24 protein-coding genes are annotated in these 50,966 nt (G+C 45.3%); 12 read left to right on the forward strand and 12 right to left on the reverse strand.

Going from position 1 to position 50,966, the window contains the following annotated elements; genetic code table 11:
• The 4 genes from J4227_07335 to J4227_07350 all read left to right on the forward strand — a co-directional run.
• On the forward strand, positions 1-2,909 hold a 2,909-nt coding region (locus tag J4227_07335), incomplete at its 5' end, for a hypothetical protein (GenBank protein MBS3110314.1).
• Positions 2,878-9,690, forward strand: a complete 6,813-nt coding sequence (locus J4227_07340) for a hypothetical protein (protein MBS3110315.1) — start codon at positions 2,878-2,880, stop codon at positions 9,688-9,690. The genes J4227_07335 and J4227_07340, both read left to right, overlap by 32 nt.
• A 37-nt stretch (positions 9,691-9,727) precedes the next feature.
• The gene (locus tag J4227_07345; protein MBS3110316.1) at positions 9,728-12,079 is read left to right on the forward strand and encodes a putative Ig domain-containing protein; all 2,352 of its coding nucleotides are present in this window, start codon (positions 9,728-9,730) and stop codon (positions 12,077-12,079) included.
• A 48-nt stretch (positions 12,080-12,127) separates the two neighbouring features.
• On the forward strand, positions 12,128-13,606 hold the full coding sequence (locus J4227_07350; GenBank protein ID MBS3110317.1) for a hypothetical protein: 1,479 nt from the start codon (positions 12,128-12,130) through the stop codon (positions 13,604-13,606).
• Positions 13,607-13,671: 65 nt separating this feature from the next.
• Here the strand turns inward: J4227_07350 and J4227_07355 are convergent, their stop codons facing one another.
• The 4 genes from J4227_07355 to J4227_07370 form a co-directional block, all read right to left on the reverse strand.
• Positions 13,672-14,847, reverse strand: coding sequence for a hypothetical protein (locus J4227_07355; GenBank protein MBS3110318.1), 1,176 nt, complete (start codon positions 14,845-14,847; stop codon positions 13,672-13,674).
• 82 nt (positions 14,848-14,929) lie between these two features.
• Complete coding sequence (locus J4227_07360; protein MBS3110319.1) at positions 14,930-17,524, reverse strand: hypothetical protein; 2,595 nt, start codon at positions 17,522-17,524, stop codon at positions 14,930-14,932.
• 27 nt (positions 17,525-17,551) lie between these two features.
• Complete coding sequence (locus tag J4227_07365; GenBank protein ID MBS3110320.1) at positions 17,552-17,701, reverse strand: toxin-antitoxin system HicB family antitoxin; 150 nt, start codon at positions 17,699-17,701, stop codon at positions 17,552-17,554.
• A complete protein-coding gene (locus tag J4227_07370; GenBank protein ID MBS3110321.1) occupies positions 17,698-17,907 on the reverse strand; it encodes a hypothetical protein in 210 nt (69 codons plus the stop codon). Before J4227_07370 ends, J4227_07365 begins: the two co-directional genes overlap by 4 nt.
• Positions 17,908-18,220: 313 nt before the next feature.
• Here J4227_07370 and J4227_07375 point away from each other — a divergent pair, with 313 nt between their 5' ends.
• Positions 18,221-18,793, forward strand: coding sequence for a tetratricopeptide repeat protein (locus J4227_07375; GenBank protein ID MBS3110322.1), 573 nt, complete (start codon positions 18,221-18,223; stop codon positions 18,791-18,793).
• A 40-nt stretch (positions 18,794-18,833) separates the two neighbouring features.
• On the opposite strand, the gene J4227_07380 is transcribed toward J4227_07375, so the two are convergent.
• From J4227_07380 to J4227_07415, 8 genes are all read right to left on the reverse strand, one after another.
• Positions 18,834-21,737, reverse strand: coding sequence for a hypothetical protein (locus tag J4227_07380; protein ID MBS3110323.1), 2,904 nt, complete (start codon positions 21,735-21,737; stop codon positions 18,834-18,836).
• Between the two features lies 1 nt (position 21,738).
• Positions 21,739-22,482 (reverse strand): hypothetical protein, encoded by a 744-nt coding sequence (locus J4227_07385; protein ID MBS3110324.1) that lies wholly within the window; start codon positions 22,480-22,482, stop codon positions 21,739-21,741.
• Positions 22,482-23,255, reverse strand: a complete 774-nt coding sequence (locus J4227_07390) for a hypothetical protein (GenBank protein ID MBS3110325.1) — start codon at positions 23,253-23,255, stop codon at positions 22,482-22,484. Before J4227_07390 ends, J4227_07385 begins: the two co-directional genes overlap by 1 nt.
• On the reverse strand, positions 23,252-23,887 hold the full coding sequence (locus J4227_07395; protein MBS3110326.1) for a hypothetical protein: 636 nt from the start codon (positions 23,885-23,887) through the stop codon (positions 23,252-23,254). The genes J4227_07390 and J4227_07395 overlap by 4 nt, the downstream gene beginning before the upstream one ends.
• 237 nt (positions 23,888-24,124) lie before the next feature.
• Positions 24,125-24,865 carry a hypothetical protein gene (locus J4227_07400; protein MBS3110327.1) on the reverse strand — a complete coding sequence of 247 codons (741 nt, stop codon included), beginning with the start codon at positions 24,863-24,865 and terminating at the stop codon, positions 24,125-24,127.
• Positions 24,862-25,533, reverse strand: a complete 672-nt coding sequence (locus tag J4227_07405; GenBank protein ID MBS3110328.1) for a winged helix-turn-helix transcriptional regulator — start codon at positions 25,531-25,533, stop codon at positions 24,862-24,864. The genes J4227_07400 and J4227_07405 overlap by 4 nt, the downstream gene beginning before the upstream one ends.
• Positions 25,534-25,871: 338 nt before the next feature.
• Positions 25,872-27,575 (reverse strand): hypothetical protein, encoded by a 1,704-nt coding sequence (locus J4227_07410; protein MBS3110329.1) that lies wholly within the window; start codon positions 27,573-27,575, stop codon positions 25,872-25,874.
• A 238-nt stretch (positions 27,576-27,813) separates the two neighbouring features.
• Positions 27,814-30,132, reverse strand: a complete 2,319-nt coding sequence (locus J4227_07415; protein ID MBS3110330.1) for a hypothetical protein — start codon at positions 30,130-30,132, stop codon at positions 27,814-27,816.
• Between the two features lie 407 nt (positions 30,133-30,539).
• Between J4227_07415 and J4227_07420 the strand changes: the two genes are divergently transcribed.
• The 7 genes from J4227_07420 to J4227_07450 form a co-directional block, all read left to right on the forward strand.
• Positions 30,540-30,686 carry a hypothetical protein gene (locus tag J4227_07420; protein ID MBS3110331.1) on the forward strand — a complete coding sequence of 49 codons (147 nt, stop codon included), beginning with the start codon at positions 30,540-30,542 and terminating at the stop codon, positions 30,684-30,686.
• A 151-nt stretch (positions 30,687-30,837) separates the two neighbouring features.
• Complete coding sequence (locus J4227_07425) at positions 30,838-44,457, forward strand: hypothetical protein (protein ID MBS3110332.1); 13,620 nt, start codon at positions 30,838-30,840, stop codon at positions 44,455-44,457.
• A gap of 17 nt (positions 44,458-44,474) precedes the next feature.
• The gene (locus J4227_07430; GenBank protein ID MBS3110333.1) at positions 44,475-46,694 is read left to right on the forward strand and encodes a hypothetical protein; all 2,220 of its coding nucleotides are present in this window, start codon (positions 44,475-44,477) and stop codon (positions 46,692-46,694) included.
• Positions 46,695-47,037: 343 nt separating this feature from the next.
• Complete coding sequence (locus J4227_07435; protein ID MBS3110334.1) at positions 47,038-48,438, forward strand: hypothetical protein; 1,401 nt, start codon at positions 47,038-47,040, stop codon at positions 48,436-48,438.
• Positions 48,439-48,837: 399 nt separating this feature from the next.
• Entirely contained in the window at positions 48,838-49,641 is an 804-nt protein-coding gene (locus tag J4227_07440; protein ID MBS3110335.1) for a hypothetical protein, read from the forward strand.
• 97 nt (positions 49,642-49,738) lie between these two features.
• Positions 49,739-50,512 carry a hypothetical protein gene (locus J4227_07445; GenBank protein MBS3110336.1) on the forward strand — a complete coding sequence of 258 codons (774 nt, stop codon included), beginning with the start codon at positions 49,739-49,741 and terminating at the stop codon, positions 50,510-50,512.
• A 58-nt stretch (positions 50,513-50,570) separates the two neighbouring features.
• A partial coding sequence (locus J4227_07450; GenBank protein ID MBS3110337.1) for a hypothetical protein occupies positions 50,571-50,966 on the forward strand: 396 nt, incomplete at its 3' end.

The following is a 50,966-nucleotide window of genomic DNA, read 5'->3' on the forward strand; positions in this document are numbered from 1 at the left end:
CAGTCTGGGACAGGGTAAGCTTTGAGGCTTCGACTGTGGCTTACAGGATAACATTGGACAATATTGCTCCCGGAGTGAGGCTGGATGGGCCTGGGAACAGGACTCTTACAAGCGCCAGTATAGTCTTGTTCAATTTCACTCCATCTGACAGCTATCTGAAAAATTGCAGTTTTTATGCAAATTTCAGCGGCGCATTTTCACAGAACTTGAGCAACACCACGCCTACAGCCGATGTGGAAAACACATTTGTCCCGACTTCCATTAATGATGGGTACTATATATGGAACGTGCAATGCTATGACCAGGCAGGCAATTATGCTTTCAATGATTCAAATTATTCTATAGAGATAGATACAACCTACCCAAGCGTATTCAATCTTTTTGCTCCATCCAACAATTCATATTCAATCAACCGGACTCCTTATGTAAATTGGTCTGAAACAGCAGAGGCCCATTTCAAGAATTACACAATAATCTTCTCAGTGCACACTGATTTCAGCATATACGACTTCGTTTATTCAGCAATTGGCAACATTTCCAACCATTCCTTTGTCATCCCGCTCTCGAATCAGCTCAACGACAACAGCAGGTATTACTGGAAAGTCATTGCCTATGACAATGTGAGCCAAAGCAGGGAATCAAACACTACATTCACGTATACAGTAGACAGCTGGTATCCCCAAATTAGGTTGATATCGCCAAACAACAACACATTGCAGACCACCAGCAATTCGTTTACAGCCTACTATAATGTCTCTGATAATTTTGGGGTAAGCAGCTGCTATATGGTAATTGATGGCGTTGCGGACGCGAGCTCAAGCTCCATTGAGGTGAATACCACCTTGACACTTTCAACAGTCCTGACAAACGGTCAGCATAACTGGAGCGTCAACTGCACAGACTATGCCGGCCACACTAACTCATCATCCTTCAGGAATATAACAATAAATGTAGCGACGCCAAAATTGAGGTTTTATGAAACATTGCCTGGCACAGACACTGGCATAACAGGGGACAAGAACACAGCCTACCCGATAAACCTTTCAGACCATATGGATGGGGGCGCAAACACTATCTCCGTGGCAATGTCAAATGGCAATTCCGGGACTTTCTGGCTGGTTGAAGCTGTCCTTTCAAACAATAGTGTCTATGGGCCGCAGGGATTGTACATCCCAGCAAGCAGCACAATTGAATTCGACGGTTATTTTAGCTCCAATAGGGTTGAGAATGCAAGCTGGAGATTGATCAAGAGAAACTCAACTGGTGACACAACAATTTGCCAAGTAGTGGATGATCAAGCTTTTTCATCTTCCTCATCGCAGAGATCTGCAAGATGCACTACTGGGTCGTCATACATAGACATTCTGCCAAGCAACGAGATGGTATTTGATGTCAGATTTTACAGGGACCCGACAAATGGGGCAACTGTAACGCACAGCTGGGACCCGACTACAAACAGCGGTTTCAACATATCTGCATATAAATTGGGAAATCTTGCTGCGAACCTTTCAGGCCCCCTGGCAATGCTCAGCATTAACCAGTCATTGACATTTAATGCCACATGCAATGTCAGCTGCACAGGCGGATACTGCCTGGGAACAGTGGTCACAGTCCAGCGAAACACATCAACGTCTGCGTGGGAAGCAATTGATATTGACAGTGGCGACCCATTGATACTTTCCGGGTCCACAAATCCAATAGGCATAGGAGTGGTTAATGTCTCACAATATGTCAATTTCACCCTAAAGGCAAATCAGTATTCGACCGACAACAATATCCGGTGCATTGCCACGAGTGATTATTCCAGCTCAACTGGCCTTTATAGCACAAGAATCATTGTGCGCGATCCAGACAATCCTGCAATATACCTATACAGTCCGGAAAACAACAGCTTTGACAGCAGCCAGGCCGTGAGATTCCACTACACGCCAAGTGACAATTACAACCTCTCGAATTGCACCCTTGTTGTCAACGGCATTGCCAATGTCACCAATTTCACCATAACAAATAACATAGTCAATAATTTCTCAGTCTCAACTCTCGGTGACCTCAACTATACATGGAGTGTCAATTGCACAGACAGCTTTGGGAATTCAAATGAGTCAGCGTTCAGGATTTTGGTAGTTGACAGGACTCTGCCCAATCTGACTTATTCCGGCGGGACTGCCACCAACAATTCCTTCCTTGCGCAGGACAATGTGCTCATCAATTTGTCCGCATACGACCTGAACCAGGCAAACCTCACTTTCTATCTTTACAACAGCACTTTTGAGATGGTAAACACAACAGTGCTTTATGCATTTGGCCAAGGCAACGCCACGCTAAACTTTAGCCGTCTGGCAATAATAAACCAGGCGTATTACTACAATGTCACTCTTGTGGACAGGGCCAACAACAAGAACACAACAGAAACCAGGAAAATAACTCTCGACAATACTGCACCCCAGATTGCATTTGACACAGGCACGGCAGCAAACAACTCATATTACAGCAGGGACTGGATTTATGCCAATGTGAGCATAACTGAATCGAATTTTGCCAACCTCACTTTTTATTTATACAATAGCAGCCTTGATCTGGTAAATAGCACAAATTACACAAGCCCTGCCTTTTTTGTAAATTTCACAAGCCTGGCTGATGCCAATGAGGATTATTACTATAATGTCACAGTTTTTGACAGGGTAGGATTTGAAAATTCCACAGAAACAAGGGTAATAACGCTTGACAACACCGCACCCCAGATTGCATTTGACACAGGCACGGCAGCAAACAACTCATATTACAGCAGGGACTGGATTTATGTCAATGTGAGCGTGAATGAGAGCAATTTTGCCAACATAACATTCTACCTGTACAATTCAGCGTTCTCTTTGGTGAATGCGACAAACTACACATCGGGCATGCTTTGAGGCTTCGACTGTGGCTTACAGGATAACATTGGACAATATTGCTCCCGGAGTGAGGCTGGATGGGCCTGGGAACAACAGCTGGAGCCCAGCTTCCCAGGTAGATTTCTATTACACTCCAAGCGACACCAACATTGCATCATGCACTTTGTACCATAATGCATCAGGCAGCTTTGCTGCCAATGAGACAAATTCCACTGTTGCAAATGGCATACAGGACACAATAAGCATAAGCCTGCCTGACGGCAGCTGGCAGTGGAATGTATTCTGCAATGACTCTGCGGGGAACGGCGCATTCAACTCGAGCAACAGGACCGTAAATGTGGACACACAGAATCCGAACATAGACTTTGACTCAGGCACTGCAGCCAACAATTCCTATTTCAACAGGAATTGGATATTTGTCAATGTGAGTGTCACGGAAATAAATTATGCGAACATCACATTTTATTTGTATGACTCCAATTTTGCCCTGGTTAATGCTACAAATTACACAACAGGGACGTTTTATGTTAATTTCACAAGCCTCAGTGATGTAAATGAAGCTTATCATTATAATGTCACTGTCTGGGACAAGGCATCAAAATACAATAGCACTGTGGCAAGGGTTATAACTCTTGATAGCCTCAATCCAAATGTGAATTATGCTTCCCCTACACCACCTGACAATACCAACCAGACTCAAACATCGCTTGTTGTCAATGTGACATTAAGCGATGCCAACAGCAACTCCGTCACCCTGAATTTCAATGGGTCCCTTACAACTGAAGCTATTTCAGTGAGCTATGCGAATTTCACAATACAGGGGTTGGGTGATGGTGTCTATGCCTATAATGTAACAGCAAATGATAGTGCTGGCAACAGCAACACAACACTTGCAAGGACTGTCAGGATTGACAACACCCCGCCGTGGCTTTACCCCGAATCTCCATTGAACAATTCATGGATTGGCAACCATTCCCATCCTGTAGTATACAAATACAATGTCACCGATGCTATTTTGTCTGTATCCAACTGCAGCCTCTATGTGAATGGCCTTCTGAATCAGACCAATTACTCATTGGCCCAGGCCACCTCCCTTAATTTCACCCAGGCAATGCCATCAGGCTATTTCAATTGGAGCGTCTCATGCAGCGACGCGCTGAAAAATGAGAATTATACAGGAAACCGCAGCCTCAGGGTGGATTTGACATATCCTGTGATTTCAGATGCATCAATCAATATGACTTCACTTAACATAACAACATATCTTTGCCTCAATGTCACTGTGACAGACACTTTTTCAGGGGTCAACGCCACTTATGCGAAAATCCTGGACCCGGATGGCATATATGAGAATGTATTTATGAATGAAACAGGGACAGGCTCATGCGGTGATGCTGATGGCAACAATGTTTATTGGGTGGCCTACAAGGCCAACAAGGTTGGCATTTTCAATTGGACTGCGACTTATGCCAATGACACTGCAGGCAACATCAATTCATCCATTGCAGGATTGCTCTTCAATTCCTCAAGCATAGCGACTTTGACTGCAAATATGACATTTCCTTTATCCAATTTCCAGATTAATGAGTCTGAAGACTACCAGAATTACACCTACAGGCAGGAATGCCGCGCCTATTGCAACGGGAATGACGGAGTCCAGAATTGCACTGAAGTGTATCTCTATGCCCAGTATAACCTGAGCGGGGCTGCTGCAGATATAACTACAGCTTCCTCGTTCCTGGTCAATTATAATAACAGTTATTATTGCGGGAACCTCACCGAAGGCGACCAGGGAGATTATTGCGCATATAATTTCACAATAAGGACATCTGCAACAGCAGGCATGACTGCATGGAAAATAAACTGCCGTGCCGGGTCAGCGACAATCGGGACATATACTTCCTTTGAGAGCATTAACCTGACTGTCAATGACCATCCAAATGCGAGCTTTGCCTATCCGAAAAACAGCACCTGGCTGCATGGCGTTGAAATACTGAACGGCTCGGACACAACAGATGACAAGCCAATAATCAGGTATGCGTTCGAGATTGATGATAATGCGGGCTTCTCGTCGCCAGGCCTTGTCTGCGACACCGCTGACCAGAACTGCACATTGAACACGCTCTCCCAGACCCAGTGCGAGAATGAGTCCTATGCCTGCTACCTCAGGTTAAATGTGACTGACTCGGACTGGCTGGAGAACAGCACAACAACAAACATAGGCATTGACAATCTTCCGCCGAGGATTGTCCTTGGGGCACCTTCAAATAACACATGGAGCAATGAGTCTGCCGTGAAGATTAATTACACTGCAACAGACATCAACTTGGATACATGCACAGTTTACCACAATGCGTCAGGGCCCTTTGCTGCCAATGTTTCTAACGGGACTGTTGATTCAGGTGTCCGTGATTCAATATCCATACCGTTCCCTGACGGCAATTTTGTGTGGAATGTTTATTGCAATGACACTGAAACAAATGCAGCATTCAATGCCACAAACAGGACCTTGAATGTTGATACAGTGTATCCAAGCATCAGCTTTGCGGGCGGCACTGAAGCCAACAACACCTACTTCCCAAGGGACTACATATTTGTCAATTTGAGCATCACAGAAAGCCATTTTGCAAACCTGACATTCTATTTATACAACTCAACCTTTGAATTGATAAATCTGACAGTGTACAGAGCAGTGCAGCTTACGGGCCCAACAAATGCCAGCATAAATTTCTCATACCTTGAAATTACAAATGGAGTGTATTACTATAATGCCACCATGGTTGATCTGGCAAATAACATTAACAGTACAGAGACGAGGAAAATCACCCTGGACAACACCAATCCCACAGTGGATTATGCAGGCCCGACGCCCATTGACAATTACAACCAAAGCTCAACAAGCTTCATCGTCAATGTGACGCATTCGGAAACCAATCCCGACAAGGCCCTGCTCAATTTCAATGGGACACAGTATCTGCTGTCCTATGCAGGGGCATCCACTAATTTTACCTTGGCCGGGATAACCCACGGCTATTATGTGTACAATGTGACGGTCAATGATTCAGCAGGCAATTCAGCGCAGACTGCCGGCAGGGTTATTAGAATTGACAGAATCCCGCCCTTCATCAGCCTTGAAGCCCCGGGCAATAATACCTGGAAGCCGGCGAATACGACATTTTACTACAATGTGACAGACGACTTGCTTTTCCCCGGCAATTGCTCCTTGGTTGTCAATGGCACAATAAATGAAACTGACTACACAATTTCCGAGCAGGCTTCGCAGAATTTCACAATGTATAATTTTGCAGAGGGATATTACAGCTGGGCAATAAATTGCACAGACACCGTGGATAACCAGAACAACAGCATCGCCTATATTTTCAAAATTGACAGGACAGGGCCTGTCTCAATTCTTGACAGGCCGTCTAATTTCACCAACATATCTGCCAATGTATATATGTTAAACGCTACAGTAACAGATGGAGAGGTAGGGGTTAACACCACAATTTTTGAATACAGCCAGAACCTTGGCCAGAGCTTCCAGGCTGCCTGCATTGACCAGGATGGCTCTGACAGCTATAACTGCTCATGGGACATATCATCCCTGCCAGACAGCAGGCTTTACCAGGTCAGGGTCAGGGCAAATGATAGTTTCGGCACCTATGGCGAATATTTCACAAAATATAACATAACATTGGATAGGGCAGCGCCGGTTATTACATTGCTGAATCCGGGGAATAATTCGCGCGACCTGGATGGCACAGTCCTGTTCCGGTACAATGTTACTGATGTGACATCAGGCATTGGAAATTGCAGCCTGATTATTAATAACGAAGTCAATGCCACCAACTATACAGTTTTGGGCAATAATACAAACAATTTCACGATTTATCTTGCTGAGGATGTGTACAACTGGTCAGTTAATTGCACTGACACTGCAGGCAATGTGAATAGTTCAGTGAGCTATAACCTGTCTGTTGAGCCTGACAGGGCATCGCCCCGGGTAAATTTGAACTTGCCCCTGAATAACACAATTTCAACAATAACCACAATAAATTTCTATTTCAATGTGACAGACGCGCTGTCTGAAATAGCAAATTGCAGCATTTTCATAAACCATACCCTGAACCAGACCGACAGCACAATCGCCAAGAATGCAACACAAAGCTTCGAAGTCTCCGGATTCAATGACAACAGCTATTCCTGGCAGATAAATTGCACAGACAACAGCTCTGGTTATTATAATGTTGGCACAAGCGATTTATACAATCTCACTGTTAGCAGGGCAACCAACCTGTATGTTTCGGTATTGAGCAATAAGCTGTTATATGAAGTGGACAAGTCAACAGGGCTGGGCGAAAATGCAACAATAACCGTAAATGTGTCAGACAAATTTGGCAATAAGCTTCGGGCAAACATAACTGCTGATGTGATATACCTAAATACATCAAATGTGCCTGTGATATGGTGGAATGTCAGCTACAAATACAGGACCAGGGTGAATATCACAAATAGTGAGAACCTGGCCCAAAATTGGTCAAGGGTGCTCCTGGCAAATTACACAGTCAATTTCACAATGGACACTGCAACATTGATCGCTGCTGGCAAAATGCAGGCCGACGGGGACGACCTGAGGGTTGCTTATTGGAACAATGATACGGGCAACTGGACACAGCTTGACAGGCTTGTCTTTGGCATAAACTCGCTTTACACTAGCGTATGGTTCAAGACAATTGCAGACATCCCGATAAACACGAGCGAGATTAGATATTATATTTATTATGGGAACAACAGCGCCGGCAATCCGCCAGCCAATAGATCAAATGTCTATTTTTATTATGAGGGTTTTGACGCCAACACCACAAGCTTGTATAACCTGAGCAAGGACTTTGAAGACCTGAGTGAGGATGTGGCCGGGACAATACAGTACGATGCAACAAATAAATGGCTGAATCACAGCGCATCGGGTGCATTTGGTAAATCAATCAGGAAAAATATCCCCTTAGCCGATTCTATCATCGAAGTTTCGCATTATTATAATGACAGGAATGGATTGCTGAATAGGATGGAAGTGGCAAGCATGATTGACGGCGACACTTACTATTACTTCTACACAACAAGCAATATTGAAGGGACTGTGCTCAACAGGTATAATGGCGGGGCAAAGGAAGACCCTGTGCTTGCAAGCTCTGCCACAACCTATTCCACCAAAAACCAGTGGTACAGGCTGACCCTTGAGACCTATAGCAATGATTCAACAACCTTCCTAAAAGGTTATGTGGATGATACGCTGTTGCTAAGCTACAATGATTCCAGCCCTGAGAGGATAGTGGCAGCAGGCGGCTTCGGTGCCGGCGAATTCAGGACAATTGGGTATTGGGACAACCTTTCAGTGAGAAGGAAAACGCTTGTTGGGCCGAATTTGAGCAGCTCTGATGAAGAAGCCTGGATTTACCGCAAATACAATGAGTCAGGAGGGGATGGCTCCTATAAATTCAACTTTACAACAACAGGAAGCCAGTTTGGCAATTACTCTGTTGTTGCCCTGGCGCACAATGATAATTACCTGAATGGGCTTGGCTTTGTGACATTCGAGCTGACTCCGGATGTCACTTCACCTGCAATTACACTGAGGCTGCCAGTCAATGATGATAACATTACTGTAAGCACGGCTGTTTTCAATTGGACAGCAAGCGACAGCGTAGATACAAATGCCTCATGCAATGTCACAGTCAATGGCAATGTTGAGGCCCAAAATGTCAATAGCCCGCGGGACCAGACCATGAATATTTCTGTGCCTGGCCTGCCTGAAGGCGCCAATTTCTGGAACGTGACTTGCTGGGACGACTCAAATAATACGAACACCTCGGTGACATGGAATTTCACAGTTATTGCCGGACCATCGGCGCTTAATGCGTCATTGGATGATGATAATGCCAGTGTAATCCTTGACTGGAACAACATATTATATGCAGACTCGTTTAACATTTACATCATAGATGACTTCAACGATGAGTTCGGCGAAACACCGAACATTACGGGGATTACAGACAGCAACTATACAGACAGCGGCGCTGATGGAAAGCCGCAAAGATACTACAAAGTATCAACAGTCAGGGGGAATGCCAACAAGACATCTTCCATTATTGTCGGGAAATATGACATTGAGCTGGTGAACAATACCAATGCTGTTTCAGACTGGAACTTAATCAGCCTGCCGTTTAACATATCAAATTTCGAGCTGAACAATGGGACAAACAATGGCTATAATTTTGCCGTGAGGCCTGCAAGCTGCCTCTGGCACCTCTATGCCTACAATTCAACCACTGATTCATTCGATAAGACTGATTTCAATGGCACAGCCTGGAGGCCGGCAGCAGGAAGCGATAATTTCACGCATCTGGAGATTGGAAGGGGATATTGGGCCGAGGTCAACAAAACATGCAATATCACCTTTGTCGGGCAGGTGCCCACAATAAACGTGTCAGTCAACCTTACCCAGGGGTGGAATGTTGTTGGATGGTATTCGCCAAATGAATCCGCCCTGCCGCAGGATTACAATCCACCTTATCCTGTTGTTGTCAATCCTGCGAATTCCGTTGTGGCTATTGACAGGTATAACCCTTATACAGACCTTTTCGAAGTTACAATCCATTACGTAATTGCTGGCACGCCATGGGGCTGGTTCCCATCATTCAATAACCTGGATTTCCTTACCATGGAACCGGGCAAGGGGTATTATTTCGATGTGACGCCGCCAGCCTATTGGCAGCACGAGCCAAATACAAACAAGGGATAATGATTTAATGATAAAGCATGAAGATGTGACTTAAAGAATGAAACGGAAAAAACCAAAAATGGGCATTGGAACAGGTATATCAAATCCTGCTGGGCTAAAAATATTTACATGGCTGATTCTGGGCCTGATATTGGTATCAGTTGGCCTTGCCCTGCCAGTCCCGCACGGCATAGACGGCAAGATCTATGAGCTTGATGGCATAACAGAGGTTCCCGCTGGAACGCAATTTTCAGTTCTCAACATGAATAATGGGTTGGCTGTCTTCGGGACTACGGGCCATGTTGGGACAGGTGGATTTTCAGCATCACTTAAGGGAGAAGACGGGGACACAATTGTGGTTAAGGCATGGAATCTTTATAATGAAGTTGAATTAACATTGGCCCTGGCAGGCGTACTGCACAATGTAAATCTTTATCTTAACATGACCTACCCGGCAATGCCGCCAAACATAACATCTGCTCCTGGGACAGAGGCAACCCAGGGTGTGCCATACTCATATCAAGTTACAGCTGTCGACGGCAATAATGACAATCTTGACTATGGCCTTGCAATCTGGCCAGAGGGCATGTCAATCAATTCTGGCACAGGGCTTATAACGTGGACGCCGCAAAACGAGGATGTCGGAGTGAATTTTGTGTCAGTTTATGTTAATGATGGAACATACACCGTTTATCAGAATTTCAGCATAACTGTCGCAAATGTGAATGATGTCCCTGTCATAACTTCCTTGCCTGTTTTAACTGCGACTGAGAAAGCTTCCTATCTTTACGATGCTAATGCTGCTGACCCTGACAATGACACGCTGTTTTACGCATTAATGCAGAATCCGCCAGGCATGTCAATTAATCAGCAAACCGGCTTGATAAACTGGACACCTAACCAAAGCCATATTGGCCAACAAGGCATTTCGATAAGGGTTTCAGACGGCTTGGTCGGTGCAGACCAAAATTTCACAATTGATGTCTCAAATGTCAATGACTTGCCGGTTATTACCAGCCTGCCGGTCACAGAAGGCACGCAGGATATGGCTTATGCATATGATGTTGAAGCGAGTGATATTGACAATGATGCCTTGGCTTACAGTCTATTGGAGAGCCCGCCTGGAATGGCTATCAACGGCACAAATGGCATCATCAGCTGGCTGCCTGATAATGGCCAGGTTGGCACACATAATATTACTGTAAGTGTCATGGATGATAATGGCAGTACCTCTCAGGAGTTTGCCCTGATAATCGCAAATGTGAATGATGCCCCTGCAATAATTTCTTCACCCATAACCATAATTAAGTCGGGCCAGACATATCTGTATGATGTGGACGCCGTGGATATTGACGGCGATGCAATCCTATACTCAATTGTGCAGGGCCCGGCGGGTATGTCAATAGATTCAGCAAATGGCCTGATAACATGGAAAACAAAAAGGTCAGTGGAAGGGGTGTATTTGATCATTGTGCGGGCAAGTGATGGAAGCTTAATTGATTTGCAAGAGTACAACCTAACAGTCTCCAAGAAACCAGACCAAACTGCAGGAAGCAGCTCCACCCTACCAAGAAGAATTCTTTTCCAGTCATCGAGTTTGTCTGACACAGTCATACTTGTGCAGGCTGCTGAGGCTATGGGCACTGTTGAAATTCAGCCTATTGAGATGTCAACGAGAACGGCTGGGACAGAGCCGTTGCAGTTGAGGGCGTACAAGTACTTTGTCCTGGAACATGCAGAGCCTGCTGAAGATGGATTTGTCCAGATAAGGTTTAAGATTGAAAGGCAATGGATGGACAGCAGGGAAATAAAATATTCAGACATGGTGCTGTATGTGTTTGAGGATGGCAAATGGCTTGAGCTGCCAACCCAGTTTGCGGAAACTGATGGCACATTTGCCTATTATGATGCAACTTCATCAGGATTTGGCAATTTTGCGATTGCTTTGCGGGAAGGGGTGCCTGTAAAGGATATTGACGCTGCCCAGAGCTCAGGATTAAAAACACCATTCAGGATTTCTGGAATTATTTATTATAATGACAAAACACAGGTTCCGCCGGGAACTGAGTTTGAAATCCGGAATATTGACACCGGCGAGACTGTAAAAGGACACACAGGTGTCGGCCCATACAGCGGGCTTTATGCAGTCAACATGCACGGCAAATTCGGGGACAGGCTGCTTGTCAGGATACAGGGGTCCGCGCAGGTGTTTGAGGCAACCATGCAGGATTTGGACAGCTTTGACTTTGTAATTGACAAGAGGACAGGCGGGCTTTCGCAAATAACAGGCTATGCAGCCAGGGGAAAAGGGCTGCAAAGCCAGGCTTTGACAGTATTGTGGATGCTGATTGTAGGATTCATTGTTGTATACATTGGCTTAATGGCCTACAATAAGCTGAAGAAATTATGAAATGTTCCACAGGGCCGTGCCCTGCAGCAAAATATGGAGAATGCGAGCTTGAAAAAAGGGATAGTGCTTACAATTTGGCTAATTGCGCTTTTATGGCTGGTGGATATTGCGATTTCGCCGCCCGGCCCGCACAACGTAGTTGGAAGGGTTACAACTCTTTCTGGAAATGGGGTGCAGAACGGCATTCCGGTCTTCATCAATGACACCACTTTTGGCTCTTTTGTTCAGACTTACACAAATGCGCCTCCCATACCGCAGCTATTGGGCAGTTATTCAGCGACTATAACTGGAGAGGATAATGATGCAATAATTGTAATCGCCTGGAATGCAACCCATTACGGGCAGAATGCCTCGGTTTTGGCTCCTACAACCACAAGCGTCAATGTTGTCATAAACACAAGCAGGCCGAGCGAGCCCAATGTGACCATCTTGTTTCCGGCCAACAATTCAGTGGTCAATAAGACTGTTCACTTTAACCTGACTGCCAACATCTCCATGTTTGGCAATGACGGGATAAACTGCAATGCAACAATCTCTTTCAGCAACCTTCTTGTGATTAATGTGACAGTAGGAGAGAATCTCACCCATTTTCTGGGAAATATCACATTATCAAACCACAGCACCACAACCTGGACAGTTGCAGGGAAAGCCAATGCCACAGCAAATATCACAGTTGCGGCAAATTGTGAAAGTGATGGCAGGAAGTTTGAGAATACAAGCAACCGCTACATGCTCCACAATGTCACAATTCAAAATTTAAGGCCAATTGTCAATAACGTTGGCTCCATCCCGCTGATTGAGCTTGTCCCGGGCAACAATCTTTCAATAACCTGCAATGCCACAATTACGGATTATAACACCGAGCATGACATTCGCATCGTGAATGCCTCCCTTTACCAGGAGATTATTGGATCGACATCTGCTGATGATTTTAATTACCACTACAGCAACTCAAGCTGTGTGAACCTAAGCAGCAATGTTTTTGAGCGCAATTACACCTGCAGCTTTGATGTCGCATATTTTGCCAATAATGGCTCATGGGTATGCAATATAAGCGCGTTTGACTACAGCAATTCTACGCTCTCAAACTATACCCCGACATTTGTGAATGACCTTCTTGCGCTTGATGTGAGCCCAAGTGCCATTGATTTTGGGATAATGTCGCCTTCCCAGACGTCAAGCGAGGATGTCAATGTCACGATCACGAATTTTGGCAATCTTCCGCTTAATTTGACCATTGATGTGTATGGCAGTGCGGATGGTGATAATGTTTCCATGTCCTGTGCGGGCGGCGGGAACATATCCATCAAGAATGAAAGGTATTCAGTTTTTTATGGCCTGCCTTTTTCTGAAATGCAAAACACATCTGATGACCCGGCCCTTGTAACTAATTTCACACTGTTCCAGCGGACCAATGATATGTCCTATGGCAATGACCGGAATTTGACATTTTGGAAAGTCTCAGTGCCTGCAGGGATTAGAGGCATATGCAATGGCACAGTTGTGTTTGGCGCCAGGGCTGCGTGATTGTAGCCACTCCCCCTGCCCCCGTCCATGCTGCTTGCTGCTGCATTCCAGAAGTCTTGTGCATATTACCTGTAATGGAGTTTTTTTTCTATCTTGAATGCATCGACCACCAAGAAAAGTATTATTAGGATTATGACTACGGCCTCTGCAACTGCTTTCATAATGCTGGAGTTGTTATTCACGCACTGGTGGCTTATTTCATCCTGGAAAAAATAACAGTTGAGCTTTTGGCAGGTGTGATTGAGGAATTCCTCATCTTCTTTGCAATTAAGCTCATAACAAGTATGGTTCCTGTATCCCTGGTAGATTGTGCAGTCGAGCTTTAGGCACCTGTGGTCACGCAAATATTCATTTTCAGCGCACGTTATTTGGGCGCACCTGTGGTCAACATACCCTTCGTCTTCTTCGCACTTCAAATCCAGGCATGTATGGTTGTATAAATATTGGCTGTCAAGGCATCTTAGCGGCATGCAGGAATGGTTGGAATATGCCTCATCCTCCTGGCATTTCAAAGCCAGGCAATTGTTGTCATGGCAGTATTCGCCGTCATTGCATTGATTGGATGAGCAGCATTCATAGGCACGGCAGGTGTGGTTGGCAAGGTATTCGCAGTCAGCGCACCCGAATTCCTCGCAAAGGTTGGCATTGCAAACCTGGTCTTCGCTGCAGTGGTTGTCGTTGACACAAGGCACGACAAACATGCTGTAATTTACCTTGGAGCAATACCTGACCTCATGGATATCCCGGGGCTGGTAGTAAAGGTCGCCCTGCTTTGTCGCAAGCCCGAAGCAGGGGAAAACAATGACTTTCCTGTATTCTATTGGCAACGGCATAATGCCTGAAAGGTTGAAGGTTGAGTTCTTGCCAGGATTTATTTTGATCCCGCCAGGCGCCTCGCTGTAAATCGAGGTTGGCTGCCCGTGATAGACATATTGCGCAACAGAGTATGTTGTGTGGAAATCAATTAATTCAAAGCTTGTCAGCTCCAAGGATGAAACGCCCTCATTTGTCACTGTGACAATCCAGGTGGTATTCTGCCCGGCCGCGCACGGCTCAGAATTGCAGAATGTGTCAATTGTGTATAGCAGGCCAGAAGATGCTCCGGCATTCAAAACGAATAGGATGCTAAATGCCAGCATTATAGATATTATAGTCGATATTATAGGTGCAGTATTGATTTCCTGCCGGGTTTGGGGAGCAATGGCCCTCCCGGCATAGCCCTGTGCAATTTTATTCTTCACAAACTCACCGCTTTTTTTATTTTTATGTTGCCACCACGCTATAATTTGGATATGTCAATTGGCACGGCATCATATATCTATTTTATGTTTTTTTCTGGCTATCCAAATGCTTTTGTATTTTAGCATGAAGCTCTACGCATTTTGGAAGGAGCAGGGATTTTGATGACTCGGGAAGATATTTGTAAATTCCAGATATCTCGTCATAGATAAGCCTTGCCCTGACTGCCTTGCCGCGCTTGAGTTCCTTTCCAGCTTCGCCTATCAGCTGTTTTGCATATTTGTAATGCTGCTTGGATTTTTCAGACTCCTCGCTTTCAAAGAATCTCTTTTCCTCAACCTGCTGGCTCCTGATGAAGTATACATAATACATTGACAGGAGTATGATGGTGGCGAAGCCTATCCAAAGCATGATCTTGACCATGGAGCCAAAGCCGGCAAAGCTGACATTCTGGATTGCATTGCCAACTATTGATGAGCTGGAATCATCATATGTCCCTGCACGGTCAGGCAGCACAATTGTCTTGATGGTTTCTGCATCAAGCCTTCCAACATTCTTTTCAACAGCATAGGTTATCACGTTTTTCTGGTAATTGAATTGAGCAACATCCCATAATAGTATTGGGTCCTCTTTCAGTATCTGGTATCCCAATGTCTTGATGCTCAGGTCGCCGGCAACCTGCGCAATATCCTTTGGGATTATTTCCGCTATTGCCACATTATTCGCAGTGTCAGCGCTTTTGTATGACACAGACTTGGAAATGAGGCTCATGTTTGAGTAGCTTTTGTCTATATTCTCAATCATGACCTGTGTGAGCGATACTGCAACTTCCACCTTATCCTGGAAATTTGCAGTAAATTTCTTATATTTTTCAGCATCAGGGCCCGGATTGTAAAGGCCTGCAACTTCATTTGAGTCTTCTGGCACTGTTATCTGTACAAATTCACTTCGGGACATGATACGGGCATTCTTTGGTGTCTTATGCTTAATCCTGGCTATGCCGAGGCTGTATGTTTCCAGCTCAGAGAGTTTTTCCTGCTCTGTCAACCTTGAGCTGGACATTGTGTTAAGCTGGTTCTCTATGCTGGACAGCTCCTTCCTTGCATCATTAGTCTTCAGGGTAAGGCCGAGTGAGTCGATTGCCTTGGCTACGTCAGGGTCTGCATTGTCAGCAAGGTTGTTCAGGGCCCAGTCAATTTCAACTGACAGGGTCTTGATTTGCCTGTAAAGCTCTGTTATTTTTTTCTCGCTTTCAAGCTCAGGCTGCGGCTGTTCCTGTTGCGGAGGCTCTTTTTCCTCTTCCTCAGCTTGTTGCTGCTCCTGTTTTTTGATAATGTCTTCCACCTGCTTTGCGATATCTGCAGGTGCCAGCGCATCCACAGCAAGTTCAGCTGACAAGGCGCCGTGGTTGCCTGCTTTGTCAATTGCTGCGACACGATAGTTGTAGGAAGTGTTATCCAGGACAGAGGTGTCCGTGTACTCGCTGCCTGATGTTGTTGCCAGTGCATCAATGTACGAGACGCCGGAGCCTTCCTTGCGATAGATTTCAAATCGGTCGGGTGTCTCGCCTTCATAATACCAATCCAGCTTTACATCCCCGTTGGGCAGCCTTGTGGCGCCAAAGCTCAAAGGCGACGGTGGCTTTTCTGTGTCAACAACAAAAAGTTTCCCTTCTGTGATTATGCTTGCGGTTCCCCCATAAACAGTTGTTCCCTGGAAACTGAAGGAGCCAACTCTCACATTCTGGTCATCATCTATATTGATGTACCCCTGCCAGGCTGACCCCGATCCCTGAAGGGGGACATCCCTGGAATTTCCAGGGGAATCGCTGAAAATGAAGCTTAGCGCAGGGGTCTGGATCAGGCTTTCAGTCGAATAAACGCTGACTTCGAGGATGCCTGCCTTTACAGGGCTCGGGTCGCTTAATGAAATCCTGACAGTTGCCTCGCTAATCTTGCCTTGGTATGAAAGCATTTGGGAGCTTTGCATCTTATTCCCGGCCAAATCTGCGCATCTTACATAAAAAGAATAATTCCCGACCAGGCCGGTCAGTATCTTTGAATGCTCAGCGCTGCCAGTGACACTGAAAATGCCCGGCATGGAATCATAGGCAGTGTCTGAGGCATGGTATTTGCAGATTGAATTCTCATTCGTCGTGACAGACAATGTGGCAGTTGATTCATCAGGGGGTGCCGCTGTTAGCGATGCTGTTGTTATGGAAGGCGCAATGGTGTCAGCCACCTGGCCGGTTTTTGTGGCTGTGACCACCTGGCTTGAAAATTCATCCAGTGCTACTGATGTCACAACATACGGGCCAGTATTGGTTGGCGCCAGGGCCAGTATCTTCGAGACTGTGAAGTAATTTCCCTGGCTGGCGAAATCCCCTGTTCCAAAGCTGACAGTTGAGCTGGAAAACTGGATATTGGCAGAGCTTGACAATTGCAGCTGCCCTGCAAATGCTTCAGATGATGCCAAAAGCAGGCTTAATTGCGCATTTTGCCCCAATTCCAGGTTTGGCTGAAGCGTAAGGTTGAGGCTGACATTCCCCGGCGAGGCCAGGGAGATTTGCATGCCTGCCATGAAGAGCAGCATGAGAACTGCAAGTCCAAGTGCCCCGGAGGATAGCCTATGCCGGGCCTTTCCTTTCATGCTCGCTTCTTCTGCATCTGTTCCTTTCATTTTAACTCGCGTTCAAATTTTCAGCTTTTACCTTAGCTTCTCCAAAAGCTTCCTCTCCTTTGCTGCTGCCTTTTCTATTGCTTTCTCAAAGTACTCATTGAGGCTTATGCCTTTGAGAACCGCCAATACCTTGGCTTTTGTGTGCACTTCATTATCGAGAGCAATGTTGATTTTCATTTTCTGGCCTCCTTTGACGTGCTGCTGTTGTCCTTTTTCCGCAGCGGCCTGGCAATGTCGGCTAATAGGCCCGAGTCAGATGTGATAGAATCAGCAATGGCGTCCTGCACGAATTTCGCCAGGGAAACGCCTTTTAGAACTGCAATGGCCTTGGCCTGCCTGTGCAGGTCATCCTTAAGCTCAATATTGACTCTTTTTTCGCTCATTTTACCTTGTCGTTGCCATTAGTATACTAATTTCTATAGTTGTAGATGATTATAACAATTATTATATAAATACTTTTCGTTTTATATATGAGTTTTATTATAAAACTAATGATTATTAGTTCATATCCTGCCATGCCTGGCACGGAAGGAGGAGGCGAAATGCCATGATGAAAATCAGGACAAAGCATGCACCATCTGCTTTGCCCGAAAACCCGCCTTCCGGCCCGGTTTGGGCAAATCCATTCGACCTCCGACCGCAAAATATTTATAGAGCCCTGACATCAGAAATTGGGGAAATTAGGGGTGATTTGTCATGAAAAAAAGCAATATTTTGGGTTTTGCATTGATTCTGGCAGGCATTCTTGCAATGGCTTCGTTTGCTGGCCTTGCCCTGGAAAATTCAGGCAAAGTCATAATCTTGCTGAAAGCAGGAGATGGGCAGTCAATTTCACCAGACAGCAGCCTTGCACCGCTTTACCATAATATAGGGGTCCTGCAGTTTTATTCTGGCAATGAAGAAAATGCAATCGACCTGTTTAAAGCCGCAATTGCCTTGGACCCTGGCTATGAAAAGGCCTACAAAAGCCTGGCCTTGGCTGAATACCATAGTGGAAACCTCATCAATGCCATAGCCTACCAGGAAAGGCTCATTGAGCTTTCTCCAACAAGCTCAGAGGCGCAGTGGGACTTGGCAGTTATGCTCGTGGAAAATTTCAGGAATGCAGAAAATAATGGCATGCTGACCCCTGAACATATTGGCTTGCTGAGCCAGGCCCGTCAGTTGTATCTGGCAGTCTATGCTGCAGACAGTAGGAATAGCCAAGCCATGCTAAACGCCGAGGTCATCAGTGGCGTATTGCATGATTACGGCCAGGATTCATACTGATAAGCTGATCAATTTTGACAAAGAATTTATTTTTGAGAGTTTATTTTAGCCCTTTGCCCAGGGCTTGCCTTTTCTTGATGCTGTTGTAAATCAGTATCAGGTCATTGTACAGCAATGCCGTTTTCTTGTTTTTTGATATCTGCTCAATTGCAGTTCTATCCTTGGAAATGCTGTCAAGCAAGGCAAGGTACTCTTTTTCTTCCTCTGCCATGCTTTTTTGCAGCTCATTTTGCGCAAGATGGCTTTTTTTCAGCAGGTGATATGAGTCAGAGAGGTTGTTGTAGGGCTTCACCAATTCTTCGCGCGCCATTATAACGCTTAGTAGGTGTCGATCCCTCGCAATATCCCGGCAAATTGCCATGAACTCCTTCTCATCCTCAATGTCCGCCTTGCGATTGTTCATATTTTTGAGTATTTTCATGGCAGAAAGCACTGCAAAGTGTGGCTCAGGGTATTCTTTGGCAAATTTACTGAAATAGGGGTCAAATACAAATTGTTTTGCGTTGCTTTCAAATTTTGCATCGGGATAATATCCTGCTATGCGAGCGGATAGTGCATTCAAAGCATTGAGCTTTTCCATGAGAGGCATGATGCTCTTGACTTGTGCTTCTGAATCAGGTTCCATGCTGCCTTTCTTGGCCTGCAGCTGCTCGACAATTTTCATTGCCTTGCCATAAAGCTCGCTGATAATTTCCTGCTCCTGCCTCATGAAATATTCAAGTTCATGGTTGTGCATCTCATTGAGCCTTCTTTCTTTGGTCAGCTTTCTGTATTCATTGTATTCGAGCTGCTTGAAGGCCAGTCCAACGAGGAAAGGGGTGGCAAGGATAGCCGCGCCAAGGACCCAGACATTTACCGTATACAATGACCCGACAAAGTAGAGATAAGTGATTGTCAGCGCGCCAAGCGAATCAAAATTTGTCAGGAATTTGTAAAGTTTTCTGCGGAATGGAGCGTATTCCCTCATCATCTCCAGGAAAATCTCAAACGGCTGTTTGCGGATTTTGTGGATGCGGCCCCAGTCATAAGATGTGGTGAAAAAATTCACAACCAGGATAAGGATAAGTAATGCCCACGGAAACTCCCTGAGATAAGAAGGCAAAAATATGGGCGATGGCCGTTCAAATACAAGGCCTGCATATTTCACAAGGGTGCAAGGCTCGCACGGCCCGCCGCAGTCTATTCCGGTTTCCCCCTGGTTCTGGATTCCATCCAGACATGTCGGGCAGGGAGGGCACGGCCCGCCGCAGTCTATTCCGGTTTCCCCCTGGTCTCTTTTTTTGTCAGTGCAGGATGATGGAGGCTCATAAGCGCAATCCCTAAGGGCAAAAGGCTGGTTGTTCATGGAACCGCAATTGTTCAAGTCGCGGCACACCCTTTCCTGCACGCCTCGTGCTGTTGCTCCAGTCCATTGCAGCGGCCTGCAGGACAGCCAAGGTGAACAAAGCCAGTCTTCCACACAATAGTATTGTGCCTGTGCCTGGCTGCTGATTAGGTCCTGAATGCTTGGAATTGACACTGCTGCGTCGCTTTCACTTGTGCCAATGCCGCTGGTGGCCCCGGATCCGCCTCCGGCGCTTCCGCTTCCTTCACCTTCCCCTCCTCCAGAAGGGCATTCCCCACAATCAACAGCGCACGACGAGCATGTTTCACCAGCAGCGCAGAGGTTGTCTCCGCAATACGGTGCCCTAATCACTCGCAGCAAAATTACTTCTGAGTCATTAATCGTGCCATCACTCACAAATATTTCTGCTGTATAATTGCCAATCCCGTATGCAATTCCGGAGAATGTTGCGGTGGCTTGTGTATTCGATATTTTTGAGATGCTCAGGCCGGTATGGTTTGAGGAATATGTCAATGTGTCATAGTCTGCGTCTTCTGCATAGATGCTAAAAGTCAAAATTGCATCTGAGTAAACACTTTGGTCCCCGATGCCAGTGAGAACCGGGGCATTGTTTATATCAACAACTTCAATGTTGAATGTTTGGCTTGATGTGCTTTCACCATCTGAGCATGTTGCATTTATTGTGTAAAGCCCGGTGTCATTATGCAAGGGAGTCCATGTGATTAATCCGGAGCTGCTGCTTATGGTTATCTTGGATACGTTGAGCGAGTATGAAATGCTGTCGCCGTAATCAATGTCATCATCAGAGCAATTTATGTCATAATTGGTTGCATTGCCTTCATAGACAGTCTGGTTTGTCAGGTTCTGCAGGAAATATGGCGCATCATTTGTATTCAGGACGCGTAGCTGGATGTCCTCATAATCGGATAAAGATCCATCGCTAACAATGATCCTGACATAATAGACACCAACATCATCATTGTCAGGAGTGGTGTTGATAACGCCCGTGGATGAATTGAGGGTCAGGCTGGCAAAAGCCGGGCTGACAATCAAGGAGTATTGCAGAGTATCATTGTCAGGGTCAGATGCATTTATATCCAGATAAAAGACAGCATCTTCAGTTGCATTGTGGTTGCCTATGCTGTCGAGCACTGGCGGCCTGTTGATGAACAAATCAACCCGCTTGAATGTCCCGGAGGACCAGACAGAATCATTAAGTGTTCCTGCTGTCTCATTGTTTATGAGAAAAGACAGGGCGTCTCCTTCATCTGCCCCCTCATCCACAGCAGTATCCGGGTCATCGCCATTGCATGACAGGAAACCATAATAGCCTGTTGAGGTTACATTGTATTGTCCGCATAGCACACCATCAGCGTCGTAGAAGCTGACATTCGTGCCAGCGGGGAAAGAGGCTCCAAGTTTATTGACAACAGTGCCGTAATATTCCGCAGCAGGAGGGGGGAAAGCCAAACCCTTATCAGTCAATAACACTATAAAAAATAAGCATGATATTGCCAGTAATGGAAGCAGGGTAAAAAAATTGCCTCGCGGCGTTTTTTCCCTGTTTCGCTTGATTGATTTTTGTGAGTTTGTATTCATTTTATGCATAATCTCCATGTTTTTGGGATAATAGCCAGCTGAGCCCAAGCAATAGCACAAATGCAAAGAGTATTTCATTGATGCTGGCTGGTTTTTGAGGGAGTGTTTTGTCAGGACTGTCTGATAAATGGGATTGGGCCTGATTTGGCTCCGGATTGTCAGTTTCAGAAATTTCAGGTGATGCTCTTTCAATTCCGGATACAGCTGAATCTTCTGCGAAACCAGGGAGTGCCCGGGAAGTCGAGCCCTGTGAAACATCGAGAATGACTTCGATGAAGGCGCCCTGCGCCCAGCCTGTGCTCGAAAGGGTTTTATCTGGATAAATGGCAGTTGCAATCCTGCCATTGACATAAAAGACAATATTTTCATTTTTTGTTGCGCCCTCATCATTTTGTGTTGACAAGTCATCGCCGTTGCATGAAAGGAATCCAAATTTTCCAGGGGTATGGACATCAAATGCTCCGCATCTTGTACCTGACAGATCATAGGCCAATACCCTTGCTCCTGCAGGCGCTGGCTGGCCGTCCAGGATTACATTGCCATAGTACTCTGCAGCAATGGGCGGAAATGCCTTGGACTCTGGCAACATTGACAGGGCTAATAAGAGAAATATGAAAGGGACCAATGCATTGCGGCCCAATGCATTGCTAAAATTGGCCCGAAGTTTCATTTTTGAATTTTGCCTTATGACATTTAGATTAATGCGGTTGAGTGTATAACTGTTTAGACTTTTGTCTTTTAACATCAAATCACCTTGAGAGTTGCATCAATTGTCATGTTGATCCAGTATCCTTTGAAGGGAATCATGTAAAGCAGGTCGCTCAGGCCTGGCGCAAGATTCGGGTTATACACTTTCCATGGGTCAACGCTGTCATTGGAAAAATAGGCATGCACCGAGGTAAAGGTTCCTTGTATAGAAACCAATGCGACAGAGATGTTTTTGGTCTCATTGCTTGTCCAGCCAATCAGGTTCCAGCCAGTGTGCAATGAAATGAAATTTGGCACAGTCACATTGCCGTGCATTGTCAGGTTGGAGGTGGCATTGACATTTACCCAGTAGCCATCCTGGATTGCAAAATAGGCAAGGTCCTGCACGGCAAAGCTGTCCGCGTGCGGGCTGTAGGCTTTCCAGGTGTCATCAATCCCGGACCCGTTGAAGCTATGTATAGATATGAAATTTGGCGGAAGTGTCCGTACAGCATATGTCACGGAAGCGTTGTCTTCCAGGCACGGGGATGATATGAGGTTCCAGGAATAGTTCAAGTCAATATTGCAGGTGATGTTGTAGAATATTTCCTGGGCATAAGTTTGAGAAACTGATTTTCCGGTAATGCCTGAAATTGTGGTGATATTCTTGGAAACCGGGGAGTTTAAAACCAGAAGCAGATACCCTGCCAATAACAACGTCACGAGCAGGGAAATTAAGGCTTTGCGCTCAATTCCCTGCTTTTTGTGCTCAGGGTTTTCCGCCTGCGCAGGATTATTCCCCTTTACCGTTGTTCCCAAGCCTATTGTCATTTTGCAAATACCTCTTGAGTTCGGTAGCTGACCTTGAAATTGCTGAAAAAAATCTCAACATTCGAGTGATACACCGCAGGGTAAAGAATGCTTGACTTACCTATTTTTTCCCCCTGGACTTTTTCCAGGAGACCCGGATAGGCGTAATCTCGTGCACCTGCATTTTGTGATTTTCCATTTGTTGATACCGCTTCAGAATTGGCAGGGCTTCCTGATTTGCCTTTGTGGCTGGATTTTTTAATGTAGCCGTAGAGACGCTGATAGAATCGGATTTTATCCTTGGTGACAAGGGAGGAGGTGTCAAAGGTCAAGAGAATTTTCAAGGCCGTGCCTTCCCGGATTTTGGAAGCTGACTGCATGGCATAAATGACAGTGAGGTCATGGGCGTTGGATATTCTGCCTGACATTTCAGTGCTGTCTGGAATGAGCACTCTGAGAAATCCCTGTGACAGATTTTTTTCAGCCATGTAATCCTGGCAAAATGACAGGATTTCATTTTTCTCTTGGCCAGCTCCAATAAGTAAATGCCGTGCCTTACTGTCAAGATATATGGAAGATATATAGAAGCGCTGGACCAGCTCTGCAGCTAATTTCAATGAAATGCCAGCTAGCCTGCTTTCATCTGGAGTCATTTTTACTATAAATATAAGAAATATCGATTATATAAATGTTTTTATTATAATTATAAGAAAAATAAGGCTGGCCCGATCTTCCTTGTGATATCTTTTTGTATCCCTTAGAAGGGGAATATGCCTCAAAGCCAAGCATGCCAACAACTCATGAAGATTAAGCTGGAAAGAAGCAAGAGAAGAATTCAAGGATGTGAAGGAAAAAAGAAAAAACAAAAAAGAAAAAAATAAATTTTCCGCCTACGTCAGCTCTGCAAAGAAATAATAGTTGGTAACGGCTGAATCATCGCCATTTTCTCCCACTATCATTTCAAAGTCAAAGGAGTCGCCAGTGAAGCCTGTTGCGTCCTGCTCAAGCAATGCTGTATACACAACATTTTCTGTTGAGTTGTCAGTCAGCAATACTTCAACATAGTCAACATATTGTTCACCATTGCTGGTAAACATGTAAGCTGCTGAACAGCCGCTTGCAGTGTTGATTGTAGTGTCGCCTACGCTAAAGCTTCCGCCAAATGAGTTGTTGAATGTCTCATTTACGCCATCCTGGTCATTGGTGGCCATCCCGAGGCTGCCTTCCAGCATGCTTAATGTAACCCTTTGCGAAGCTGCTACCTTGGTAAAGTTAAAGCAGGTTATGTTGGTCCATGTGACTGTTGATGTGTTGGACGCATAAATTTCTCCGCGTGGAGATGCGATTTTCCAGTCATACAGGATGTTATTTGACGAATCTGACAAGGAGATTGCCCCTGTGACGTTTCCGAAATAACCCTGCCACCTTTCCGTGGTCCTGTTGTTGTTAATCACAAGCAATGATACATTGCCTGCCAATGCCTGCACTGTTGTCCCCGAGGTTCCCTCGGTTCGGCCGCTGGAATTCACCAGTGTAACTGAATCCGCGACATCTGGTGCTGCAAACACAAACCAGGCACCCACTAGAAGCAGGGCGCCTATTATGAATGCAGTTGTTGTTGCCCGTTTCATTTCGATTCCACCTCTCCATTCATTTCATTTCGGACATTCTTGAATGCCCTGTTTCCTGTTTGGATCATTCCCTCAGGATCATGAAGAACAAGATATTCGCTGGCGTCTTTCCTTTTCAGTTCAGAAAAAGACTGCCTGTCAATGGCCTCAAACAGCAGGCCGTTTTCGGTGAAGAGTTTCTCCTTTTGCAAATCCTTCAGAAGCTGGGGTGCAGCCTTGCTGCCATTGAAAACCAGCTTCATTTCCAGGCCTTTGGAATTCTCAGCAATGTAGATGCAGTCAAATTCTGCCAGGCTCGGCAGCAACGTGGCATATGCCTGTGCCACTACGGGATGCTTTTTGGCATCTGCCAGCGACCAAATCTTCAGGATGGCTTTGTGGTAATCAGTCAAAGCCAACAGCCTCTTCGATGCAAAATTTTTTGTAATAGATATCAAGTATGCATAATCATCTGTAAGTGTGAAAAGGGCTCTCGGCTTGCCCTTGTCCCTGTTAGATATTTTCTTTTTTTTGACAAGGCCCGCTGCTTCAAGGAGCCTGAGCTGCTGGCTGATATTGGAGATTGTAGTGTTTGTCTTATGTGCGAGCTGAAGAGGGGAGAATTCGCCTGTAGAGAGATGAAAAAGGATATTCCATTTTTGGTCTGTGAATAGCTGCTCCAGTTCCATTAACCCACCTTTGTGACCCGTCTAACCCATTTATCGTCTTGGAGGATTTTTGTATACTAATCTAAAATAGCATACAAAAGCCATTTTAACATACTGATAGTGCAACTAATATATAAATATTTCGATTAGTGATTAAGTAGTGTAGTTTTGTAACACTTTTAGTATATTAATATAATAATTAATTGACTATTAAATTAGTGGCAAAAAAGAGTATCCTCCTATTGGGAATTAGCCTAATCGTGAATCAGGGGATGAAAAATGCCAAAAAGAGATTAAGAAAGGATAAAAAGATAATAGACACAAAATTATAGATGTAGAATTTCATAGAATCTTAGTGGCTACTTGTTCTGGCCAGGCCCGTCATTCTTCTTTTTCCTCCGTTTCCAGAGGATAAGGAGGATGAGCAGGATTATTATTACTATTAATGTGTAGAATAGATAATCGGCTTTGGAAAGTATGAGGTCAAATGTTCCTTCAATTGTATTGACGAGGCTGTTCTCGCGCTCGCCATAGTATACCCTTATCCTTACCTCGCTGTTTTCCTCGACATCTTCACCAATAAGAGGTGGGTCTGCCTTGATTTTCAATTGCTTTTTATCGCCCGGCTCAATGGATTCAATGCTGTCAAATCCGAAAATGTAGAAGTCTCCGGCCACGTCCACATCCAGCAGTTCTGCGTCAATGTAGCATGTGACATCCCCCGCATTCTCAACATCAACATAGAAAGTGTTTCGGCGCAGGTTGAAACTTAGCCCGCCTATGCTTATCTGGCAGTTGTCAAGTATTCGAACTGACTCTATTGTTCCGATATCCTGGTCAATGACTTTTTCCAGGCTGTTTTCAGATTCCCCGTAGATTATATATGCCTGGCCGCTCAGTGCTCCCTCGGGCAAATTTTCAATGTCATAAGTGATGGTCTTGAGCTCGTTGCCATCTATGAAAATAGGTGTTTCGTCTCCCACAGTTATCCTGGTATCATCGCTGGATATGATTGTGTACGTGCCCATGAAGTAGATTCCCTGCTCAGCGGTGTTCCTGAGCGTGACTTCAAGCTTATTGGTTGCGCGATTGTACTTTATTGATTCAAGGGCCAGGTTTATGTTATAGACAGGGAGATAGAACATGTCCAGGGCTTCAACCTGTGAAATTGACCCTTGCGGCTGCCTGGCACCCTGGGCGAATTTGACGAATACGCTTATGCCAATTTGCCGCCTGATGAATGTGGCCGTCCCCACCAGCTCATTCCCAATGAGGATGCCAATCTGGATATCGCTTCCGCGGACATAGTCTGCAATTATTGCAGGCACATTATTTGTGCCGATAAAGACAACAGGCTCTGTGCCCGACATTATTTCCCGCTCAATAAATTCTCCATTTGTGAGGATGGCCTGCTTTGCATGGTTGATGTCCTGGTATTTTTTCAGGATTTCAATGTTGTTGGCAAACCTGTCGCCTCCTTTGTTGATAATCTCGGGATTGTAGGGCGCAAGGGCATCCCTGACTTCCCTGTCAACCAGGCCGTATATCAGGATTTTCTGGGCGTCCTGCTCCTCCAGGAATGAGACAATGTCATCAATGTTTCTCTGGTCCGCGAAAAGGACAAACGATCTTGTTGATGCCGCATATGGCGCAACAGCAATTGCATTGTATCCGTACGAATCATCCACTATTACATAATCCTCCACATCGGCCCTTTCTGCCATGTCAAGGTTGATATTGCCTGGCTTGAATTCCTGCACTTCGTAGCCCCTTCCCGACAGGAAGTTTTGATAGCCAAGCACAAATGGGTTTTTTGATGATGAAAAAACCCAGAGCGGCTCTGTGATAGGGATTTGCCCGGTAATAATGCTGGCGTGCTTGTCGCTCACCAGGAAATTGGTGTTGATTTTTTGGAGCGAGCCATAAAGCATTACTGAGTAGACATCCTGCCAGTCCTGGGAATTGACAAGTATCCTGGTTGGCTCATTGACCTGGGCAATAGACATGGAAAGTACCAGAAGCAGGATTACGGGATAAAAAAATAGTTTTGTAAGATGCCTCATGATAGTATGCTCCTCGTTGCCGCAAACATTTGCATTCCGATAAAACTGGACAATATAGGTGAATCAGATATAAAACCAAATGGTTCCGAATTCTGCCCCTTTTTTCCATTTTTGCATAGCACTAATCATTATATAAACTTTTCTATGGATGATACTGCTGATGCTGTTGCGTATAATGCCCCTGATAGTGCTGCAGAAAATCGCATTATGGCATTATGCTCTGCCATAGGTTTGCCGTTTACCTTGTAGAGATCTTTTGCCTCAGCTCCATGATTATGCCATATGCAACGCTGCGTGTTTGGGGGTCCATGCCAGCATAAGCTTCACGGATTTGGTCGTAAAGGCTCTTGACCAGGAGATAATCCCCATTCTCAAATGCAATGGTGCATTCCCGTATTTTGATGTCCAGCTGGACTATTTTATCTTCAGCCTTAGCCATCTGCCTCGCCGCGCCTGTTTCCGCAATCTCCTTCCTTAATTCTTCCTGTGCTTTTCTCACAGTCACTTTTGCCCTGGCAGTCACAGCCTCTGCGGTGTCAACTTCCACGCCCACCTGGCGCAGCAGCTTCTCAACCTTGGCCTTTATTTGGCTTGAAACCCTGATTTTTGATAATTCGCGGTGTATTAATTTGACTTTTTTCACTGCCTTTTGCTCTTCTGCCTGCTGTTCCTTCAGGCTTTCCCAAATCCTGTTGAGGTTTTCCTTCATTCTCTGCTCATCTGAAAGCATCCTTTCCAGCTTCTTTTCCTTTTGCCTTATCTGGTCATCAATCTCCTTTTCCACCTTTAGGCTTTCGCTCTGCAGGGATGTGGCCTCTTTCCTTGTTTTTTCGAACTGCAGTTCCCTCTCCCTGAGGTCTTTTGTTTTCTGCGCAACTTCCTCTTTTTCCTTTGCCACGCTTTCCTCCCTGGCTTCGAGCTCTTTTTCCCAATTGATCAGTTTTCTTTCCCGTGTATCAGAAATCTTCCTTGTATCCCTTATCAGTTTCTCCAGGTCAGCAAGCTCCTTCTTGGCCTTTTCAGCTGCCTGCATTTTCTGGCCCATGACTATTTCTGCATTCTCAACTTCCTTTCGTGATTTTTCCATTTGCAGCTGCAGCCTGGACTGCTCCTGCGCAAGCCTGGTAAGCCTGGCCTGGTATTCCCTTGCATCTGCATCCATTTTATTGAGCAGTATTCCGGATTCCCTTGACAGTTTCTCCTCCTTTCCCTCCGCTTCCCGGATTTTGGCCTGCTTCTGCTTTATTTTCTCCAGGACAGACTGGTGCTCTGCTTCAGCTGACTCAAGGAGTTTCCTTGCGGTGATGATCTGGGAATCCATGGTCGCAAGCTGCCTCTGCCGGGCGTCAATGGCCTCAGAGATTTCCCTGAGCTTTGCCGACGCGCGCTCCGCCTTCTCTTCCAGTATTTTCTCCTTTTCGCCATGCCCGCTTTCCAGCTGCGACAATGATATTTTTTGCTGCTCAATCTCCTGGATTTTTTCATTGAGCTTCCCGATTTTCCTGTCTGTCTCCTCTTCGCGCTTAGCAGCAGCCATCACTCTTGACTGCGCCTGCTTTTCAAGGTCAGCCAGCCTCGCCTCGGCGCCCATGAGCTCAGAATTCTTTTTGGCAATCCTTCTTTCAACCGCCACCATCTCCCTGATTTTTTCAGCGGCATCTCTCTTTGCCTTCTCCGCTGTTGCTATTCCATTCTCAAGCTCCTGTTTCCCTGAAACAATGGCAGCCTCCTGCCTGCGCATTTCCTTTTCAGCCTCCTCCCGATTTCTCATCATCATGCTGATTTCTGATTTGATGGCCTTGAGTTCATTTTGCGCCTCTGTTTTCCGCATTTCAATTTTCTCCAGTCTATGCATTGCCTGCGAAACCTTTGTTTCCATTTCGCGCTCCTTTTCCTGGATTTTCAGGTTGAGGCTTTCAGCAATTTTTTCCTTTGCTGCCAGGTCCTTTATTCTTTCAAAATGCTGTTGCTCCAGGTTCAGGAGTGTTGCCTCCTTTTCCCTGTGGGCGGCCACAATTGTCTTCAGTTTTTTGTTGACATCATCAAGAAGTTTTTTCTTTCCGCTTATTTCATTCTGCATTTCCCCGAGGGTCCTGGAATTTTGGCTCTGCATGGCCTCGATTTCCCTTGTTTCCCGCTTCAATTGCATTTTCCTTTGATTCAGCTCATCCTCGCCTTGCCTTAGCGCGCCCCATTTCCCGTCGAGGCTTATGCGCAGTGATTCCAGTCTTTCTTCCTCCTGGTCAAGCTCCCTTTGCTTTCGCTCTGCGAGTGACATCCTGTTTTCCAGCTCTTTTTCCTTTTGCACCGCGACATCTATGAGCGATTTGAAATGGGCTTCAAGCGCATGTGCGACACTTTGTTTCTCACTAAAGGTCGCCCTGAGCTCATCTAATTCATGAAAAGTTTTCAGGGGATTTTCTGATGTTTTTTTGCCTGGTTCCTTTTTCACGTTGATTCCTTTGATGCCAATTTTCTTTGTTACATTCCTTATATTCCTGTCAGAAATTTTTTGGCGATTGGCAACTGGTCCCGGAACAGAATCAGGCATTGGCATTTCTTGATTGCCCTGCCTATGAGAATCATCATCTAGTGGTTCCTGTGCTGTCTTCCTCTTTTTGAAAAAACCAAATGGGGAGATTTAAAACCCTCCTTGATTCCCTTGGCTTGGAGTATAAAGCCGATTAAATGATTCATGCTTCATGATTATGCCCCAATTCCCAAAAAAAGGCCAAAATATACCCCTTGCCCATTCTAAAAAAGCCCTTTACTAGTATAAATAGTTTTGTTGTGACTTTTAAATGGGAAATTCCTGGAAACACTGGCTCTTGGCATAATTAAAAATTCGGCAAGAGATGATTACGGCATGAATTTTGGAAACCGTCCAAACAAAAAACACAATTAATATACATTTTTCTATTTTTTGCAGAAAAATATATAAATTAATTATAAATTAATATTAATATGGTTAAGAAGACAATTACTATGACAATAGACGAAAATGTTCTGAACGATTTTAAATCGTATTGCAGGCAAAATGGGATGAAGCTGTCTACCCGTGTTGAGCTGCTGATGCTGGAGAATGTCAAGGCACCAGAAAGGCGGATTTGAAAGTTCGGCATATTTCACGTTAATTCATGTTCAGTAAGAATGGGAATCATTAGTGCCCTTTAATCTTTTCATTGTCTTTTGAAAAAAGAGGGGCGCAAAGGGCGTAGATGTGATGAAGAGAAAGTGGATTGGGTTAGTTGGTATACTTTTAATGCTAGCCCTGTATGCCACGGCCATAGGCGGATTTGGCCTAGCAGACAGCGGTATATTAGGCAGTTCTATAAATACTTTAAACACTATTGATTCCCAAGAAAGCTCTGCAGACTTCATTGGCAGCAAGAATATCTTGACTGCGCCAACGGTGCAGCTGGGAGCCCCGCTCGCCATTGATTTTGCAAGGCTTTCCGCAGCAAATGCCTCCTGGAAGCATGTCAATTTTTCTTTCCTTGACCTTACCATCAGGCACGGAACGCAAGTTTACAAATTCTTTGCCAAGGACAATAAGAAAGAGGTGTCCTTTACCCCCAAAACTGAAGGTGTTTATGTTCTTGAAATTCTTGACACAGCCAGCGGGCTTTCCCATTCGGAGACCTTTTCTGCAGCCATTGACCTGCAACAGGCTAAAAAATCCGCTGGCTCAGCCGCCCAAAAAATCCCGGTGATTCTTACAGACAAAGACAGCTATGAGCTTGGAGAAACAGTCAAGGTAATAAGCAGCAACATTGAAAAATATGCCATGCTGTCAGGCATGCAGGCCAATAGCTTTGACAAGCTTGCAATAGAGATTGTTTCTGATGAGGCCACAGTCAGATTTCTTGGAAAGCAGAATTCCACAAGCTTCTACACGCCAAAAAGCATAGGCATCTACGCAGTTATTGCGAAGCTTGGGGAGAGAGTTATTGCAAATTCCACATTCTATGTTTCTGTGACCGGCGGCGGCCTGCCTGGCAGCGCCGGGCACGGTATTCTCGACATTTATATGCCAAAAACAGAATACAGGATAAATGAGCCTGTCCTTATTGAATTTTCCGTTGCTGTCGGGCAGGATTACGAATTCTACATTGAGTCAGGGGAGGATAAGTACAGCTTCCTTGGATTGATAAGCAACAAGGTCAGCTTTGTGCCGAAGTCTGCCGGTAATTACACAGCCAGGCTGCTTCGGGCCGGGAAGGAAGTGGCTGTGAGAAAATTCCAGGTGAGTGCGCAGGAATACCAGGGAGAGGATAGCATTCCTGCAGATATCCCGGCAGGCGACACAGCAGAATCTCAAAATGTGCCATCTGGCGCCACGACCAGATTGCCGCCATTCTCACCTGGCCAGCCAGTGGAAATACTTTTTGATTTCAGGGACAGGATTGAAAGAAAAAACATACTTGACAAATTGTTCAGGATTACCTCCATAGAATCAGCAACAGGGTATGTGGAAGGCCAGGAATCCAGCAATGGGCTGGCAGTTGCTTTGGAGCCGGCTGAAAGAAACAGGTTTGTGATGAAAATAAGCGGGACCGAGAATTTGCCTGATGGGGTTTATGCGGCTGTTGTGGTTGCGGCCTACGGGCAGAGCCAGGCAGTTGAAAAAATATTTTTTGAGATAAGCGGCCTCACCGATAGCGTCACAGTCGGAAAACAGGAAGTCAAATCTGAACTGCGGCCGGGCGAATTGCCCCTGGCACCTGCTGAAGAAGAGGATGAAAGCGCCATTGTTGCAAAATTCGTCGCAGCCAAATTCACATCGGAGCACGTCATTAGCACCAATATTGATTTCTCCAAGGAGCTTGAAGGAAAAAGGTCTGTGCTCAATGACATATTTGCCACATCCGTCATCGATACAATAAACATTTTTGTCAATGAGGACCCCCAGAAGGAATTATTTGATGTGCAACTTGACTATCTTGGCAAGGAGAGTTTTGCCCTGAAATTGACAAAGAAACAGGAAGTAAAAAGGGGGCTGTATAAGGTCATCCTTGTTGCCAGCTCAGGGCAGCAGCAAATCAGGAAGGACCTGATTCTTGACCTTGATTCCAGGACTGAGAATTCCATAAGCCAGCTTGAGGATTACGGCCTCATTGAAACCAAGACCCGCCTGGACCAGCAGTTGGCCAGTTCCATGAATGGCAATGAGTTCAAGGTTATTGATAAGGATGGCAAGGGAATCAAGTCCAGGGCGCGCCTCAGGGGCATGAGTGATGGCAAGGCAGATGTTGACGTGCAATTGACCGAGCCAAAAGTCAATTTAATCTCAGTAAGGGGGATGGACACACAAAAATCAGCTTTCATAAAGTTTGACACAGCTTCAAAGCACATGCCTGCCCCGCCAGGTGAAAAATGGGAAAAGGTCTATGCCATTGACCCGGCAGGCATTGATGCACAGTCAATGGCAATATCAGCTATAGCCGAAGGGATGTACCTGTACAAATGCAAAGAATGGGATTTTGCAGCACAGCAGTGCAGTGGGGATTGGGCAAAGATAAAGGACCTTGTCATTGGGCAGCCATACATTGTGGATGTTGGGCCAAATGATCCGGCCTTTGCTGAATCAGGATTGATAGCGGTAAACACCAACAAGTCAATTTTCCTGCCTGGCGAAGCTGCCTTTGTTGCCATTGGGCTGCTGAATAATCAGGGGAATATGGTCTGTGATGCTGATATGGCCCTTTCCATAACAGATCCATCAGGCCTGGTTACCTCTTTCGATGTCGACAGCGGAGGCATCACAGTTTCCCCCGAATGCAGCTATTACGGCCCAACAAGCCTGCCAGACTATTATGCAACATATAATGTAGGAGGGACTGGCACTTATATAATCAATGTCACTGCAAATTGGACCCAGGATGGCGCGCCAAACAATGCAATCAGGATTTCCAATTTCTCAGTGCAATCCAGCGTTCCGTTTGACATCTCCAGGATTACCGCGACAAGGATTTTCCCCTATGTTCCATATGATGTGAACATTACGGTTGTTGCAATTCAGGATTATTCCGGCCCGGTTTATGAATATGTCCCGGCCAGCTTTGCCATTGAACCCAGCCCCAATTTTGATGTTAACACAGTCAATCAAACCAAGGTGTTGTCATGGATTGCAGATTTTTCAGCAGGAAACAGCTATAAGCTCAGCTACACCTATGATGCTCCGGATATAAGCCCATATTTCTATATGATAGGGCCTTTGGAAATCGGAAATTTCTCAGAGGCCAGGCAGTGGGAAATAGCCAGCGACGATAAAGTCCTCCAGTCAGTGGCAATGACTGCGCCTGCGACAAACCAGTCCATTTTGCTGGGCGCAACTTTTACTATAACCTGCACCCCAACCTGCACTGGATCTGGCGCAAATCCAACAGTGACACATACATACCAGTGGTGCGAAGATATTGACTGCTCAGGTGGCGCCAACACAATTTCTACCAGTTCAGGGACATCAGATGAATTATCTGTCGCAAACAATCCTGAATCAAATGCCTGCAACCAGGCGGTCAGCGATACAATAACTGCAAGAAATGTGGGCACTGTCTATATTAGGTGCAGCTCTACTGCAAATGCAGTAACCAAGACAAGCTCACCTACAATAGTTGTGAATGTGTCAGGCGACGTCGGGCCGTATCTTTCATCCAGCCAGACTCCCAACCCTGCAAAAAATACAACATCTATTTACCAGAATACTGCAGTGCTTTTTAATGCAACATGGGAGGATGATTATGGCCTGATAGGCTGGAAATTCTCATGGAACAATTCAGGCTCGTGGGTCAACGTCACTTCCCAAAGCTTCACTGGCCTGATTAATGTTTCAAACATAACTTTGACTGTGACAGCTGCCGAAGGGAGCATTATCGGCTGGCTGTTCTATGCGAACGATACGGCAAACCAGACATCTAACAGTGGCATTTCCACATTCACGGTTGCCTCAACTACTGATACTATTGCACCCTCAATCACCAATTTCAGGATTTCGCCCAATGTCACAGTTTCGGGTGGGATTGTTTATATCAACGCTACTATAACGGACAACTATGGTGTTAATGGCGCTTATGCTGAAATTCAATTTCCAAATACAAGCAAATTCAACTACTCTATGAGCAATTCGGGAAGTTCATATTATTATGCGCATACAACAGATGTCGGCGGGAATTTTTCAGTGATTCTTTATGCAGTTGATGGCAACAGCAACTACAATATCACGGCCAATGACAGGAAGTATTTCAATGTGACGTCATACATTTTCACCAACACATTTTATTATGCTCCTGGGGAAACAGTGACTGTCAAGGGAATTGGCTTCTCCTCAAATAACAATGTGACATTGAATATCCTGGACAACACATGGCAGTCTGCATCCGGGTATCCTGATACCACTGTCCAGACCAATAGGACAGGAGGTTTCACAACGACATGGCAGATTCCAACTTCCTCAACCTCAATAAGAAGCGGGAATTACACGATTAATGCAACAGACAACAAGCTCTCGTGGCTCAGGAACACAACAGGCATGGCAGTTGTGCTGAAACCCTATGTCGCAATTGAAAATGATGATGATGGCACTGGGAGTGTCCTTTATGAAGTGAACAACAGCGATGATGTGCCTGCTGTGGTGAACAGTGCTGGCGGCAGTGAAGATTACCTTGAAATGAACTGGAGCAATGGCTTCAGCGGCCTTTATGTCATAAACAAGGTTGAAGTGCTAATTCAGCATTATGCCAGTGCTGCGGAGACAATGTACATACAGTGGTGGGATGGCAGTGCATATCAGTCAGTGTGCACAATCGCAACCACGACGACGGAACAATTCAGCAACTGCACAATATCGGGCATTGACACCATTGCTGAAGCAAACTCAATAAGCCTGAGATATACGGACAACAACGGCGCAGCTGCAAGGGACATGAGTGTTGATTTCATTTACATGCTCATTAATTATTCGCTGGACACGAACACACATGTAATAATACAGAAGCCATCAAGGCCAAAGAATTTCGGGAATTTCACTGACACAGGCAACAATCATGCGTATTTCGGGGGGGATTCTGCCCGTCCGCCTGTGTCAATTGCATCAGGCCAGGAGTTGACATCTTCGGATTATTCTATGCTTATTTCAAGCGACAACCAAAAGTTCAGCAGCATAAATGAGACAGTTGGCTCTGTTGCATACCATGTTTTTAATTTCAGGGTTCCGGAAACCAATGCAACCCTTTCAGAGTTCAGGGTTGTGTATGAGGGTTTTGCATCCAGGGGAACATCAGCGCAGGAGAGGGCTGTCGGCTACAGCGTATTTTTGTGGAATTACACCGCAAGTTCATACTCACTGATACAGAATACAAGCTGGAGCACTCTTGGCACAGATGTTGTGTTCAATAGGTCTTTTGCCAATCCAACGTATTTCATAAATGCAACAGGGGATGTCAGCCTTCTTGTTGAGGCGATGAACGCAACGGGCGCCGGTGTCGGCGAGGGCCGGAGCAATCTCACAACAGACTATGTTGCGCTTGAGCTTACACTGCATCCGCTGCTGAGCGGCATCCAGATTATCAATTTCACTGCCACAGATGGGGATACAATTTCAGCCTGCAATTACAGATACAGGAATGGGACAGACACACTTGGCCACATCTTCATGAACAACACAGTCGGATACGACTGGATAAATTACAGTGACACAAATGATTATGGTGATGGCTTTTACAATATTGATGCGAATTGCACTGACAGCCTTGGGAATTACAATGCAAGCGAGACAATTTATGCGCTGATTGACAACACAAACCCAACTGTCACATTGAATTCGCCGGTTAACCTAGCCAACTACACAACTTCATCAGTTACGCTCTCCTGGACTGCAAGCGATGACCAGCCGGGCAACCTGAAGTGCGACATATTGATTAATGGCGCCAAAAATACCAGCCATCCAATTGTCTCAAGGAATGGAGTTGCTCAGGAGTATTCCCTTTCAGGGCTCAATGATGGATGGTACATATGGAATGTAAATTGCTCTGACCTTATCGGAAATTATGATGCTGCCACAGAGCGAAATTTCAGCGTTGACACGTCCCGCCCGACGGTCCAGCTAAACTGGCCTGACATTGATTATTCAACTGCATCGTCATCAATCACATTCAATTACACGCCAAGCGACTCCACAACCGGCCTTGCAAATTGCACATTGGTGCTGGATACGGCAGCCAATTTTACTAACAGCACAATAACCAACAATCAGCCCAATTTCTTCAGCATATTTGGCATAAGCGGTGGCAAGCACAACTGGAGCGTCAATTGCACTGACTATGCCGGTTTCACAGGCAATAGTACCACCAGGAATTTCACGCTGGACGCGGGCGGGCCCGTGGTTGTCCTTAACTACCCGGTATCTCTGAACATTACTTCCGGAAATGTGCAATTCAATTTCACAGCAACTGATGACACAGATGGGGTTGTTGACTGCAACCTGACCCTGGACAGTGTGGTAAACAACACCGCATTGATTTTGGCAACCAGCGGGGCTAATACGCTTTACACAATCACTGGATTGAACGATGGTGACCATGTCTGGAATGTCACCTGCTGGGATGACGCAAACAATCCAGGCGCTGCTTCAAATGAATCATTTACAGTCGACAAACCACCCAGGGTCACCCTGAATTTTCCAATTGACTTCAACGCCACAAACATGACATTGATACCATTTAATTACACACCTTCTGATGCATATGATGTTGCGAATTGCACACTCTATCTGGACGGCGCGTTTAATGCGACAAACTACAGCATCACAAACGGTGAGCCAAATTTCTTCAACATTTCAGCATTGCTGGAGGGGAATCATTATTGGCAGGTAAATTGCTCAGACAGCAGGGGCTCGGTTGGCAATTCCACTTTTGAAAATTTCACAGTGGATTATTCCAAGATGTCCATCAACCTGAGCGCGCCGCCGAACGGCACCCTTTTCCAGTCAAGCAGCATAACATTCAATTTTACAGCGACGGACAACCTTGACCCGGGCTTGTCATGCTATATTACAATCAACAATGTCATTGAGGCATCTGGCATTGCAGCGACCTCAGGCTCAGTATCGACTACTCTGGTTCCAGGCTTGACAAACGGGTACAAATACTGGAATGTAACTTGCCAGGATGATGCCGGAAACCAGAACACCAGCCTGACCTGGGAATTTAATATCTCGTCTCCCACGACGGTAAATCTTACATCCCCTGCAAACAATTACTTCCAATCCCTGCCAAACATTACATTGTATTATACTGCCAACAGCAGCAACGCAATGGCCAACTGCAGCTTATACATCAACAATGCCCTCAACCAGACAAATGCCACCCTGCTCAACACCACCGGCGGCCAGAATAATTTTACCCTGGGCGATTTAGGTGATAAGCAATATAACTGGTCAGTCAGCTGCATCGACATCACAGCTTTGGCTGGCTCGTCAGAAAGGAGGATTTTTTACATTGATTCGGCAGCGCCGGAAATAGCGCTCAATTTTCCGTCGAACAATACAAACCATACTGCGGTAAATATCAGTTTTAATTTTACAGTATCGGATTTGCTGAGCACAAATTTCTCCTGCAATATCACCGTCGACGGAAATAGGAATAATTCCCAAAATATCATTGCCTACAACAATATTCCCGCCGAGCATAATATCAGCAATTTCAACGAAGGCTTCCACCAGTGGAATGTTTCATGCAGCGACCTGGCAAACAATGGAAATTCGAGCGCAACGTACATTTATTACATCCGCGCCCCGCCGAGGGTTTCATTAGCTAATCCGCTGCAGAATTACACCACACCTTCGCAAGACATTAATTTCAGCTATATCCCGTATGACGCCTTCGGAATTTTCAACTGCAGCATTTATATCGACGACATTCTGAATTTGACAAATGACTCCATCATAACAAACAATTCGAATTATTTCAACATCACTGGAATAAATGAAGGCGTCCACAACTGGACAGTCAGGTGCACAGATTATGATTATAGCGTCGGAAATTCCTCGGCCCGCAATTTTACCGTCGACATGACAGGGCCCAATGTCAGCCTGAGCTACCCCGCTCCTGGAGCAATTTTTCCGCAGGGAACTAATGTTACATTTAATTTCAGCGCAGTGGATAATTTTGACAACATCCTGAAATGCAACCTCTCATTGGACGGAATAGTCAATGTTTCCGGAATCTCTGCGCAGGCAAGCCAAAATACCTCAGTTACAGTCTATGGCTTAAACAGCTCAACACATTTTTGGAATGTTACCTGCGAGGACAATGCGGGGCTCACAGGGGCAAGTGCCACGCGCAACCTGACTTTGCAGGAAGTCCCTGAAATTTATCTTGCATCTCCACTCACTGGCGATGGCTTCACTGATCCAAATGTGACGATGTCCTACCAGGTATTTTCGGGCTATGACCTTCTCAGTTGCGGGCTTATAGTCAATGGGGAGACTAACCAGACCAACACTTCAAATGTGCAGCTTGGCGGCCCATTGAGCTATTTCAACCTGACAAATCTCACAGAAGGAAGGTACAACTGGACTGTGAACTGCACAAATGTGAATGGAATCACAGGAACTGCGACCGAGGAATCATTTGACATAGACAACAGGACCCCGCTTCTGTCGCTGGTTTCACCTTCAAACAATAGCGTGAATTACCTGTCATATATGGACTTCAAATTTAATGTAACTGACAATGTCGATGCCAATCTCAGCTGCAACCTGAGTGTCGATGGAACTATTAATCTTTCCAATTTCGGGGCAACAAGCAATACAACCACCACAAAGACAGTCAATGATTTCATTGAGGGCTACCATTACTGGAATGTTACCTGTTGGGACAATACAGGCTTCACCAATGAAAGCCCGACCTGGCAGTTTTACCAAAATTTCTCACCTTCCCTGACATTGGACTTCCCTGATGACGGTTACTTCACAAGGCTCACATCCCTGGATTTCAATTTCACCCCGCTGGACAATGATGCCAGCCTCCTGGAATGCCGGCTAAATATAGACAATACCCAGAACGGCTCAACATTCATAACACCGGCCTCAGGAGCACAGTTGACCAGGACTGTAAATGATTTCAATGAAGGCATCCATAACTGGACTGCCAATTGCACTGACAACGACCTGAATGTCGCGGCCCCGGCGTGGAGAACATTCTACATTGATCTCACTGGTCCTGGCATTTACCTGCACACACCAAATGGGACAAGCTACTCCTTTGATGAGGTCATTTTCAATTACACGGCAATAGATAACTTTGGCACAAATCTGAGCTGCAATCTTACAGTGAACAACACCCTGCGCTCCCAGGGAATGAGTGCCACATCAAACCAATACTATAATTTGACAGTGGCCAACTTCACTGATGGAAGGCTTTACTGGAATGTTTCCTGCACAGACCAGGCCGGCAATTCTGGGAGCAGCACGTTGTTCAATTTTTCAATGCAAGTTCCGCCCACAGTGATTTTAGGGCACCCGCCCAACAATACCAGGGCCAGCGACACAAATTATTCATTCAATTTCACGCCGAACGACAATTCTTACAACATCAGCAGTTGCACTTTGGTTCTCAATGATATTGCCAATAACACAAACAGCACATTGGGCTATGGCCTTGAAAATCTTGTAAGCGGCGACTATCTTGTCCATGGGAGCTATGACTGGACGGTAAATTGCACCGACCATGCAGGAAACATCGGGACCAATACAACGGCCAAAAGGTTCTATGTGGATCTTTTGGGCCCGGGGTTTGCAATGACAACCCCCTATGATGGTGAGACATTCAACTATGATGATATTTACTTCAATTTCACAATATTTGAGCAATTCGGCTTCAACAACACAGTCAATTGCAACCTGACACTGGATGATATTGTGAATAGGAGCGTATCATCATATCCTGGGACTCCCAATGCTGTAGAGATAGGCAATATTAGCCAGGGCGACCACAATTGGACACTTGTCTGTTGGGATGACCTGAACAATACAAACACCAGCTCCACCTTAAGCTTCATAGTCAATGCGCCTGACCTGGTTATTACGCCAGGCAACATCACTTTTAACAACACCAATCCGGACATCAATGACAGCATTTTAATCAATGCCACAATTTATAATGTAGGAGGGATAGAAGCTGATAATTTCGATGTTTATTTCTTCGACAGGTCCACATTTTTGGGGATTGCCAGTGTGGCCACATTGGCATCCGGGACCAGCACCACAGTAAATGCAACCTGGAACATCACAACCGGATTCCGTAGCATAACAGTGAATGTCAGCTATGCCGGTGTGGAACTAAATTATACCAACAACAATGCCACAAATAACCTGACCCTGCTTTATCCGAGGATTACAGACCCAGTGAATAGCACGTGGAGCCGGATTACCTCGAATAATCTCAATATCAAGGTCAATGATTACCTGAATAATTCCCTGAATTACACTGTTTATCTGGACAATGCGCCAAATTCCACATTCGAATTCACCGACGGGTTGGAAAGTGTCTACATTGCGAACCTGAGCGAGGGCAAGCACACTTTCATTGTGGAAGCCCTTGCGCCAAGAGCTGATGTTGAAGGCATTGATATTGGTTTGACCCGCAGGAAAAACAGCTCGCTCTTCGCGCTGAATGTTGACCTGACAAATGCCACCATATCCTGGGAAACCGCCAACAACAGCTGGCATTCAGATTTTAGCCCGGAAGTCTGGTTTAATATTACCGACAATCTTGCGAGCCTGATAAATTATACAGTTTACCAAAACGGTTCCTATTATGTCCAAAATTCAACAAGCAACGGCACCAGCATTCATGTGAATCTTTCAACACCATCCCAAGGCCCCTGGGAAATAATCATTGAGGCCGCTGACTTGGCCGGGAATAAGAAAAATTCCACTTTCCTGAGAGTGAATATAGATACCAACCCTCCATTCCCCAATATCACCACAGCAAACAACACGAATTCCTCGGATATAACCCCTTTGATTGAATTTAATATTACAGATAACCTTGCTCCCACATTAAATTACACATTCTACATAGATTTCATGGCAGTGAGCACTAATGGCACTGTGAGCAACGGGGCAGCTGGCGCCAATTCATTGACTTCTCTTGCAGATGGCTATCACAACATCACTTTGGAGGCAAAGGACCTGGCAGGAAACAGGCAAAATTCCTCATACATCACTATTTTTATTGATTCAACCGCGCCTGTCATCACCATCCAAAGCCCGACAGATGGCAACGCATTTGGCTACATCATAGATTTGCTTGCCTCAATTACTGACGCCGGGACTGGCCTGGACACAGCGTCTTATGCATTGCTCAATGACTCAGGAAGCATTTACCAGGCTGGAAGCCTTAATGCGACAGGCAATTTTGATGCATGGTGGAATTCCACCATAAACGTAACTGAGGCTGCGGATTATATTTGGGTGATGTTCAATGTAACTGCCAATGATACCTTGGGCAACAGGGCCAATGCCAGCGTCCGGTTCATTGTTGACAACAGGAAACCAAGCATAGTATTCTATGCTCCTGACGGCACAGATTACAGGGATGATTTCTACCTCGACATGAGGATACAGAACAGAAACCTCACAGTTTCCGCTTATAACATAACCAATTCCACTTTTGAGAGGATGGCAAACAACAGCAATATGTCAATTGGCCAGCAGTATTACAATTGGTCAGACTTGATCTCAATTCCTGTTGCGACTTGGCCTGAGGGAGTTTACAATGTTTCAGTCTATGCTGTTGATTCAGTCGGCAATAACAGGACAAGCTACAATTATTTCAGGATAGACAGGACCCCTCCATCTGTAATTCTCTACGAGCCCATTGCATTCTATAATACATCAAGCCAGAGTGTTTATTTCAATTTCAGCGCAAATGACACATTTGATGCGCAAATGATCTGCAATCTGACAGTCAATGGTGCCATTGTTGCACAGGATATTCAGGCCAATAATGGAACATATGCAAATGTCACGGTGAATGGCCTGGCCCAGGGGCCAAAAATGTGGAATGTCACTTGCCAGGACAACGCTGGCAACAATTTCACAAGTGAATCAAGGAATTTCACAATTGACCTTACAGGGCCGGGCATGCTGATGAATTCGCCGGTAAATGGGTCCTGGTCCAGTGCAACGATTATTGACTTTTATTTTACTCCATCTGACAACTTATTGGAAGTGGAAAGCTGCACCCTGATCATAAATTCCACTGCAAATGTGACAAATAGCACCATCAGTATGGGCCAGCAAAACCAGTTCCAGCAGGCATTCCCGGAAGGAAGCTATACATGGAGCGTCAATTGCACAGATGACGTGGGCAATGAGGGCACAAACAGCACCCAGTGGCAGTTTTATGTTGATTCGAGCGCGCCCAATCCTGTCATAACATACTCAAACAACACATGGCTTTCAAGCATTTATCCGGATATCACATACACAATATCAGACAACCTGGACACACTGCTTAATTGGACTTTCTATGTGAATGGGACTGCCAACATCTCCGGAAATATCAGCAACGGAGGCTCTGGCAGCCAGCTGGTTGGGCCAATGGCTGAAGAGGATTACCTGATAATTCTGGGGGCCTTTGACAATGCAAACAATACGCGGAATTCCAGCTTCATTGTAGTGCACATTGACACCACCTCTCCTAATGTCACTCTGCTGGCACCTGCAAACAACAGCAATTTGTCCAACACCTACACCACTTTCAATTTCACTTCCGCTGACAATCGCGCAGCCCAATTATACTGCAATCTTACAATTGACAACGCAATAAATGTATCCGGAATAATAATAAATTCAACACTGAACTACAGCCAGTATGTTTCAGGGTTCAATTCAGGCCTGCATAACTGGAGCGTGTCCTGCAGGGACAATGCCTCAAACACAGGCACAAGCCACACTTTCTACTTCAATGTCACGCCTCCTGACCTTATCATAACGACAAACAACATAACTTTCAATGAAAGCAGCTTTGTCGAGGACAAGCCATTCATTGTGGAGGCAAATGTCTGGAATATCGGAGAAGGGGCGGCAAACAACTTCACAATAGGGTTTTACCTCGGTGACCCTGATAATGGCGGCACACAGCTTGGCAATAGCCACCTGGCCAGCCTGCAGCCGGGTGAAAACATAACAGTCAACACTACAGTGACACTTGATATCGGGGATTTTTCAATTTTTGTGCAGGTTGACAGGAGTAATTTGGTGTCTGAGGAGATAGAGACAAACAACAAGGCCAACAGGACAGGCAATGTCGGGGCCTACCAGATAATTTATGGCAATCTTTCAGGTGATTTGGTATTAAGCCTGAATGCGAGCAAAATTTTTAGGTGGGACTTCAGCAATTCCACTTCCGGCACGGTTTTTGCAATTGACAGCGACAGCCAGGTTGTCTGGAGCAGCCTTAAGGCATTGGGAATCAATTCAACGGATGAGAATTCTACAAATGATTTCTATGAGCTTGACTCAGGCCTTTTGATGGGCAATCTCACCGATTCAATCAATGTTACCTGGACTGACCACGGCATTCCCCTGAACAGGACAAACCTCACTATATTTGGCAAGACTGTAATCAATGTCCCGCTTGTCAATACCACCAACACAAGTGTGTTTTCAACCGGGATTTTATGGGACAGCACCGATGCGCCGGCTGCAGAGTACAACGGGACCCAGGATGTCATATTCATAGCGCCAATCAATAAGGCGCAGCCCGGCAGGTATGGCACATATGACTTTGAAATGAGGATACCTGCAAGGCTGAGGCAGTACATACAGCCTGACCTTGACACAAGCGTAACAGTTTATGTGGAGCTAAGATAGATTTGAAGCCAGAAAGAATGGAAACCCAAAAACAGATTTCGAAAAAACAGAAGTTTGGTTTGAAGTATTTGAAAATCCTCCTGATGATATTTCTTTTTGCCGCATCATTGCAGCTTGCCTCTGCGCAGGCGCCCCAGCCGCACAACATCCAGGGAAGGGTGTTTGCAGACAACAGCAAAACTACAGGTGCTGAAGCAAACCTGCCTGTTATTTTGAATGACACCTCGAGCGGGAATGTTGTCCTGACATATACGCAGAATCCTGGCCCGCCACCGCTAAAAGGCATTTATTCGGCAACAATACTTGGCATTACCGGAGACTTGATTATAGCAACATCCTACAACGCCACGCATTACGGCACTGCCAATACAACCCTTCTTTCCACCACAACGGCCTTGGATGTGATCTTGAACCAGAGCAGGCCCAGCGAAACCAATGTCACCATATTTTTCCCGGCAAACAACAGCGTCAGGAATACAACAGATGCTTTCAACCTTACTGCAAACATAAGCATTCTTGGCGCGGATGCATCTGACTGCAATGCAACCATTTCGTTTTCAGGTGGATATGCTAATATCACCCAGGATCAGCAATTCAGAATAGAGCTCGGCGATATTGCCTATCATTCCCACAGGACAGCTGCCTGGAATATTTCAGGCATAAAAGAGGGCACCCTAAATGTAACAGTCAGTGCATCCTGCGGAACAGATGGCCTGAATCTCCAGGGATTAAGCAGCTATACTATTCTCCTGGACATACAGGATACTACACCACCGACAATCAACCTTGAATACCCTGCCAATGGCACATTCACAAATTTCCATAACCTGACATTCATGTACAATGTTTCAGAAAATACCGGGCTTGAAAACTGCAGCCTGTATATAAATGAAGGATTAAATCAAACTTCCTCAAATTTGGAAACTTATGCCCGGCATAATTTCACCATCGAGGAAGCCCAGGACGGGGAATATGAATGGTTTGTTTCCTGTTTTGACAACAGCACAGGCAGATTGCAGGGAAACAGCACACGAAGGGCAATTACAGTTGATACAGTTGCACCTGGCATTTCTCTTCTGTCACCCTTCAACAATTCAGTCATGGATTCATACAGCCTTTTGTTTGAATACAATGTGACCGACAGCTTTGAAGTGAGCAATTGCTCATTTATCCTGCAGGGCCAAACCGTTGAAATAAACACCTCGATAAGGCTGAACCTTTCAAATAACTTTTCCAGGTCCATTCCCGGAAACGATTATGCATGGCAGGTCAATTGTACAGACAGGGCAAATAATCCCGGGGCTTCCCCGTTCTTCAGGATTCGCACTCCAGATTTCAAGGTATATTCAGAGGACATTCACTTGAGCGTCGCGAACCCTTCTGAGAAACAGAACATAAGGATCAATGCAACCATTTTCAACCTTGGCTCAGGAAACTCAAGCCTGAACCTGACTGCCCAATTTTTTGAGGGCCATCCCTTATCAGGCGGATTTCAGCTTGGATCGGACTTTTCCCTGAACATATCAGCTGGCGGCAATGCCTCTGTTGAAGTCGATTATTACACACGGATAGGCTCTGCGACAATTTTTGTTGTCCTGGACCCGGTTTTATCAACAAACGGCTCATTAATCGAGTCCAATGAATCCAACAACATTGCGAATTTTACAATTAACATCACTGCTTACTCCACATTTTATGGCAGCGTCATTTCAGACATTTTCCTTGATACATCCCAGAACCTGACAGTGTTTGCCTGGATGAATGCAGTCGGATATGACGGAAATATATTTGCCACAGATTCGGAGAGCATTGTTAACTTCAACAATCTCACGGCATTAGGCTGGGATTTAGCACATTTGCCGAGGCTGGAGGATTTCGCCGAGCTCGACCTGAGAATAAACATGACTAATTTAACTGATTCCGTTAATTCCACCTTTACTTACCTCGGCGGGGCCAGGTCATTTTCTAATTTTACAGTTTTCAACTATGGAATCCTTGATGTCCCTGTCATCAACAGCACCAATAATTCAGTCTTTCAGACTGGGATCCTCTGGGACCATTCAGATGAGAACCAGGGGCAGTTTAATGGGACACAGGATGTGGTTTTCATTTCAAAAATTGTCTCATCTGCATACGGACAATATGGCAATGTGGATTTTGAAATCAGGATTCCCTCAAGGCTGAGCGCATTGGCCCTGCCTGAAGGGAGTGTCAAGTTTTACACAGAGCTCAGCTGACTCATGCTTCATCACATCACGCGGCGCCTGCTGGCTTCGGCTGGCGGGCGCTCGCGCCCCTTTTCATCATGGCACCGAATATTGGACTATTACTTCTGAATCATAACAAAAGTATTTATACTGTTTTGGCAAAGATAGATTAGGGGACAGTCGCGTATGGATAGGGATGCAGCATAATTCCTGGTAAGACAAGGGGCGCTTGAGAAAGCTGAAAATATATAAAATCACTATATGGTCCAGTTATTTTGATTGTATGGAACATGCAATTGCAATACAATATATATAGTGTATCTATACAGAGTATGTATATAGTGTATGCCCATGTAGAAAAAAAGAGGGGAAGATGGTTAAGGAATTGATTAAGAGTGTTCTTGGCAAAGGAGCAGACAACGCTGATTCTGTTCCAGATGAATTGCCAGGCCTTGTTGAGGATGCAAAGCCAGCAGCCGCGCCTGCAAAAAATGCTCCCCCTGACGAGCTGCCGGACCTTTCTCCAGTCAGAACAGCAAAGCCCGCGCCTACCCCTGCCAAAGAAGCAACCAGGCCCGAGCCACAGCCCATTCCGGACAAGGACAGGACTGTGATTGAGCGTGAGATTGAGATGATGCACGAGGAGCTTAATTCTGATCCCGGACCGACAGTCCAGCCCATGGCAAAGCAGGGCCAAGATGATTTTTCACAGATAATAGCCAAAGCTGCCTCCGGCCCCGGTCCAGAAACGCCAGTCCAGGATGCACAGTTCAGCATGAGGAGCATGGCAACCAGGCTGGAGGATGAATCAGGTTCACCGGGATATTTTGCGCATCTTGCCAAAGTCATTAAAGAGCAGGGATTCAATGAAAGCCTTCTTTCCCAGGACATGTTCCAGAGGATGAAAGAACACTATGATGTCCAGGAGCATGAAGAAAAGGGGGTTTTCACAGGGGATGAAAAGGAGCTGAACGCCAAATTGCTGTCAAAGCTCGAGGAAATGAAAGAGGTTGAGGCAAAATGGCAGGTGCAAAAGCAGATACTGGAAGAGGACAAAAAATTCTTATTGCAGAGGGAAAATGAGATAAAAGACAAGATAGAGGGTTTGAAAAGGATAAGCAAGGAATTAAAGTTCCATCAAAATGTTCCGCCTGAAAGGTATTTTGTCCTCAAGAACAAGATAGTGATACGGAATGTGAAGGAGATGATTGATATCCTAAAGGTGATAGATGATGCCACTTTCAGCCACCATGTAAATGAATACAAGAATGATTTTGCTGAATGGGTCAGGTTTTCAGTGCGCGATTTAAGGCTCGCGGAAAAGATCTCCGGCATCCGCGGCAGGAAAGGCTTGATAACCGCAGTTGAGGATGAGATAAAAAAGGAAGAGGAGGATTCGCATCCAGTCAGCTATTTTTTCAAGGCCGCGCTCGAGCAAAAAAATGCTGAGGAAAAGCCTGACGGAAAACAGGACCATGAGACAAAAGAAAAGGCAAAGCCGGCGCCAATATCGCTCTCCGACCATGAGGATAAGCAGGTAATCCCGGAAAATTATTTCAGGCTGAAAAGCGGTGAAGTGATTAAGAGGATTGAGGAGCTTCCCAGGGCAATGCGGAAAATTTCAGATGATGAGTTTTACCATCATGTTAATGAGGAAAAAAATGATTTTGCTGATTGGGTGCAGCATGTTTTCGGGGATGAAAAGCTTGCAGGCTATATCAGGCCAATAAAGAACAGAAAAGAGCTGGTTGACTTTCTGGACATTTTTCTTTGAATTTGCCTGAAATTTATCGACGATGATGAAATTCTTGGAGATAATTGTATGGCAAAATTCAATGTGGGAGGGGATAAATGCCTTTTCTGCTATTAACACCGTTAATAATGAGTTTTAGACTAATGATTATGTACTGCATGTTTAATCTATTCTAAATTAGTTATAAATACTTTATTTTGAATTAAATTGGTTATAAATGCCTATAATAAAATACCTATTTATAAATTAAAAAACGAAACATTTATATAGGAGTATACATATTAGTATACTAATTTCCGATAAATGTTACCAATTGTGTTAATCGGATTTTAATTTAGTAAAAAATCATCCAGTATGGATAAATGATAAAAAAGTGAAAGAAAAATGGAAGGCAAAAGTCCTGAGAAAGAGGTGTAGGTGATGGAAATCAAGAAAAAATCAATTTTAGTTCTGCTTGGTTTGTTTGGCATTCTCGCTGCATTGTATGTTTATGCCGCACAAGTGAGTCAGCCGCAGGGGCCAGACTCAATTTCCGTTCTCAACTCTGGAAGATATCAGGAAAAAAATACCTCTGTCACAATTGTGGCTGAAGCAGGAAACGTCACCGAACTGTTAATAAACGATACAAGGTCTACAGAATCATGGCAAGGTTACTATGGAAACATTTCTGGTACAATAACCTTGGATGATGCATCAAACTATACACTCTACAGCTGGAGCGCAGCAAGCCCAACCGGAGAAATATATGCAACCAACATCTCAACAGGGATTGCATGGGCTACTGTAAAATGCCTAAACTTCAACGGTGCAAGCAGTTCTGACACAATCAGTTACCAAACTATGAATGAAAGCTCGCTTGAAAATGATTACAGCATCAATTCCACAGACAATGACGGCTTCAGCGAAACCTTCACGCAGACTTACACATGTGGTGGCGGAGAAGCAGCATGCTTCAAGATTGGACAACTGACAGTGCCCAATGCAACATGCCACATGGTCACAACCTATGTGGATGAAGCAGCACAGACTGCAAGCTTCAAGGAAGTGCTGTTGACAGACAACGTGACCTCAGGGCTCATCTTCGCAGCCTTGCTCGAGGACAATGTTGATGGCTTCAAGGGAGGCGTTGACGCACACGACTTCCAGATGCTCGTTGCAGAGAACGGCCATCCGGGCTTTGAAACAACAACAACCAACTATTATTTTTACATAGAGCTGGCGTAAGGCCTTGCTCATTTTTTATTTTTTTTATTGTTATCAGTACAGTGCAAGAACATCAGCAAGAGAATGTAACGGTACCTGCACAGTGCAGCGAAATGAAATGGCAAAGAATCATCATAGAAACAGGATAGCAGATGTCACCGGGATTCTGGCTGCTATATCATTATCACTTCTGATTATATTTGTTGTATTTGCGGCAACTCCAGAAGGCCCAACTGTCACCTTAGTCGCCAACAAGACCAAGGCAACAACAGCCGCGCAGATAGTCAATTACACCGGCGGAGTTGACCAGAACATTTCAGGTGGGTACATATTTGCAATCAACCTGAATGCATTGCAGAAAAACGTCAGATGGAAAGCCTACTATGGAAATGTGAGCGGTACCCTGACCCTGGATGATGCCTCTGGCTATACAATATATAACTGGCCTTTGCCTGGCACAACCCAGACTGGTTATGTTTATGCAACAAGGGCCTCTGGAACAATAACGTGGGCTTCAGTAGCCTGTGCAACAGTCGGGCAGATAGAAACTGAGAATTTTGCAATCAACCATACTGCCAACCCAAATGACAACATAACAAGCACATTCAACTCAACAAACCACACCAGCTTCGTGGTTGCAGGCACCACATTGAGCAATTGCAGGTCCACTTCAATCTATAAAGCTGATGCACAGACAAACCAGACAGACCTGTCTGATTTCCAGGAGATAATCATACATGATGGGACAAACGTCATCTATGGGACCAATATAGAAAGCAGTGTTTCAGCATATGACAACAGCCCTGCTGATTTCCAGCTTATAGTCCCGGAATATGGATTGGTAAATCCAACTGGGTCAATCGCATATTACTTTTATGTAGAATTGACGTAAAACAACTCCCTTTTTGCCTTTTTTTATTTATGGCATATGAAATGGAAGTGAAATGCACATGAAATTGGCAAATAGTAAGGTAGAAATTGCAGCTATTCTGGTTATCACAGCTCTTGCAATAATGCTCGGTTATGCTCCCTATTCCCTGGATGTTAAGGCTCTCGGCTTGTTCAGCACAAATGATTCAGCAATATCCAAGGCAAATGTGACCAATGAATATCCGAATGTCAGGAATGTAAGGCTATATTCCAACCTGTCATTTGATGATATCGAGCTTTACCCGGCCCAATTGACAAAAGTCTACTGCAATGCCACAATTGACGACGGCAACGGTTACATTGACATAAATTCCAGCAATGCGACAATCTTCCATACAAGCAATGTGAGCACTGACCCTGATGCGCCAACTGCGCATTATACAAATGGCAGCTGCAGGCTCTGGCAGGGCTCAGGC

This window comes from Candidatus Woesearchaeota archaeon, from assembly GCA_018303405.1.
In the GTDB taxonomy this organism is placed as follows: Archaea; Nanobdellota; Nanobdellia; order Woesearchaeales; family JABMPP01; genus JAGVYD01.

Bases quoted from the DNA above. Each gene is read 5' to 3' on its own strand.
- J4227_07395 (MBS3110326.1), bottom strand. From the start codon at position 23,887: ATGACTCCAGATGAAAGCAGGCTAGCTGGCATTTCATTGAAATTAGCT.
- J4227_07385 (MBS3110324.1), bottom strand. From the start codon at position 22,482: ATGTTAAAAGACAAAAGTCTAAACAGTTATACACTCAACCGCATTAAT.
- J4227_07430 (MBS3110333.1), top strand. From the start codon at position 44,475: ATGGAAACCCAAAAACAGATTTCGAAAAAACAGAAGTTTGGTTTGAAG.
- J4227_07380 (MBS3110323.1), bottom strand. From the start codon at position 21,737: ATGAATACAAACTCACAAAAATCAATCAAGCGAAACAGGGAAAAAACG.
- J4227_07410 (MBS3110329.1), bottom strand. From the start codon at position 27,575: ATGAGGCATCTTACAAAACTATTTTTTTATCCCGTAATCCTGCTTCTG.
- J4227_07425 (MBS3110332.1), top strand. From the start codon at position 30,838: ATGCTAGCCCTGTATGCCACGGCCATAGGCGGATTTGGCCTAGCAGAC.
- J4227_07365 (MBS3110320.1), bottom strand. From the start codon at position 17,701: ATGAAAATCAACATTGCTCTCGATAATGAAGTGCACACAAAAGCCAAG.
- J4227_07445 (MBS3110336.1), top strand. From the start codon at position 49,739: ATGGCAAAGAATCATCATAGAAACAGGATAGCAGATGTCACCGGGATT.
- J4227_07435 (MBS3110334.1), top strand. From the start codon at position 47,038: ATGGTTAAGGAATTGATTAAGAGTGTTCTTGGCAAAGGAGCAGACAAC.
- J4227_07340 (MBS3110315.1), top strand. From the start codon at position 2,878: ATGCGACAAACTACACATCGGGCATGCTTTGAGGCTTCGACTGTGGCT.
- J4227_07400 (MBS3110327.1), bottom strand. From the start codon at position 24,865: ATGAAACGGGCAACAACAACTGCATTCATAATAGGCGCCCTGCTTCTA.
- J4227_07375 (MBS3110322.1), top strand. From the start codon at position 18,221: ATGAAAAAAAGCAATATTTTGGGTTTTGCATTGATTCTGGCAGGCATT.
- J4227_07420 (MBS3110331.1), top strand. From the start codon at position 30,540: ATGGTTAAGAAGACAATTACTATGACAATAGACGAAAATGTTCTGAAC.
- J4227_07370 (MBS3110321.1), bottom strand. From the start codon at position 17,907: ATGAGCGAAAAAAGAGTCAATATTGAGCTTAAGGATGACCTGCACAGG.
- J4227_07390 (MBS3110325.1), bottom strand. From the start codon at position 23,255: ATGACAATAGGCTTGGGAACAACGGTAAAGGGGAATAATCCTGCGCAG.
- J4227_07345 (MBS3110316.1), top strand. From the start codon at position 9,728: ATGAAACGGAAAAAACCAAAAATGGGCATTGGAACAGGTATATCAAAT.
- J4227_07440 (MBS3110335.1), top strand. From the start codon at position 48,838: ATGGAAATCAAGAAAAAATCAATTTTAGTTCTGCTTGGTTTGTTTGGC.
- J4227_07360 (MBS3110319.1), bottom strand. From the start codon at position 17,524: ATGAAAGGAACAGATGCAGAAGAAGCGAGCATGAAAGGAAAGGCCCGG.
- J4227_07415 (MBS3110330.1), bottom strand. From the start codon at position 30,132: ATGCCAATGCCTGATTCTGTTCCGGGACCAGTTGCCAATCGCCAAAAA.
- J4227_07405 (MBS3110328.1), bottom strand. From the start codon at position 25,533: ATGGAACTGGAGCAGCTATTCACAGACCAAAAATGGAATATCCTTTTT.